The 57671-nt window shown below is 69.6% G+C and carries 48 protein-coding genes and 1 tRNA gene (2 of these 49 only partly in view); 29 read left to right on the forward strand and 20 right to left on the reverse strand.

Annotated features, from left to right (window positions below; all coding sequences use genetic code 11):
- Positions 1–2262, reverse strand: the 5' portion of a protein-coding gene (locus INT51_RS15905; RefSeq protein WP_193106318.1) for a DUF6049 family protein. 180 nt of this gene lie to the left of the window's left edge; only the first 2262 of its 2442 coding nucleotides appear in the window; the start codon lies at positions 2260–2262; its stop codon lies off the left edge, out of view.
- 222 nt (positions 2263–2484) lie between these two features.
- Between INT51_RS15905 and INT51_RS15910 the strand changes: the two genes are divergently transcribed.
- The 6 genes from INT51_RS15910 to INT51_RS15935 all read left to right on the forward strand — a co-directional run bounded on the left by INT51_RS15910 (position 2485) and on the right by INT51_RS15935 (position 11357).
- A complete protein-coding gene (locus INT51_RS15910) occupies positions 2485–3900 on the forward strand; it encodes a CCA tRNA nucleotidyltransferase (RefSeq protein WP_193106372.1) in 1416 nt (471 codons plus the stop codon).
- Positions 3901–4129: 229 nt separating this feature from the next.
- Positions 4130–6745, forward strand: coding sequence for a transglycosylase domain-containing protein (locus tag INT51_RS15915; RefSeq protein WP_193106319.1), 2616 nt, complete (start codon positions 4130–4132; stop codon positions 6743–6745).
- 449 nt (positions 6746–7194) lie between these two features.
- On the forward strand, positions 7195–8250 hold the full coding sequence (locus INT51_RS15920) for an iron-siderophore ABC transporter substrate-binding protein (protein WP_193106320.1): 1056 nt from the start codon (positions 7195–7197) through the stop codon (positions 8248–8250).
- Positions 8251–8434: 184 nt separating this feature from the next.
- Positions 8435–9394, forward strand: coding sequence for an iron ABC transporter permease (locus tag INT51_RS15925; protein WP_304502217.1), 960 nt, complete (start codon positions 8435–8437; stop codon positions 9392–9394).
- On the forward strand, positions 9391–10497 hold the full coding sequence (locus INT51_RS15930) for an iron chelate uptake ABC transporter family permease subunit (RefSeq protein WP_193106322.1): 1107 nt from the start codon (positions 9391–9393) through the stop codon (positions 10495–10497). The genes INT51_RS15925 and INT51_RS15930 overlap by 4 nt, the downstream gene beginning before the upstream one ends.
- Positions 10494–11357: an ABC transporter ATP-binding protein gene (locus INT51_RS15935; RefSeq protein ID WP_193106323.1), complete on the forward strand. Its 864-nt coding sequence runs from the start codon at positions 10494–10496 to the stop codon at positions 11355–11357. The genes INT51_RS15930 and INT51_RS15935 overlap by 4 nt, the downstream gene beginning before the upstream one ends.
- A gap of 365 nt (positions 11358–11722) precedes the next feature.
- Here the strand turns inward: INT51_RS15935 and INT51_RS15940 are convergent, their stop codons facing one another.
- Positions 11723–13720, reverse strand: coding sequence for a S9 family peptidase (locus INT51_RS15940; RefSeq protein ID WP_193106324.1), 1998 nt, complete (start codon positions 13718–13720; stop codon positions 11723–11725).
- A 245-nt stretch (positions 13721–13965) separates the two neighbouring features.
- Here INT51_RS15940 and rpsF point away from each other — a divergent pair, with 245 nt between their 5' ends.
- The 7 genes from rpsF to INT51_RS15975 all read left to right on the forward strand — a co-directional run bounded on the left by rpsF (position 13966) and on the right by INT51_RS15975 (position 17957).
- Positions 13966–14256 (forward strand): 30S ribosomal protein S6, encoded by a 291-nt coding sequence (rpsF, locus tag INT51_RS15945; protein ID WP_193106325.1) that lies wholly within the window; start codon positions 13966–13968, stop codon positions 14254–14256.
- Between the two features lie 56 nt (positions 14257–14312).
- Positions 14313–14879, forward strand: a complete 567-nt coding sequence (locus INT51_RS15950; RefSeq protein WP_193106326.1) for a single-stranded DNA-binding protein — start codon at positions 14313–14315, stop codon at positions 14877–14879.
- A 117-nt stretch (positions 14880–14996) separates the two neighbouring features.
- A complete protein-coding gene (gene rpsR / locus INT51_RS15955) occupies positions 14997–15233 on the forward strand; it encodes a 30S ribosomal protein S18 (RefSeq protein WP_193106327.1) in 237 nt (78 codons plus the stop codon).
- Between the two features lie 17 nt (positions 15234–15250).
- Positions 15251–15721 (forward strand): 50S ribosomal protein L9, encoded by a 471-nt coding sequence (rplI, locus tag INT51_RS15960; RefSeq protein WP_193106328.1) that lies wholly within the window; start codon positions 15251–15253, stop codon positions 15719–15721.
- A 248-nt stretch (positions 15722–15969) separates the two neighbouring features.
- Positions 15970–16254 (forward strand): hypothetical protein, encoded by a 285-nt coding sequence (locus INT51_RS15965; protein ID WP_193106329.1) that lies wholly within the window; start codon positions 15970–15972, stop codon positions 16252–16254.
- Positions 16255–16285: 31 nt separating this feature from the next.
- Positions 16286–17755: an amino acid permease gene (locus INT51_RS15970; RefSeq protein WP_304502218.1), complete on the forward strand. Its 1470-nt coding sequence runs from the start codon at positions 16286–16288 to the stop codon at positions 17753–17755.
- A gap of 118 nt (positions 17756–17873) precedes the next feature.
- A tRNA-Leu gene (locus INT51_RS15975) sits at positions 17874–17957 on the forward strand.
- Positions 17958–18069: 112 nt separating this feature from the next.
- Here the strand turns inward: INT51_RS15975 and INT51_RS15980 are convergent.
- Positions 18070–19806, reverse strand: coding sequence for a TIGR03767 family metallophosphoesterase (locus INT51_RS15980; RefSeq protein WP_193106330.1), 1737 nt, complete (start codon positions 19804–19806; stop codon positions 18070–18072).
- A 113-nt stretch (positions 19807–19919) separates the two neighbouring features.
- Here INT51_RS15980 and INT51_RS15985 point away from each other — a divergent pair, with 113 nt between their 5' ends.
- Entirely contained in the window at positions 19920–20744 is an 825-nt protein-coding gene (locus INT51_RS15985; RefSeq protein WP_193106331.1) for an alpha/beta fold hydrolase, read from the forward strand.
- Between the two features lie 33 nt (positions 20745–20777).
- On the opposite strand, the gene INT51_RS15990 is transcribed toward INT51_RS15985, so the two are convergent.
- A complete protein-coding gene (locus INT51_RS15990) occupies positions 20778–22154 on the reverse strand; it encodes an NAD-dependent succinate-semialdehyde dehydrogenase (RefSeq protein WP_193106332.1) in 1377 nt (458 codons plus the stop codon).
- Between the two features lie 189 nt (positions 22155–22343).
- Here INT51_RS15990 and INT51_RS15995 point away from each other — a divergent pair, with 189 nt between their 5' ends.
- The gene (locus INT51_RS15995; RefSeq protein ID WP_193106333.1) at positions 22344–25373 is read left to right on the forward strand and encodes a hypothetical protein; all 3030 of its coding nucleotides are present in this window, start codon (positions 22344–22346) and stop codon (positions 25371–25373) included.
- A 70-nt stretch (positions 25374–25443) separates the two neighbouring features.
- Here the strand turns inward: INT51_RS15995 and INT51_RS16000 are convergent, their stop codons facing one another.
- From INT51_RS16000 to INT51_RS16020, 5 genes are all read right to left on the reverse strand, one after another.
- On the reverse strand, positions 25444–25992 hold the full coding sequence (locus tag INT51_RS16000) for an NYN domain-containing protein (RefSeq protein ID WP_193106334.1): 549 nt from the start codon (positions 25990–25992) through the stop codon (positions 25444–25446).
- Positions 25993–26166: 174 nt separating this feature from the next.
- A complete protein-coding gene (gene fdhA / locus INT51_RS16005; RefSeq protein WP_193106335.1) occupies positions 26167–27393 on the reverse strand; it encodes a formaldehyde dehydrogenase, glutathione-independent in 1227 nt (408 codons plus the stop codon).
- A 246-nt stretch (positions 27394–27639) separates the two neighbouring features.
- Positions 27640–28701, reverse strand: coding sequence for a Gfo/Idh/MocA family protein (locus INT51_RS16010; RefSeq protein WP_193106336.1), 1062 nt, complete (start codon positions 28699–28701; stop codon positions 27640–27642).
- A gap of 66 nt (positions 28702–28767) precedes the next feature.
- The gene (locus tag INT51_RS16015) at positions 28768–29667 is read right to left on the reverse strand and encodes a sugar phosphate isomerase/epimerase (RefSeq protein WP_193106337.1); all 900 of its coding nucleotides are present in this window, start codon (positions 29665–29667) and stop codon (positions 28768–28770) included.
- Between the two features lie 79 nt (positions 29668–29746).
- Positions 29747–30940, reverse strand: coding sequence for an ROK family transcriptional regulator (locus INT51_RS16020; RefSeq protein WP_193106338.1), 1194 nt, complete (start codon positions 30938–30940; stop codon positions 29747–29749).
- Positions 30941–31147: 207 nt separating this feature from the next.
- On the opposite strand from INT51_RS16020, the gene INT51_RS16025 reads away from it, so the two are divergent.
- From INT51_RS16025 to INT51_RS16040, 4 genes are all read left to right on the forward strand, one after another.
- Positions 31148–32662 (forward strand): YdiU family protein, encoded by a 1515-nt coding sequence (locus tag INT51_RS16025; RefSeq protein WP_193106339.1) that lies wholly within the window; start codon positions 31148–31150, stop codon positions 32660–32662.
- 180 nt (positions 32663–32842) lie between these two features.
- Entirely contained in the window at positions 32843–34309 is a 1467-nt protein-coding gene (locus INT51_RS16030) for a mechanosensitive ion channel (protein ID WP_304502219.1), read from the forward strand.
- Between the two features lie 232 nt (positions 34310–34541).
- The gene (locus INT51_RS16035) at positions 34542–35096 is read left to right on the forward strand and encodes a type 1 glutamine amidotransferase domain-containing protein (RefSeq protein ID WP_193106340.1); all 555 of its coding nucleotides are present in this window, start codon (positions 34542–34544) and stop codon (positions 35094–35096) included.
- Positions 35097–35120: 24 nt separating this feature from the next.
- The gene (locus INT51_RS16040) at positions 35121–35510 is read left to right on the forward strand and encodes a hypothetical protein (protein ID WP_193106341.1); all 390 of its coding nucleotides are present in this window, start codon (positions 35121–35123) and stop codon (positions 35508–35510) included.
- Between the two features lie 82 nt (positions 35511–35592).
- Here INT51_RS16040 and INT51_RS16045 read toward each other — a convergent pair whose 3' ends face one another.
- Positions 35593–37299 carry a DUF4091 domain-containing protein gene (locus tag INT51_RS16045; RefSeq protein ID WP_193106342.1) on the reverse strand — a complete coding sequence of 569 codons (1707 nt, stop codon included), beginning with the start codon at positions 37297–37299 and terminating at the stop codon, positions 35593–35595.
- Between the two features lie 396 nt (positions 37300–37695).
- Between INT51_RS16045 and INT51_RS16050 the strand changes: the two genes are divergently transcribed.
- The 6 genes from INT51_RS16050 to ppsA all read left to right on the forward strand — a co-directional run bounded on the left by INT51_RS16050 (position 37696) and on the right by ppsA (position 45749).
- The gene (locus INT51_RS16050) at positions 37696–38382 is read left to right on the forward strand and encodes an alpha/beta hydrolase (protein ID WP_193106343.1); all 687 of its coding nucleotides are present in this window, start codon (positions 37696–37698) and stop codon (positions 38380–38382) included.
- Positions 38383–38708: 326 nt separating this feature from the next.
- On the forward strand, positions 38709–40214 hold the full coding sequence (locus tag INT51_RS16055) for a hemolysin family protein (RefSeq protein WP_226985793.1): 1506 nt from the start codon (positions 38709–38711) through the stop codon (positions 40212–40214).
- Complete coding sequence (locus INT51_RS16060) at positions 40211–41251, forward strand: hemolysin family protein (protein WP_193106344.1); 1041 nt, start codon at positions 40211–40213, stop codon at positions 41249–41251. The genes INT51_RS16055 and INT51_RS16060 overlap by 4 nt, the downstream gene beginning before the upstream one ends.
- A gap of 295 nt (positions 41252–41546) precedes the next feature.
- Entirely contained in the window at positions 41547–42281 is a 735-nt protein-coding gene (locus INT51_RS16065) for a class I SAM-dependent methyltransferase (RefSeq protein ID WP_193106345.1), read from the forward strand.
- A 174-nt stretch (positions 42282–42455) separates the two neighbouring features.
- Positions 42456–43331 (forward strand): pyruvate, water dikinase regulatory protein, encoded by an 876-nt coding sequence (locus INT51_RS16070; protein WP_304502220.1) that lies wholly within the window; start codon positions 42456–42458, stop codon positions 43329–43331.
- A 27-nt stretch (positions 43332–43358) separates the two neighbouring features.
- Positions 43359–45749 (forward strand): phosphoenolpyruvate synthase, encoded by a 2391-nt coding sequence (ppsA, locus tag INT51_RS16075; RefSeq protein WP_193106346.1) that lies wholly within the window; start codon positions 43359–43361, stop codon positions 45747–45749.
- A gap of 60 nt (positions 45750–45809) precedes the next feature.
- On the opposite strand, the gene INT51_RS16080 is transcribed toward ppsA, so the two are convergent.
- From INT51_RS16080 to INT51_RS16095, 4 genes are all read right to left on the reverse strand, one after another.
- A complete protein-coding gene (locus tag INT51_RS16080) occupies positions 45810–46268 on the reverse strand; it encodes a hypothetical protein (RefSeq protein ID WP_193106347.1) in 459 nt (152 codons plus the stop codon).
- Between the two features lie 43 nt (positions 46269–46311).
- Complete coding sequence (locus INT51_RS16085; RefSeq protein WP_193106348.1) at positions 46312–47910, reverse strand: LarC family nickel insertion protein; 1599 nt, start codon at positions 47908–47910, stop codon at positions 46312–46314.
- 120 nt (positions 47911–48030) lie between these two features.
- Positions 48031–49371 carry a carboxylesterase family protein gene (locus tag INT51_RS16090; RefSeq protein WP_193106349.1) on the reverse strand — a complete coding sequence of 447 codons (1341 nt, stop codon included), beginning with the start codon at positions 49369–49371 and terminating at the stop codon, positions 48031–48033.
- Between the two features lie 97 nt (positions 49372–49468).
- Positions 49469–49969: a GNAT family N-acetyltransferase gene (locus INT51_RS16095; protein WP_193106350.1), complete on the reverse strand. Its 501-nt coding sequence runs from the start codon at positions 49967–49969 to the stop codon at positions 49469–49471.
- Positions 49970–50171: 202 nt separating this feature from the next.
- Between INT51_RS16095 and INT51_RS16100 the strand changes: the two genes are divergently transcribed.
- Positions 50172–50741 carry a hypothetical protein gene (locus tag INT51_RS16100; protein WP_226985794.1) on the forward strand — a complete coding sequence of 190 codons (570 nt, stop codon included), beginning with the start codon at positions 50172–50174 and terminating at the stop codon, positions 50739–50741.
- 53 nt (positions 50742–50794) lie between these two features.
- Here the strand turns inward: INT51_RS16100 and INT51_RS16105 are convergent, their stop codons facing one another.
- The 3 genes from INT51_RS16105 to INT51_RS16115 form a co-directional block, all read right to left on the reverse strand.
- On the reverse strand, positions 50795–51178 hold the full coding sequence (locus tag INT51_RS16105) for a TraR/DksA C4-type zinc finger protein (protein ID WP_193106352.1): 384 nt from the start codon (positions 51176–51178) through the stop codon (positions 50795–50797).
- Positions 51175–52170, reverse strand: a complete 996-nt coding sequence (locus tag INT51_RS16110) for a YhcG family protein (protein WP_193106353.1) — start codon at positions 52168–52170, stop codon at positions 51175–51177. Before INT51_RS16110 ends, INT51_RS16105 begins: the two co-directional genes overlap by 4 nt.
- Before the next feature lie 102 nt (positions 52171–52272).
- Positions 52273–53043: a phosphotransferase gene (locus INT51_RS16115; protein WP_193106354.1), complete on the reverse strand. Its 771-nt coding sequence runs from the start codon at positions 53041–53043 to the stop codon at positions 52273–52275.
- A gap of 125 nt (positions 53044–53168) precedes the next feature.
- On the opposite strand from INT51_RS16115, the gene INT51_RS22745 reads away from it, so the two are divergent.
- Positions 53169–53876 carry a DUF402 domain-containing protein gene (locus tag INT51_RS22745; protein ID WP_193106355.1) on the forward strand — a complete coding sequence of 236 codons (708 nt, stop codon included), beginning with the start codon at positions 53169–53171 and terminating at the stop codon, positions 53874–53876.
- A gap of 8 nt (positions 53877–53884) precedes the next feature.
- On the opposite strand, the gene INT51_RS16125 is transcribed toward INT51_RS22745, so the two are convergent.
- The 3 genes from INT51_RS16125 to INT51_RS16135 all read right to left on the reverse strand — a co-directional run bounded on the left by INT51_RS16125 (position 53885) and on the right by INT51_RS16135 (position 56743).
- Positions 53885–54883: an HD domain-containing protein gene (locus INT51_RS16125; protein WP_193106356.1), complete on the reverse strand. Its 999-nt coding sequence runs from the start codon at positions 54881–54883 to the stop codon at positions 53885–53887.
- 95 nt (positions 54884–54978) lie between these two features.
- On the reverse strand, positions 54979–55443 hold the full coding sequence (locus tag INT51_RS16130; RefSeq protein WP_193106357.1) for a hypothetical protein: 465 nt from the start codon (positions 55441–55443) through the stop codon (positions 54979–54981).
- 136 nt (positions 55444–55579) lie between these two features.
- Positions 55580–56743 carry an SGNH/GDSL hydrolase family protein gene (locus INT51_RS16135; RefSeq protein ID WP_193106358.1) on the reverse strand — a complete coding sequence of 388 codons (1164 nt, stop codon included), beginning with the start codon at positions 56741–56743 and terminating at the stop codon, positions 55580–55582.
- Between the two features lie 75 nt (positions 56744–56818).
- Here INT51_RS16135 and INT51_RS16140 point away from each other — a divergent pair, with 75 nt between their 5' ends.
- Both INT51_RS16140 and INT51_RS16145 read left to right on the forward strand, forming a co-directional pair.
- Positions 56819–57400, forward strand: a complete 582-nt coding sequence (locus tag INT51_RS16140) for a TetR/AcrR family transcriptional regulator (protein ID WP_193106359.1) — start codon at positions 56819–56821, stop codon at positions 57398–57400.
- Positions 57401–57469: 69 nt separating this feature from the next.
- Positions 57470–57671 carry the beginning of an NADPH-dependent F420 reductase gene (locus INT51_RS16145; protein WP_226985817.1) on the forward strand. The gene runs 488 nt beyond the window's last position, so only the first 202 of its 690 coding nucleotides appear in the window; the start codon lies at positions 57470–57472; its stop codon lies off the right edge, out of view.

Raw genomic sequence — 57671 nt, forward strand, 5'->3', positions numbered from 1 at the left:
CAGCTCCACCGGGTCCTCGGGGCCGTGCACGGCAGGTGCTCGGGTCGCCGCACCGGTTCGTCGGGCGCGGGCCACCCCCACCACCACCAGCACGCCCATGGCGATCACCACGAGCAGCGTGGTCCAGTTCTCCCAGGCCGGGTTCACGGTCAGCGGCACGTCGACCGGTTCCGTGAGCGGGCGGCCGTCCTGCGTGGTGAGCACCGTGGTCAGGGTGACGGTGCCATTGGCGATCGCCTCGACCGGGACGGTGACATCGACCTGGCCCTGGGCGGGGACCTCCACGGCCTTCGTCTCGCCGACCCGCACCAGGGGACGGTCCGAGGAGACGTGCGTGTGCACGGTGATCGGGGTGTCCAGGCCGTTGGTGACGGTGATCGGCACGCCCACGGAATCGGAGATCAGGTTGTAGCCCGAGGCCGGGACCACCTCGATCCGTCCCTTCAGCTCCTGCGTGTGCGCCGCCGCGTCCCGGGCACGGGAGGCCGGCACGTCGGGGTGACCGCGCCAGCGCACCGAGGTGGCGGCCAGCACCTCGAGTCGCGGCGCGTCCAGCAAGGAATCGTCCTCCATCACCGAGGCGAGGGTGTCCATCTGGTCCCAGGTGTCCCCGAGCCCGGCGAGCACATCGGGCTTCAGCAGCTGAGGATCCGCGGATTCGTCCAGGTGCTCCCAGCGGCCCTTCTCCCCGGGGGCCGAGGGCTGCACCTCCGCGTCCCCGATCCCTCCCAGGGCGTACAGCTCGTCGCCGTCGTTCTGGGCATCCGTGGTCCAGGTGCGCTCGGCGGCGGCATCCAGCAGCGCGCTGGTACGCCCCGAACGGATCCAGGGTGCCTCCGCGAGCGCGTCGAGGGTGGCTCCGGCGGCGCCGGGGTCGAGCTCGGCGTCCGGATCCGGGGAGATGAGGAGATGGCGCGGGGCGGTCGCGTACTCCGAGGCGATCGTCGCGGTCTCGGCGAGGAGACGCTGCCGGGTCTGCTCCGTGTCGGAATCCGCGGTGAGCAGGGAGAACTCGTCGGAGAGCACCGGATCCGGGGCAAGCAGCGGAAGCTCGGAGCCGGAGCCGTCCGCGGACTCGTAGACGCTCACGGAGCTCGGAGTCACGCTCGCTGCCAGATCCGGGCGCAGAGAGGCGGACGGCACGATCGCGGCGGTGGCCTCGGCATCGACCAGGCCCTGCAGGGTGTCGGCGTCGGCCGTGGGGCCCTGGACCCGCATCGCCGAGGCGAGCGGCGCGATCCCCGTCTCGTCCCAGGTCGTCTGCGCCCGCTGGCCGGCGGCGCTCAGCATCTCGGAGGAGTCGCTGTCCTGGAGGCTGACCAGATCCGCCTGTGCGTAGGGCATGGCGAGCACGGTGCGGTCCCCGACGCCCTCGACGAGCGCGGTCGCGATCTCGGCGGACGGCACCGAGGGCTGGTACTCGCGCGGCGGCTGCACCGTCGGTTCGGCCTCGTCCTCCGGATCGGGGGTCTCGGGGTCCTCCGTCTGGACGGGCAGCAGCGGCGGATCCACCAGGGCCGGGTCCAGCCACCAGTCCACATCGTCGCGCAGGGCGAGCTGGCGCAGCGAGGCGAGCCGGCCGGACTCGACGGACTGGCGGTGGGCGTCGGGATCGGTGACCGGTGCGGAGGCGTCCTGGGCGGCGACCGGCAGCAGCACGGACTGGGTGATCGTGTCGTCGGCGCCTTCCGGCCGCCACACGACGAAGGAGCGGATCGCGGAGAGCGGATCCTCGTCGGAGACGACGGTCAGCGAAAGGCGGCGGGTCCCCCAGTAATAGGGCTCGGTGGAGTAGTCGAGTTCTTCGGTCGTGGCCTCGACCGTGAGAGTCGTGGACTCCCCGGGATCGAGCTGCGAGGACTCCGTCGAGGTGGCCAGGGCGGCACCGGAGGTGTCCGGGGTGGAATCCGCCTGCCAGTCGGCCAGCACCGCACGATCCGTGACCCGGGAGGTGCGGGTGCGCAGCTCCAGGGAGACGGCGGGCACGGGCTGGGAGGAGGTGTTCGTCACCTCGACCTGGGCCTCGACCGTGCCGTCAGGGTCCAGGGAGGTGGGGGTGAGGGAGACGAGATCCATGCTCACCGGCGTGTCCGCCGCGGGCTGGGGCGGGGCCGCCGGAGCTGCGGACACGGCCTCGCCACCAGCGGCGCGGGCGGCAGGGAGCAGAGTCGCCGGGCCGCCCACCAGCACCGATGAGGCCATGAGCAGTGCCGTCAGCAGTGCCGCGAGCACCGGGCGCACGGGCAGTGGGGACGACGGCATGGTGACACTGTAAGCGGCCGCTACCGTAGAGGGGTTGCGGGCGCACGAGACCCTTACATCGCGTCCAGAGAGATCGCGTATATCGCGTCGTGACCACGCCGCCCCGCCCTCCGATCCACGACAGGACCTTTCGTGACCGACACCGCCGGCACCACCGACTCCGCCGACGAGACCGCAGCGACCGCTGCGCGTCTCGACATCGCTCGCACCCGGGCCGCGTCCATGTTCCAGTCGCTTCCCGAGGAGATCCACGATCTGGGCCGTCGCTTCGCGGCCGCAGGCTTCGACCTCGCCCTGGTGGGCGGTCCCGTGCGCGATGCGGTGCTGGGTCGTTCGAGCGCCGACCTCGACTTCACGACCTCCGCCCGCCCCGACGACACCGAGGCGATCCTGCGCGAGTGGACGCACGACGGCGCCATCTGGGACATGGGACGTGAGTTCGGAACCCTGGGCGGCATCCGCGACGGCGTGAAGGTCGAGATCACCACCTATCGCACCGAGTCCTACGACCCTGCCAGCCGCAAGCCCCAGGTCGCCTTCGGAGACACCCTGGCCGGGGACCTCTCCCGCCGAGACTTCACCGTCAACGCGATGGCGGTGCGGATCCCCTCCCTCGAGCTGGTCGACCCCTTCAACGGGCTCGCGGACCTCTCCCGGACGATCCTGCGCACTCCCGTCGGCCCCGAGCAGTCCTTCACCGACGACCCGCTGCGCATGATGCGCGCGGTCCGCTTCGTCTCCCAGCTCGGCTTCCGCCTCGAGGACTCCACGGCCGACGCGATCGAAGCGTTCGCCGAGCGCATCACGATCGTCTCCGCCGAGCGGGTGCGGGAGGAGCTCGTCAAGCTGATGCTCGGCGCAGATCCCCGCGGCGGGCTCGAGCTCATGGTCGAACTGGGGCTGGCCGCGCACGTTCTGCCGGAGCTGCCCGCGATGAGCCTGGAGATCGACGAGCACCACCATCACAAGGACGTCTACCAGCACTCCCTCACCGTGCTGGACCAGGCGATCGATCTGGAGAGCGCCCCCGGCTCGGGCGGGCCCTGCGAGGCTCCCGACCTGGTGCTGCGGCTGTCTGCGCTGTTCCATGACATCGGCAAGCCCGCCACCCGCCGCTATGAGGAGGGCGGGGTGGTCACGTTCCGCTTCCACGAGACCGTGGGCGCGAAGATGACCTCGAAGCGGATGAAGGCGCTGACCTTCGACAAGGACACCACCAAGAAGGTGGCGCGCCTGGTCGAAATGCACCTGCGCTTCCACGGATACGCCGACGCCCCGTGGACCGACTCGGCCGTGCGGCGGTACGTCGCCGACGCCGGGGACCTCCTGCAGCATCTGCACCGGCTCACCCGCGCCGACGTCACCACTCGCAATCGTCGCAAGGCGCGCCACCTGGCCCGCGCCTACGACGAGCTCGAGGCGAGGATCGACCATCTCGCGGAGCAGGAGGAGATCGGGCGGATCCGTCCCGACCTCGATGGGAACCAGATCATGGAGATCCTCCAGGTCGCGCCGGGCCGGGAGGTCGGCGATGCGTACAAGCACCTGCTCGAACTGCGTATGGAGCACGGTCCCCTCGGCGAGGAGCGCGCCACCGCGGAGCTGCGGTCATGGTGGGAAGCCCGCAGCCAGGGCTGATCTCCGCTGTGGGCATGTCGCGCGGGCGGACGACGCCGGGTGAAGGTCGTGTGTCCGTCTGCGTGGCCGACCCTGTGGTCCGTGTGAGCGGCGCCGCACGAGACGTGCACACCCTGTGTGCTTCACCGCCGGGCCGTTCCGTCGAGCAGGAGGGCATGTACATACTGGGAAGTCGTGCGCCCTCAGCATGTGCGCACCCGTTCGTCCCCTCGAAGGACCAGGAGCAGTCATGAGCGATTCTCGACGCTCGTCCCGCGGCTCGTCAGACCGATCGAACCGATCGAAGAAGCCGACGAGCGGTGGCGCACGCCGTGCCGCAGGAGTGCGCCGTGCGCCCTCCGGCAAGCCCGCGGGCGCGCCCCCGGAGCCCAAGGGCACCAGCCGCACCGGCCGCACTGCCGGGTCGAGCGCGAGCGGCGGCGCCGCCACCGCGTCCTCCGCAGGGAAGAGCTCTGCTCCCAGGAAGCCCCCGGCGAAGTCGCCCTCCGCGAAGACCTCCGCGTCGAGGACCTCTGCCACGGGACCTGCCGCGGGCGGAACTGCCGCAGGCGGGGCGAAATCGTCCGGCCGCGCCTCCGTCAACGCACGCCATGCCCGCTCTGGTGCCCACGGCGCCGCCTCGACGACCGCGGCCGCCGGGGCGAAGCGCGCCCAGGGCGGCACGGGCAGCAGGAGGAAGGCGGCTGCGACCAACTTCCTGAACTACCCGCGCGCCGGCAGGAAGAACCCCTGGCGCTGGGTTCCCTCGCTGCGCATGATCGTCGGAGCGATGGCGCTGATGGTGCTCGCAGGCCTCGGCTTCGCGGTCTGGCTGTACAACGACACCAACGTGCCCGAGCCCTCCGACTTCGCTCTGGCCCAGACCAGCCGCGTCTATTTCGCGGACGGCGAGACCGAGATGGGGACGTTCAGCGAGATCAACCGCACCGAGCTCGAAGCCGACGAGATCCCGCAGAACGTCAAGGACGCGGTGGTCGCGAGCGAGGACGACACCTTCTACGAGAACCGCGGCGTCTCGCCGCGCGGCATCGTCCGTGCCCTGGTCAACAACCTCTCCGGCGGCGCCCGCCAGGGAGGTTCCACGATCACCATGCAGTACGTGGAGCGCTACTACACGGGCAGCGAGACCTCCTACGTGGGCAAGGCCAAGGAAGCGATCATGGCGCTGAAGATCGACCAGGAGCTCAGCAAGGACGAGATCCTGTCGCGCTACCTCAACACCATCTACTTCGGCCGCGGCGCCTACGGCGTGCAGGAGGCCTCGCAGGCCTACTTCGGCAAGGACGCCGCGGACATGACCGAGGCGGAGGCGGCGCTGCTGGTCGCGGTGATTCCCGGACCCTCCTCCTACGACCCTGCCGCGAACCAGGAGAAGTCCGTCGAGCTGTGGGATCGCGTGATCTCGCGTCAGGTCAACGTCGGGGAGATGTCCCCGGAGGACGCCGAGGCGCTCGAGTTCCCCGAGACCGTCGAGCCCAAGAGCGAGAACAGCCTGGGCGGGACCAACGGGTACCTCCTGGACCAGGTCCGCAACGAGCTGGTCGAGGAAGGGTTCACCGAGGACGAGATCAACACGGGCGGTTACACGATCGTCTCGACGATCGATCCGGGGATCCAGAACAACACTGTGGAGGCGGTCAAGAACCTCCCCGAGGACCGCCCCGCGCAGAACCGCGTCGGCACCGTGACGATCGACCCCTCCACCGGGGCGATCCGCGGCATGTACGGCGGTGAGGATTTCGTGACCCAGTCGCGCAACGACGCCACCCAGTCGCGGATGCAGGCCGGCTCGATCTTCAAGACCTTCACCCTGATCGCGGCGCTCGAGGACGGCTATCCCCTGGACTCCCGCTGGGACGGCAACTCCCCGAAGAACTTCCCCGGCTGGGAGGTCAACAACTTCGGCGACACCGACTACGGGCGGGTGACCCTGGAGAAGGCGACCGCCAACTCGATCAACACGGCGTACGCAGAGGCGAACATCGAGGTGGGTCCGGAGCGCACGAGGGACACCGCCGTATCACTCGGCCTTCCGGACAAGACCCCGGGGCTGTCGGCCGATGCGTCCAACGTGCTCGGATCGGCGTCCCCGACGGTCACCGAGATGGGCGAGGTCTATGCGACGATCGCCGCCGGCGGCGTGCACCGCGACTCCTACATCGTGAAGTCGGTGACTCGTCCCGACGGGTCCACCCGCCACGAGCACGAGGCCGAGGAGAATCAGGTCCTCGACGAGGATGTCGCGATCAACGCGACGGTGGCGCTGCAGGGCCCGCCGACGACGGGCTCCGCGCGCGATCTGCAGAACGTCATGAACGGCCGGGAGGTCGCCGGCAAGACGGGCACCTCCGAGAAGTTCCGCTCGGCCTGGTTCGTGGGCTTCACCCCGCAGCTGGTGACGGCGGTGGGGATGTTCCAGCCCTCCGAGGACGGCACCACCGAGGAGCAGCTGACCCCCTTCGGCGGCGAGCAGAACATCACCGGCGGCACGTTCCCGACCGCCGTCTGGGGCGACATCATGTCGCCCTCCCTGGAGGGGCAGGAGATGCTGCGGTTCTCCGAGGAGGTCGAGCTGGACAACGAGACCCGGGAGCGCAGCACTCCGGATCCGCAGCCCACGCAGGCGCCGCAGCCCACCCGAGAGCCCGACGAGGAGCCGTCGGAGGAGCCGAGCGACGAGCCGTCGGAGGAGCCCAGCGACGAGCCGTCCGAGGAGCCCAGCGACGAGCCGTCGGAGGAGACCGACGAGGAGCCGGAGGAGGAGCCCAGCGACGAGCCCAGCGATGAACCCTCGCCCGAGGACGCCGAGGAAGAGGAGCCCGCCCCGAGCGACGGCGGCCAGTAGCCGGGACAGCGCCCCCGGCGACCGGAGGGAGCGCGCCGTGGCTTCCACGAAGAAGACCACCATCCCGGCCCCGGTCGCCCGCCCCCACGGCGAGGTTCGGCAGCCCCAACGCCCTCACCGCGGCCTCGACCTGCGTCTTCAGCAGTAGGCAGGCGGCCAGGCCCGCGGTCGGGAGCGCCTGCGGCACCTGGACGTGCCGCTGTTGGACCAGGTCGCGTCGCAGCACCAGCACCAGCACCAGCACCAGCCCCCGGCCCGTGCGCAGCGCTCGTGCCCGGATCGTGCGGTTGCCGGGAAGGACACGGGCGCGGGCCCTCGACGGACGATGTCGCGAGGATCACGGGCTTGTGTGCCCCGACACCTGTCGCCGCGAATTACGTAAGGTTACCCTTGCCTAAGTCGTATCGGATGTCCCAGTTGTCCGCACCTCGCCGTCCCCCAGGAGTGCCATGAGTCCCGCCGCCCCTCGTCTCACCCGTCGTTCCTGGCTCGCCGGAGCGCTCGTGGCCCCCGTCGTGGCTCTCGCCGCGTGCAGCACGGAGGAGGAGCGTTCCGCCTCGGGCGGCTCCGACGCCGGAGGATCCGGAGAATTCGCGCCCGTGAGCCTCGAGCACGCGCTCGGCACCGCCGAGATCCCCGAGAAGCCGCAGCGCATCGTGACCCTCGGACAGGGATCCGCGGAGACAGCCATCGCGCTGGGCATCGTCCCCGTCGGCATCGAGGAGTACGCATGGGGCGCCGATCCGGAGACCGGCTACCTGCCGTGGATCCACGACGCCGTCACCGGGACCGGCGGTGATCTGCCCGAGCAGTTCACCGGGGGCACCGAGCTCGACGTCGAGGCGATCCTGGCACTGGAGCCCGACGTGATCCTCGCCCCCTGGTCCGGACTCACCCAGGAGCAGTTCGACATCCTCACCGACATCGCCCCCACCGTGGCGTACGCCGAGCAGCCCTGGGTCATCACCTGGGAGGAGCAGATCACCACGATCGGCGCGGCCCTCGGGGAGGACACGGCCGCCGCCGGACTGATCGACGAGATTCACGCGACCTTCGAGGAGTCGGCGCAGTCCGGATACAGCGATTACACCTTCTCCTTCATCTACAACTCCGGGCCGGGCACCCTCGGGGTCTTCTACCAGGACGAGCAGCGGGTGGCGATGGTCCGCGCGCTCGGTCTCACCGTCGATCCGGTCAACCAGGAGCTCGGCGAATGGGACGTGCCCGGCACCGACTCCGCGATGATCGGCCTGGAGAACGCGGACAAGCTCGCTGATTCCGACCTGATCTTCACGTTCTACTCCGACGAGGCGAACCGCGCGGAGACCGAGGACCAGGACCTCTACGCCTCGATCCCGGCAGTCGCCCACGGCGCGATCGTGGCACCGACCGACCAGGCCTTCGTCACCGGTTCCTCGATCATCAATCCGCTGACCGTCCCGTGGGCGCTGGAGCGGTACATCCCGCTGATCGATGAGGCCATTGCGAAGGTCCCCGCGGCCTGAGGTGAACACGGCGCCCACCGCACGTGCCGACCCGACCGACGAGCTGCCGGCCGGGCCGTCGGCCGTGTCTCGCGATGTGCCGGGGACCGGTGCTGCGGCTGCGACCGCGAAGTCCTCCGGACCTCGGTGTCCGGCGGAGGGTCGTTCGGCCGACAGGCGCCGCCTCCCGCCGTGGCTCGCACTCGTGCTGGTCACGGCCGTACTCGCCCTCGCCTGCCTCGCGAGCCTCTTCCTGGGGCCGCGCGAGACCGACCTCGCGGCAGTGTGGGAGGTGCTGCGCGGAGGCGGCCAGGAGCACCTGCGCCAGGTGGTCGCGGCCCGCGAGCCCCGCACCGTGCTGGGCGCGGCGGTGGGCGCGGCGCTGGCTGCGTCCGGGCTGATCATCCAGGGCGTGACCCGCAACCCGCTCGGCGAACCCGGACTGCTCGGGGTGACATCCGGGGCCTCCGCCGCCGTGGTCACCGCCACCGCCTTCCTCGGCTTCTTCGGGGGTGCCGCGACGGTATGGATCGCGCTGCCCGGCGCCCTGCTCGCCGTCGTGGTCGTCTACCTGCTGGGACGCCCCGCCGGCAGCCACTCCGTGGTGCCGCTGATCCTGTCCGGCGCGGTGATCTCCGCGGTGCTCTACGCCTACATCCAGGCCATGATCCTCACGCGTCCCGACGTCTTCGACTCCTACCGGCATTGGGTGGTGGGTTCCTTGGCGGGCGCCTCCTACAGCACGCTGAGCGCCGTGGCCCCGGCGCTGGTGATCGGGCTGGTGCTCGCGATCCTGGTCGCGCCGGGCCTGAACACGCTGGCCCTCGGCGACGACGTCGCCACCGCGCTCGGGGCCCCGGTGAGTCTGCTGCGAGCCACTGCGATCCTGGCCGCGACCCTCCTCGCGGCCGCTGCCACCGCCGCCGTCGGCCCGATCGCCTTCGTCGGCCTCGCCGTCCCGCACCTGGTGCGGGCTGTGGTGGGCAGCGATCACCGCTGGCAGCTGCCGATCGCGCTGCTGCTCGGGGCCGCCCTGCTGCTGGGCGCCGACGTGCTGGCCCGCGTGGTCGCCCGCCCGCAGGAGCTGATGGTCGGAGTGATCACCGCCTTCCTCGGGGCCCCGTTCCTGCTGTGGGCCGTGCGCCAGGGAAAGGTGACCTCGTGAGGGCCAACGCAGCTCCGCCCCCGGCCGTGCGCCCCGGGGCAGTGACCTCCCAGGGCCTCGCCCCACCGTCCGCGACCTCGCAGTCCCCGACCCTCCGGTCCCGGCCGACGCTCTCTGCGAGGTCCCGATTCCTGACCCTTGCCACCCTGCTGACCACGGCGGTCCTCGCCGGTGCGCTGGCGACCCTGGCCTGGGGAGACCTCGGTGTGAGCGTCACGGACCTGGTCGCCGCCGCCCAGGGCGAGGCCGGCACCAAGGTCATGTTCGTGCTCGAGCGTCTCCGCGGGCCCCGCCTGCTGGTCGGCATCGGCGCAGGAGCGGCGTTCGGACTGGCCGGGGCCCTGTTCCAGACCGTCACCCGCAACCCGCTGGGCAGTCCCGACGTGATCGGTCTCGGCGCCGGCGCGGGAGCCGGGGTGGCCCTGGCGACTCTGCTCGCCCCGGGACTCATCCCCGCCCCGGTCGGCGCGGTGCTCGGCGCCGCCGTCGCGATCGGCCTCGTGCACGTCTCGACCGGTCTGGGCTTCGCCTCACCCGCTCGCGTGATCATCACCGGCATCGGGGTCTCCGCCATGGCCCTGGCCCTGACCCAGTACGTGGTGGCGGTGGCCGTGCGCGACGCCTCCAGTCAGCTCGCCGGGTACCTCGTGGGCACCCTGAACTCCCGCAGCCTCGAGCAGGGCGCGCTGATCGGCATCGCCCTGCTGGTGCTGATTCCTGCGGTCGCGGCCCTCTCCCACGACCTGCGGATGATGGACCTCGGTGACCAGCTCGCCGACGCACTCGGCAGCAGTGCGATCCGTACCCGCACCTGGGCGATCCTGCTGTCCGCCCTGCTGGCGGCAGCAGGCGTCGCCGTCGCGGGCCCGATCGCCTTCGTAGCCCTCGCCGCCCCGCACATCGCGCGGCGGATGATCAGGATCCCAGGCCCCCACCTCGCACTGTCGGCCCTGGTGGGCGCGCTGATCATGGTGCTCGCCGACTTCACCGTCCAGCACGTGGGCCCGTTCGAGGACCTCCCCGTCGGCGTCATCACCGCCGGCGTGGGCGGCCTCTATCTGGGCTACCTGCTCCTGAGCGAATGGAAGAGGTCCGACGCATGAGCACACGATCCCTCGGCTCCGTCGACACCGCACGCGCTCTCGACACCGGGCCCCCGTCGGGTCCGGACCCGGAAGCCGGAGCCTCCTCCCTGCGCTTGGCGGGGGCGACCGTCGCCTACGGCGACAAGGTCGTCCTGGAGGAGCTCGATGTCGCGGTGCCGCAGGGAGTCTTCACCGCGGTGATCGGCCCCAACGGCTGCGGCAAGTCCACGATGCTGAGGACCCTCGCCCGCACGCTGCGACCGCGCGCCGGCACGGCCCTGCTCGACGGCAGGCCGCTCGGGCGCTGGCGATCGAAAGCGATCGCCCGACGCCTCGCTCTGCTGCCTCAGGATCCCGTGGTCCCGGAGGGCATCACCGTGGGGGCGCTGGTGGCCCGAGGCCGCCACCCGTATCACTCCCCGCTGCGGCAATGGCTGCCCGGGGACCAGGCTGCGGTCGCGCAGGCGATGGTCGCCACCGGCGTCGAGCAGCTCGCGGAGGATCCGGTCAGCGGGCTCTCCGGGGGGCAGCGCCAGCGGGTGTGGATCGCGATGATCCTGGCTCAGGACACCGAGTACGTCCTGCTCGACGAGCCGACCTCGTTCCTCGACGTCTCCCATCAGATCGAGGTGCTGCACCTGTGCCAGGACATGCGCGACCAGGGCCGTACCGTCCTGACGGTGCTCCACGACCTGAACCATGCCGCCCGGTACGCGGAGCATCTGATGGTGATGGACGAGGGACGGATCGTCGCTGCCGGAGATCCTGTCGAGGTACTGACCGAGCAGCTCGTCGCGGAGGTGTTCGGCCTTCCCGCCGAGATCGCCGCGGACCCGCAGAGCGGCACACCGATGGTCGTGCCCTTGCGTCGCGACTGACGCTCAGCCGGTGGTGATGTCCCGGTCGCCGCTCAGGCAGCGCCATCTCCGGAGCGCTTCGCCAGACCTCCCACCGATGTCAGGTCCTCCATCCTGACATGGGTGTGAGGTGCGAGTGCGGCGGTGAGCGGCCCAGCCCGTCACCCGTCGTCGACTCGTTGTCCCTGGAGGCGACATGCGATCATCGAGCATGGCCACGCGATGCGAACAGTGCGGGAACAGGATCCGAGGAAGGATCTACACCTCGGTGACCGGCAGGTACCTGTGCAGCCGGTGCGGAGCCCGCCTGCAGGGACGCACCGCGGGAGTGGTCGCGGGGGGCGGCGCCGCCGGCGGACGCAGCACCGGCGGCTGGTACGCCCGGGTCAGGAAGGCGATGGGTCGCTCGTCGAAGGGCTGAACACCCTGCGCCACCAGTCCAGGACCGCCTCGAAGCGTTCCACCCGGTGGCGGGGCTGCCCCGTGCGGGTGAGCTCGTGGTGCTCACCCGGGACGATCAGCATCTCGGCCGGGACGCCCTGGCGCACGAGCGCCGAGTAGTACCGCGTGCCCTGCTCGAGAGGGCAGCGCAGATCGTTCTCGGCATGGATCACGAAGGTCGGCGTGCGCACGCCGGCGATCGCTGCGAAGGCGCTCTGGCGGGCGATGTCCTCCGGGTCCGTCCCGATGTACTCGTCGCCGAAGTAGCTGCCGATGTCGCTGGTGCCCTGGAAGCTCATCGGGTCCAGGAATCCCCGCTCCACGATCGCCCCGCGGAAGCGGTGATCGTGCGCGATCGTCCACGCGGTGAGGTAGCCGCCGTAAGAGCCGCCCATGATGCCCAGGCGCTCCGGATCGAGGCGCTCGTCGGCCGCCAGGGCGCCCTCGAGCAGATCGATCACGTCCTCGAAATCCACCGTGCCGAACGCCCCGCGCAGCGCTCGAGCGTGGTCGCGGCCATAGCCTGCCGAGCCGCGCGGATTGCCGTAGACGACCGCATAGCCCTCGGCCACGAGCGTCTGCACCTCGTCGAACACGCTCACGCCGTACGCCGCGTGCGGGCCGCCGTGGATCATCAGGATCGTCGGGAACGGACCGGTCCCGTACGGGACCGCCGTCCAGCCATGGACCGGGTACCCGCTGCGGCCGGTGATCTCCAGCTCCCGGGGCCGTACGAGGCCGAGGGCGCGCAGGTCAGCGGCCGTGTCCACGAGTGTGCGCGACGGGCCGTCGTCGGCGGCCAGGATCAGGGCTCCTGCGGTGTCCGGGCGTGCGACGGCGGCGAGCACCGTGTCACCGGCGGCGGCGTACCCCTGCACCTCGATCTCTCCGTCCAGCACCGGACGCACCTCACCGTCCCGCGTGATGCGCAGCAGGTGGACGCGGCCGCGGCGGGGCGATCCCAGCAGCACGTCCTGCCCGATCGGCACGAGCCGGCCGCCGAGCTCGAGCGCCTCGGGATCGATGACGCGACGGGGGCCGTCCGCCTCCAGCAGCCACAGCGCGAGGTCCGGGGCGACGGAGTCCCGCCCGTTCCCGGGGCGGGAGGCGAGGAGTGCTGTGGTGCCGTCGCCGAGCAGAGCCATGTCGCCGATCCGGAACCCGTCCTCCCGTTCCAGCAGCACCGTCTCCTTGCCGCCGTCCAGCGGCAGGGAGATGAGTTCCGTGCGCAGGTCACGGAGTGATTCCTCGTACGCTTCTCGCACGGTGAGGATCGCGGAGCCATCCGCCGAGAAGACGATCGTGCTGTGCTCGGCGGGGGTGTCGGTGAGCTGACGGGCCTGGTGCGGCACGGCGGGGGTGGCTGTGAGCGCGGTGCTCGGGTGCGGGGCCAGCGGGTAGGCGGGCTCGGCGTCCACGGGCGCGGACCCCACGAGGAACACCTGGGTGGGGCGATCGGTCGAGAAGCCGACGCCGTCGGCGTGCCAGCGCAGCCCGGTGATGCGGCGCGGGGCCTCCGCAGCGGCGTCGAGACCAGCGACGCTGCCATAGCGGCCGGGCTCCGCGACCCGGGCGATGAATGCCAGGTGGGAGCCGTCCGGGGACCAGGCGACCTCGCCGACGCCGAGCAGCTGATCGGTGAGCTGGAGCGGCTCCCCGCCGCGGGCGTCGAGCAGGTGCAGCTGGGGCCGATCCCGGGCGTCGGGCCGCAGGAAGGCGATCGTGGTGCCATCGGGCGAGAGCTGCGGGGAGGTGTCCGCGATGCCCCGGGTCAGGCGCCGAGGGGGTGCCGCGCCGTCCGTGAGATCGATCCTCCAGAGCTGCCCGACGGCGCGGTTCGCGCGCACATCGGGCCGGGAGGAGGAGTACACCGCGAAGGAGCCGTCGGGGGCGAGTGACGGGCGGGAGAGCGAGGTCAGGAGCTCGATGTCGAGGGGCTGCACGCTGTCGAAGCTACCAGCGCGAATACCTGCCGGACCGGGGAACTCGGAACCTGCCGATCGCGACCGGAGAGCTCCGGGTTGTGATGCCGCGCGCACGTCGGCACCCACTCTGGCCCTCACCCTGGACGACAGGTAGTCTTGGCCGGTCCGTGACGTGCATCGCCGATGCCCGGAGCGGGCGGCATGAACCCTCCTGCCACGGAGAGACCGTGGCCGTAGAGACCACAGGAGGTGGGTACCAGAACATGCGTAAGTACGAAATGGTCGTCATCCTCGACCCGTCCGTCGACGAACGGACCATCACCACAACTTTCGAGAAGCTCGTCCAGGTCATCCCGACCGAGGGCGGCACCATCGACAACGTCGACGTCTGGGGCAAGCGCAAGTTCGCCTTCGAGATCGACAAGAAGTCCGAGGGCATCTACATCGTCCTGAACTTCACCGCGAAGTCGTCGACCTCGCAGGAGCTGGATCGCCAGCTCGGGCTCAACGAGTCCGTCATGCGCACCAAGGTCATGCGTCTCGACGCTGCGTGACCTGCGCTCACTGACCCCCGCACCACACCTACCGATCCCGGAGCAGAGGAGCACCCATGGCGAATGACACCGTCATCACGGTGAACGGCAACCTCACCGCTGATCCCGAGCTGCGTTTCACGCAGTCCGGCATCGCGGTCGCGTCGTTCACCATCGCGTCCACCCCCCGCACCTTCGACCGTCAGGCGAATGAGTGGAAGGACGGCGAGGCTCTGTTCCTGCGCTGCTCCATCTGGCGCGACGCCGCGGAGAACGTGGCCGAGTCGCTCGAGAAGGGCTCCCGCGTGCTTGCGCAGGGACGTCTCAAGCAGCGCTCCTTCACCGACCGTGAGGGCAACAACCGTACGAGCATCGAGCTGGACGTCGACGAGATCGGCCCCTCCCTCCGCTACGCCACCGCGAAGGCCACCAAGGTCCAGCGCGGCGGCGGCGGTGGTGGCGGCCGTGGCGGCCAGGGCGGTTTCGGCGGTGGTGCCCCGCAGGGCGGTGGCCAGGGCGGCTTCGGTGGTGGTGCACCTCAGGGCGGTCAGGGCGGTTACAACAACGCGCCGCAGGGCGCCCCCGCTGCCGACCCCTGGGCCGGCGGCGGGAACCAGGGCGGGTACGACGACCCTCCCTTCTGATCGTGAGGGCGGGCGCCGCACCGCTGTGAGGCCGTCCGCACCGATCACCGCATTTCCCTGAATTCATTCCATCCCGGGTGCATGCCCGGGCTCCCCTCAGAAAGAAGGAGCACCACGATGGCCAAGCCTCCACTTCGTCCCCCGAAGAAGAAGCAGAACCCGCTGAAGGCCGCGGGAGTCGAGACCGTCGACTACAAGGACGCCGCGCTGCTGCGCAAGTTCGTCTCCGACCGCGGAAAGATCCGTGCGCGTCGGGTCACCGGCGTCACCGTCCAGGAACAGCGCAAGATCGCGAAGGCCGTGAAGAACGCCCGCGAGATCGCCCTCCTGCCGTACTCGACTTCCGGTCGCTGAGCGAGGAAGGGAAGCATATGACCAGCAAACTCATCCTCACCAACGAGGTCTCGGGCCTCGGCGCAGCCGGTGACGTCATCGACGTCAGGGACGGCTACGCTCGCAACTTCCTCCTGCCCCGTGGTCTCGCGACCCCGTGGACCAAGGGTGGTCAGCGTCAGCTCGACCAGATCCGCGCTGCCCGTGGCAAGCGTGCCATCGCCAGCATCGAGGAGGCCCAGTCCCTCAAGGCGACCCTCGAGTCCAAGCCCGTCGTCATCGCGGAGCGCGCCGGCGAGAACGGCCGTCTCTTCGGTGCCGTGGCCTCCAAGGAGATCGCCGCCGGTGTCAAGGCGACCTTCGACAAGGACATCGACCGTCGCACCGTCGAGTTCCCGGCCCCGATCCGTGGGCTCGGCGAGCACAGGGCGACCGCACGTCTGCACGAGGACATCTTCGCGAACCTCGTCGTGCAGGTCGTCGCCGCCAAGGGCGCCGTCAAGGCCTGATCGACGTACTGCGAGGTACGAGCGGTAGGAGATCAGGCAGTTCAATTGGGCCTGATCGACGTGCTGCGAGGTACGAGCGGTAGGAGATCAGGCAGTTCAGTTGGGCCTGATCGACGCGCTCCCGCGTAGGGAGTACGAGCGGTAGGAGATCAGGCAGTTCGATGAGGCCTGATCGCCCGATCCGCCCGAAGCCCCCGCACCGACCTGTCGGTGCGGGGGCTTCGTCGTGCGTGGGATATCGTCGGGGAATGTTCGGACGTGCAGCTCAGCAGCGCAAGCAGATCGAGCTCCTCGAGGCGCGCGTGCGCCGGTTGGACGGTCTCGTGGACCGGCTCGCGGCGCGTGGAGGCGTGGATGAAGAGGAGCTCCTCGAACTGCGAGGGCAGGCCGGCTCAGACATCCCCGAGCCCTGCCGGTCCCTCGTCGCCGAGGGCAGGTACATCGAGGCGATCAAGGTGTACCGCGAGTTCACCGGCGCTGGCCTGAAGGAGGCGAAGGACGCGATCGACCGGTTCCGGGATCGCGGAATCTGACGCATCGCGATCGCCGGGCTACCCTCGTGCGGTGACCACTCGATCCCCAGAACCCGAAACCGTCCCGAGCGCCGACGGCCAGCACGTCGGCCCCGGGCACGGCTCCGACGGCCATCTCGCCCGGTCCCTCGGCCACGGTCAGATGGCCATGATCGCCATGGGCTCCGCGCTCGGCACCGGGCTGTTCCTCGGCTCCGGAGAAGCGATCGGCATTGCCGGCCCCGCTGTGATCATCTCCTTCGCGATCGGCTCCCTGCTCGCCGCGAGCGTCGCCCTGGCGATGGGTGAGATGGCCTCGCGTCATCCCGTGCGCGGCGGCTTCGGCACCCTTGCGGCGCGCTACCTGTCCCCGTTCTGGGGCTACCTCTCGCGCTGGCTGTACTGGATCGTCACGGTCTGCGTGACGGGCGCCGAGCTGGTGGCCTGTGCCGCCTACCTCGCCTACTGGGTCCCGGCGATCCCGATCTGGGCCGGCATCCTCCTGTTCGCCGCGGTGATCATCGCGATCAACATGGCCAGTGTGGGCTCCTTCGGCACCATCGAGTTCTTCCTGTCCTCGATCAAGGTGATCGCGGTCGTGGTGTTCATCCTGGTCGGTGCGGTGCTGGTGTTCTTCGGCATGCCCGGGCAGCCCGCCGCCGGGTTCGTCGAGCTCACGGCCGACGGTGGCTTCGCCCCGATGGGCTGGACGTCCGTGTGGGTCGCGCTGTCGGTGGTCATGTTCTCCTTCGGCGGCATCGAGCTGCTCTCCATCACGGCGGCGGAGGCCAAGGATCCGGCGCGATCGATCCGCACCGCGGCCCGCACCACCGTGGTGCGCCTGGCGTTCTTCTACGTGCTCTGCATCGGCATCGTGGTGTGCCTGGTCCCGTGGCAGCAGGCCACCGGCACTGGTGAGGACGTCGCGACCTCCCCCTTCGTCATGGTCTTCGACCGCATCGGGATCCCCGGCGCCGCGCACATCACCAACCTGCTGGTGCTGATCGCCGCGCTGTCGGCGGCCAATGCGAACCTCTACGCGGGCAGCCGCATGCTGCACTCCCTGGCCTCGGACGGCCTCGCCCCGCGCATCGCCGCGTTCACCACCGCGCGCAAGGTGCCCATCGTCGGCATCGCCTGCAGCTCCTTGGGCATCCTGGGGGCCGGAGTCCTCGCCTTCAGCGGGGTGGGCGGGGTGTTCGGCTACATGATGAGCCTGGTCGTGTTCGCCGTGATCATGGTGTGGGCGCTCATCTTGATCACCTACATCCGCTTCCGACGGGCCGGGATCGCAGGCGCCAGCTTCCGGATGCCCGGCGGGATCATCACCGCGGGCGCCGGGCTGGTCGGCCTGTTCGCGGTGTTCGCCACCGTGGCCGTACGGCCCAGCATGCAGGTCGCGGCGATGGTCGGAATTCCCGCGGTGCTGATCGCGATCGCGATGTACGTCGCGGTGGCGCGGCGCCGGGTCGATCTCGCCGACATCGAGGACGCCTTCCAGGAGGCCGACAGCATGCGTTGATCCGCCCCGGACGTGGCGTTCGTTACTGTGTCGGGAAGTGGTTTTGGCTGGGGGTTCTGCGGGGGTAACCTAAGGGAACCTTCGGCCTCGGCGCTTCGTGACCCGGTGCCGGAGATATGCGCGAGTGGCGGAATTGGTAGACGCGCACGGTTCAGGTCCGTGTGCTCGAAAGGGCGTGGGGGTTCAAGTCCCCCCTCGCGCACCGCAGAAGATCCCCTGTGACCAGCAGAAATGTTGGCACAGGGGATTTTTCGTCTCCGGCCGGAGGCGAATGCCTCCGCGCGCACAACTGCGCATGGGAGATGCACGAGGGATCAGGCTCCGGGCGCGGTGAGCAGAAGCTCGACGTTGCGGTCCTTGTCCTGGCCCTCCTGCGTGGGATCGGCGTGGATGTCGTTGAAGGACAGCTCCCGGTACAGGCTCGCCAGGGAGCTTCCCTGATATGGGGCCTTCGCCTCGATCAGTGTGCTGAGCAGGGAGATCGTGCCGTCGTGGTTGTCGACCACCTCGAGCACCCGCGCCTGCTGCGGGAAGTCCACGTGCGAGGCGGTGTTGATCGTCCAGTAGCGACGCTCCGGGATCCGGTGCTGGTGCACCTCGACCTGGTTCGTATGGGTGTGGCCGTTGACCCAGGCCAGCACGTTCGGGAAGCGACCCAACAGGTTCGCGACATCCCAGCCGGCATGGCGCAGCTCCCCGTTGCCCGGTTCGAGGAGCAGATTGTTCATGGTCTCCGGGGTGTGGTGACTGAAGATGATGAAGTAGGTGTCTTCGACCAGCGACGTCTGCAGCCGGCCCAGCCCGTCGTAGCGGCGGCTCGAACCCTTCTCGAGCTGGTGCTCCAGCCACCGGTACTGGGCATGGCCCAGGGAACCTTCGGTGAATCCGGCGCGGTTGGTGGAGTCCAGGGCCACCCCCACCACGCCCGGAGCGATCTCGAACGTGTAGTAGCCCGTGCCCTTGTCGACGTTGTCCTCGGTAAAGCCGTGCCCGGCAGACCCCGCCCGGGGGGTCTGCGCGAGGTGGGCCCGGATGTAGTCCTCGCCAGTGAACGGGGCGCGGAGCTCGTCCGCGGTGACCTGGTAGTCCTGGGTGGGGGCCAGGGCTGCCGTGATCTCGGGCCGCGAGGCGCTCTGGCTCATCGTGGAGCTCGCGGCTGTACTCACCTGGCTCTCCAGCTGGCGATTCGCGCTGGGATCGGCGAACCCCGTGAACTTCCATGTGCCGGTGTACATGTCCCGCAGGACCTGCCAGTCCGAGGGCAAGGTCCCGGAGATCGAATCGTCGTGATTGCCGAACACGCTGTACCAGCGGTACTCCAGTCCCGGGCTGTGGTGGGTGGCCATCGCTCGGTCCAGCAGGTCCGGCAGCCGGGGGAAGCCGGCGTCCGTGTACCGGTCCTGGATCTCGCCGTCGGGGTGCCAGTAGTGGGTGGAACCGCCGGTCTGCACTCCTTCCCAGAGGTTCGGGGCCCCGGTGTTCGCGGTGATGTCCCCACCGTTCATGACGGCCAGGAACCAGTCCAGCTCGACGTGCTCGTGGTTGTCGGTGTTGTCCCCGGTGGTGACCACGCAGTCCAGCTCGCGCCCGGTGTGCGGCCCGTTCTTCAGCTCATTGACCCTCTCCACCAGGGAGGCCGCGCCCTGCGTGGTCAGCGACTCCTGCGGGCGGAAGGCGGAGCCGGTGATGTCGTGCAGGAACTCGAAGCGCATGGGCGACTGGGCGTCGAGCACGTGGAGGTCGGTGAACTGGACGAACGAGGCCAGCGCTTCGCGGGTGTCGGCGCGGGAGGCTTTCGGCGCCGTGTCGAGGGCATCCTCGCGGACCTGAAAGGCATACCCGGGCCCGGCGACGAGCCGGCGGTAGGAGCCCTCCTCGCCGGTTTCGGGAACAGCGACCTCGGCCAGCGTGGTGCCGGTCGGGTCCATCCCGGCGTCCTCGGCGAACGCCCGCTGAGCAGGGGCGGCGGCAAGGGTGGTCCCCGCGAGGGTCGCGGCGGACCCTGCCAGGAGGGAACGACGGGTCAGAGGGTGCTGGTGCTCACGGGACATGGTGCGCAGTCCAGCACCACGCGGTGTCGTGAATATGACGGACAGTTGAGCACGACGTGACCTCGCACCGCCGCCTGGTCGATGAGGTGCGCCCCACGAGGCATCATGGCCTCATGAGCAACGACGCCCACTCCACGGATTTCACCCTCGTCGGCCACGCCGGCGCCCTCGTCGGCCGCGCCTGGACCGACGCAGACCCGCACTGGGTCGCGGTGCTCGCCCACGGGTACGGCGAGCACGTCGGCCGGTACGATTGGGTCGCCTCCAGGCTGAACGACGCCGGCGCCGCGGTCTACGCCGCTGATCATCTCGGCCACGGCCGCAGCGATGGGCAGAGGGTGCTGATCAGCGACTTCGAGCCGGTGGTGGAGGATCTCGATCTCGTGGTCCAGCACGCCGGCGGCCGGCATCCTGGCCTGCCGATCGTGCTGGTCGGCCACTCCATGGGCGGGATGATCGCCGCGCGCTACACGCAGCTCCACGCCGATCGGCTGGTTGCGACAGTGCTGTCCGGGCCGGTGCTCGGCTCGTGGATCACGGTGGACACTCTGCTCGCGCTCGAGGAGATCCCGTCCACCCCGATCGACCCCGAGACCCTCTCACGCGATGCGGCCGTGGGCGCCGCCTATGCGGCGGACGAGCTGGTGTGGCACGGGGACTTCGCGCGCCCCACCCTCGAGGGGATCCAGGAGGAGCTGCGGACGATCAGCGCGCACGGCAGCATCGGCGACCATCCGCTGCTGTACCTCCACGGCGAGGACGATCGACTCGTCCCGCTGCCGGCGAGCTGGGAGGGGCTGCGGATCCTCCAGGGCAGCGCGACCTCCACGAAAACCTATCCCGGCGCGCGGCACGAGATCTTCCAGGAGACCAATCGCGGCGACGTGCTCGACGACGTGATCGCCTTCGTGGAGGGCGTGCTCGGCGCCCGGAGCTGACAGTGCGGAGCCGCTGGCCGTGGTGCTCGGCTCTCAGGCCGCCGAGGTGCGGCGCAGCCGCACATTGACGAACTCGCCCATTCCCCAGCGACCGAGCTCGCGGCCGAAGCCCGAACGCTTCACGCCGCCGAAGGGAAGACCGGGAAGCGTCGTCCCATGCTCGTTGACGTAGGCCATCCCGACGTCCAGGCGATCGGCGACCTCCTGGGCGCGCCCGAGATCCGTGCCCCAGACCGAGCCGCTCAGTCCGAAGTCGACGTCGTTGGCGAGCTCGACGGCCTGATCGACCGAGTCGACGCCGTAGATCACCGCGACCGGACCGAAGATCTCCTCGGCGTAGGCGTCCATGTCCGGGGTGACCCCGGTCAGCACGGCGGGCTGCAGGAAGGCCCCGTCGCGCTCGAGCGCCTCACCGCCGACATGCAGGGTCGCGCCCTGCTCGACGGCGCGCGCCACCTGCTCGGCGACTCCGTCGCGGGCGCCGATCGAGGACAGCGGCCCCACAGTGACGCTCTCGTCGAGCGGGTCACCGACGGTCGCGCCCTCGAAGACCTCGACGACGGCCGCGACGAACTCGTCCAGCCGGGCGTTCGGCACGATCATGCGCTTGGGGGAGTTGCAGGCCTGGCCCGCATTGGAGAGCCTGGCGGTGGCGACGGTCCGGGCGACCTGCTCGAGGTCGGCGTCCTCGAGCACGATCAGCGGATCGGAGCCACCGAGCTCCAGCACCGACTTCTTCAGGTGCTTGCCGGCGTTCTCGGCGACGGCGGCGCCGGCCCTCTCACTGCCGGTGAGCGAGACCCCGCGCACCCTCGGATCGGCGATCATCTCGGCGATCTGGTCGTGGGAGGCGAAGACATTGAGGTAGGCGTCCGCCGGAACGCCGGCTTCGTGGAGGATCTCGGCCATGACGCCGGCGGAGGCGGCGCAGATCTCCGCGTGCTTCAGGATGATCGTGTTGCCCGCCATCAGATTGGGGGCGACGAAGCGTGCGACCTGGTAGTACGGGTAGTTCCAGGGCATCACCCCGACCAGCGGGCCGATCGGTGCGGTCTGCACGAGTGATTCCTCGGCTCCCTGGGGGTCCAGCTGCTCGTCCTGCAGCAGTTCCGGGCCGTGCGTGGCGTACCAGCGATAGATCGAGCCGGCCAGCTCGGCCTCCCCGATCGCCTGCTTCAGGGGTTTGCCCATCTCGGTGGCGATCAGCCGTCCCAGCTCGTCGGCGCGAGCGTCATAGGCGTCGGCCACCTGCATCAGGATCGTTGCGCGGTCGTCGACGGACGTGGCGCGCCACTCCGGGAAGGCGGCATGGGTCCGGTCGAGCACGTCCTTCACGCCCGCGTCGTCCAACGTGGTGAATTCCTTGTCGGTTCGTCCCGTGGTCGGGTTGGTCGTGGTGTATCCAGCCATCTCCCCACCATCCCGCCGACGCCCGGACCTGTAAAGGTGAAACGAACGATCGGTCGCTCCGGCGGAGTGCGGGCGACGAGCCGGTGCGAGATCCGGGCCACCGTGCTCAGATGAACTCGAGCGGCTCGAAGTCGTCGATGGGGTCGCTCCTCGGGCTGAGGGCGCCGACCGAGAGCCGAGACGCCGAGCGTGGCCGTCTACGCTAAGGCCATGGATACAGGGGCTCGAATCGTTCCGTCGCCGACGCAGTCGGGGGCATCGACGCGGGCTGCCTTCGAGTACCAGGACAAGTGCGTCGCGCTCACGATCCTCGATCGACTCCTTAGCGACTCCGTGCAGTCCGTGCTCATCGAATACGCGACGGATCTAGTGGTGATTCCTGGTAACGGGTCCCCGGAGATCGTGTCGATCAAGAACCGGAGCGCCCATCACAGCGCCTCGACCGGATGGACTCCGTCGGCGCTGAAGAAGGACGCTGTACTCCTGGAGCTCTACCGGTACTGGTGTGCCTGTGACCGGGCTGTGACGGCGACCGTGTTCTCTCCTGCTGGGTTGCAAGGGGATGCGAACGCTCTGCGCCGCCACCATCACGACCCGCAGAGCCGCCACGCCGTGGAGGAGATGCTCATCGATCACGGAGTCCCGCGTGACGACGTCGTGGAGTTCGCGCGGGCCCTGACATGGCCAGAGGAATCACTTCCGGCTGCTGCGCATATCGACGACGTGATCATGATGCGCCTTGTAGCCCTTCTTGAGCGTCATGGGAGATCACAGGAGTCCTCGAAAGCCGCCTTCTCCCTCTTGTGCGAGACCATCGCGCGAAAAAGCACGGAGCCGCCGAATCCGCAGCGGCACCATGCAACGGTGGCGGCGCGGATCCGTGATGCTCCGCGAGACCTGCGTGGACGCCGAGAGGTCGCTTCTACCGATGCCCTGTCGCTGATCCTCGGTGCCGCGGACTCTGTACCGGCACTCGGTCGGAGCCGCCTTCCATCACCAGATCCTGACCACGTAGCACGACCTGCGCGGAACGCCGAGATCGCCGCCGCGTTGGCGCCCGGCTCCGACGGCTTGCGTCGCGTCGTCGTGGTGGCCGGCCCGACAGGCTCCGGGAAGTCCGTGCTCGTGGTGGAGCACGCCCGAAGCGTGCCCGAGGGGACTGACGTGTTCCTCCTAGACGGGACCAGCAGAGCCGCGCTGAATCAGTCGTTGCGCAATGATCTGCCCGGGATCAAACTTCATGAGCTCGCACTACAGCCTCACGCGATGGTGATCATCGACGGAGTCACGGATCCAGCGGAGATCGAGGACCTTCTGCCGCGTCGTAGCCACGCGGCGTTCCTGGTGACCAGCACGCGGAGCGACTTCGACACGCGCGTGAGGCAGGTGAAGGTGCAGGGATTCACGCGTGAGGAGTCCATCTCCTATCTGCGTGGGATCTGGTCGGGCCTGGGGGAGCAGGATGCCTGGCAGCTGGCGGAGGAGCTGGAGGATAGTCCGCTGGGTCTTACGCAGGCCGCCTCGACTGCGCAGTCGATGGGCCTCTCGCCTCCGGCGTACCTTGAGCAGCATCGCGCGGCACCCCATCGCTTCCTCTCCCTCGGCCGGGTGCGCGATCATCCTGTGTCCTTGTGCGCGGCGATCGCACTCGCAAGGGAACAGCTCGCCGTGGAACACCCGGATGCCGCCGCGCTCCTGGACGTGCTCGGGGTGGTAGGTCCCACTGCAGTGAGTGCCCAGTGGCTGCGTCTTCCGACTCTCATCTTCTTGCCCGGTGAGATCACTTTCGATCCGGTCAGCGTGGAGGCTCATCCACGTGCCGAGGAGATATCCGAGATGCTGCGGGACGACCCGCGACGCCTGACAGCCCTTTACGAGCTGAGCAGGCGGCATCTCATCAGCGCGGTCGACGGCTCGTACAGGATCCACGCCGCGGTCGCTGATGTCGCCGTCGGGGAGATCGATCATCTCCGACCGCTGTTCGAGGTCGGCTTCGGATTCCTGGCTGAACACCTCACCCCACTACCCGAACAGGAACGGGTGCCCGTTCCCATGGAGATGAGCACTCCGATCGCCTTGAGGCTGATCACACTTGCTTCTCACCACGGCATCATGGGCCCTGGCCTGCTTGCTGCCGCGCTCACCTTCGGGGAATGGATCTCGTTGATCGATGCCGAACGGGGAGTGGAGATCACAGGCATCGGCCGGGAGTGGATCCGGCGACTTACAGATGCGGAACAGATCGACCCACACTCGCTCCTCCTGGCTGAGAAGAGGTACGCAGTCGCGATCGCGCAGTCCGGTCGGCAGAAGGACGCGTTCGCTCTCCTGGACGGGATGTTGCACAGTGTCGCGGAGCGGCCTCGCGATGAGGACCTCGGCGTCAAGCGTCTCCTGGTCGATGCATCCACGCGGTTCGTGGAGATTGCCATGGATCTCGGAGTGGAGGAGCTCAGGAGGAGCATCCGCGTTGTGGAAGCGCTGAATCGTGCGTGGGGCGGTGATGAGCAGTTGCAACTCACCCTCGACATTGCCGAACTCACGCGTGCTTACAAGACCGGTGACCTCGAGGCGATGCTCGACCTCTTGGAACCGACGATGCAGAGCGCACACCGGCTTGGCAGGGAAGAGCACCGTATCGCGGTTTTCGGCGTCCACCTCGCCCGCTTCGTGCCGCACGTTGACCCGATCTACTGGGGGACCGAGCTCGCCAGGCAGGCGCAAACGATCCAGGAAGAGCAGCCGTACGCGGCGCACGCGCTTATGTTGGACGCGGCGGAATCCCTGCTCAACGGCGAGGACATCGAGGCCGCCGCGGATCTCCTCCATGACGCTGAAGTGCTCATCGGGAAGCTGGTCGTCCCTCCCCACCTGCTTGGCAAGCGCCTTGGGATTCGCGGACGCCTGGGCTTCGTCCGTGTGTCACGAAACTCCGCGGTGCGGTGCGACGAGCTGATTGCTGTTCGCGATGACCTGCATCGAGCACTGGAGGCGCTGGCAGACAATGGTGACGCGTTGAGCCCGCACCTCGCTTCAATACTCGTGCATCTGGCACAGATCGAGATGATGCGCGGGCAACTCGACAACGCGGTCCATCACGCGGAACATGCACTGGAAGTCGATCTGCAGCGGTTCCATCCAGATCATCCTGAAGTCCGATGGGACGAGGATCTTCTTAACGAGCTACTTCGTCTGAAAGCACACCAGTCTGGCCCGTGAGCCCCAGGGTGCGAATCAACGAGAATTCTCGCGACGTCGTGCTCCAGGTGCCTGCGGGCCGACGCCGTGCTCAGATGAACTCGAGCGGATCGAAATCGTCGATGTCGATGATCCGCACACGCGGCAGGCGACTGGTGAAGGCTGCGACGTCGTACTCGAGATCGTGGAACTCGATCCCCGGGATCTCCTGCAGATCCGTGGCCATGAACTCGCGGAAGCCGATGAGGGCCGTGCGGCGTTCCGGGGTCGCGGCCAGGTCCGTCATCTGCGGCGCGAAGTCGCGGTCGTGGCTGACCAGCATCACGTCTGCCGCGCGGGACTGCAGCGCCTCGGCGGTGCGCTGGATGGCGATGTCGACGACCTTGCCCTCGCCGCGCAGCGGGACGGCCTTGTACCCGAGCGCGATCAGCGCCTGCACGAACCCCGAGGGGAGGCTGTCCCCGACGGCCAGGAAGAACAGACCCTTGACGGGCTGGTCCCACGTGACCTCGGCGTGGTGGAGCAGCTTGTTCCACCGGGGGCGCTCCTCAGGCTGAGGGCGCCGACCGAGAACCGAGATGCCGAGCGTGGCGTCGATGTTCTCGCCGTCCACCAGGAGGTACGTGGTGCGTTCTGTCATGGCTCGACCTTACGCGCTCGCGTGCCGCGCCACGCGCACCGCGGGTGCGCGGGCAGGCATCATCGACCATCACCGGCCCGGGAGAGCGGCCCCGAGCCCCTCGAGCCACGCCTCGTGTCGCGGACCGGCGACCGCGGGGCAGGGCCTGCAGAGGCCCTGCCCCGGACAGGACTCTCAGATCGCCTCGACCTTCCCGGTCACCCCGTGCGGGTCGATGACGTACTTCTTCGCGATGCCGGCGTCGAACTGGGCGTACCCCTTCGGGGCGTCGTCCAGGGAGATCGCCGTCGCATGGACGGCCTCGGCGATATGGACCTTGTCGTGCAGGATCGCCTCCATGAGTTGGCGGTGGTAGCTCATCACGGGGCACTGGCCGGTGGTGAAGGACAGCGCCTTCGCCCAGCCCAGGCCGAGGCGCAGGGAGAGCGAACCCTTCTGGGCCGCCTCGTCGACGCCGCCCGGGTCGCCGGTCACGTACAGGCCGGGAATGCCGAGGGCGCCACCGGCCCGAGTCACGTCCATCAGGGTGTTCAGCACGGTCGCGGGGGCCTCCTGCGCATCCTTGCCATGGCCGCGTGCTTCGAAGCCGACGGCATCGACTCCGGCGTCGACCTCCTCGCGCCCGAGGATGCGGGCGATCCCTTCGCGCGGGTCCTCCTGGGAGACGTCGATGGTCTCGCATCCGAATGCCGCGGCGTTGGCGAGTCGCTCGGCGTTCATATCGGCCACGATCACGACCGCGGCACCCAGGAGCTGGGCGCCGACGGCTGCGGCGGTGCCGACGGGACCGGCACCGGCGATGTACACCGAGGAGCCCGGCCCCACCCCCGCCGTGACGGCGCCGTGGAATCCGGTGGGGAAGATGTCCGAGAGCATGGTCAGGTCGAGGATCTTCTCCATCGCCTGGTCCTTGTCGGGGAACCGCAGCAGGTTCCAGTCCGCGTAGGGGACCAGCACGTACTCGGACTGGCCGCCGACCCAGCCGCCCATGTCGACGTACCCGTAGGCGCTGCCGGGGCGGTCGGGATTCACGTTCAAGCAGATCTCGGTGCGGCGCGTCTTGCACATGACGCAGCGGCCGCAGGAGATGTTGAAGGGCACCGAGACGAGGTCGCCCTTCTTGATGAACTCGACGCCGGGCCCGGTCTCGATGACCTCGCCGGTGATCTCGTGCCCGAGGACCAGGCCCTCGGGAGCAGTGGTGCGTCCGCGCACCATGTGCTGGTCGGAACCGCAGATGTTCGTGGTGACCACCTTGAGGATCGCTGCATGCGGGAGCTTCCGGCCGACGTTGTCCGGGTTCACCCCCGGCCCGTCCTGCAGCTCGTAGGTGGGGTAGTCGATGTCGATGACGCTGACTTTCCCGGTTCCCTGGTACGCGATGGCGCGGTTGGTCGACATGGGGAGGCCTCCTTGCCTCTTCAAGCGGCGTTCCCCGGGTCAGCTGGCCCGGGCGCGATCCGCCGAACCCCCAGCCTTCGTGACGTACGTCACGAAGTCAACCGCTGCTGCGACCGCGGCGACTTCGGCGCGGGAAGGCATCGCCCCCACGCCGTGCATGTCCGAGACGGCCCCCGCCGCTTCGCTTGCTGACCAGGCATGCAGCCAGGGCGCCCGCGGTACCCCGCGGGCGCCCTGCGCGATCGCTCAGACCAGCGAGATCTCCCGGCCGGTCTCTGCGGATTCATAGATCGCCTCGAGGATCCGCACGATCTCCACGCCGTGCCATGCCGGGGCGATGGTCTCGGCCCGGCCCAGCCCGGAATCCACGAAGTTCTGGATCTCGTTGGCGAAGCCGACGCCGAACTCGAAGGAGCGCGACGCGATCTGCGGCTCGATGTTCACCACCGAATCGTGCATCTCGGTGGCGATGTGCAGAGCCGGCTCGAGCTCCGCGCCGCCCTTGTCCCCGTAGACCGAGACGTCGATGGAGTCCTGCGTGGCGTGCAGGGAGTAGGAGCAGTCCAGCAGCAGCGACGCACCGTTCTCGAAACGGATCACCGCATTGGCCATGTCCTCGACACTGTTCTTGTCCGGGTCGTAGTCGGCGACCTGGTAGCGGGGCATCGTCGTGATGTTGGCGCGGTTGCCGAGCCGGTCGTAGGTGTTGCCGCTGACGGAGACCACCTTGGGGCTGCCCATGAGGTACCAGCACAGGTCCAGGACGTGGATGCCGATGTCCAGCAGCGGGCCGCCCCCGGCGATCTCCTTGTCCGCGAACCAGCCGCCGGGGTTGCCCATCCGGCGGATGCAGCTGGCCTTGGCGTAGTAGATCTCGCCCAGTTCATCGGCGTCGATGAAGGACTTCAGCACCTGGCAGTTGGGGGAGTGGCGACGCACGAACCCGACCTGCACCACCCGGTCGCTCTTCTCGACGGCCTTCTGGATCTCGAGCGCCTCCTCGAGCGTGCGCGCGATGGGCTTCTCCACCAGCACATGCTTTCCGGCCTCGATCGCGGCGATCGCCCAGTTGGCGTGGGAGTTGTTCCAGGTGCAGATGCTCACGGCGTCGACCTCGTCGTCCGCGAGCAGCTCGTGAGGGTCGGCATAGGCGCGCCGTGCGCCGTACTGATCGGCCACGGACTGCGCGCGCTCGAGGTTCATGTCGGCGACGGCGATCAGCTCGACGTCGGCATTCTCGGAGTACGCGGTGAGGTGGGACTGGGCGATGCTGCCGGCGCCGATGACGCCTACGCGGAACTTCGTCATGAGGGAGGTCTTCCTTCTGGCCACGAGGCCGATGGGGATTCTGGTGGATCGGGCAGAACTGCGAGGTCAGGCGTTCTCGAGCAGGCGCTTGGCGTTAGCGAGGCCGCGTTCGCAGCCCAGCAGGCAGTCCTCCCAGCCCTCGAACTCGATGGAGGCGTAGCCGGTGTAGCCGGAAGCCTTGATGGCACGGGCCACGGCCGGCAGGTCGATGTCGCCGTTGCCGACGACCGCGCCGCGCAGGTGCTTGCCGCCGCGGCTGCGGAACCAGCCCTCGCCCGGCGCGGCGTCGGCCGGACGGATGTAGAAGTCCTTGAAGTGGACGACCATCGCGTACGGCAGGTTCTGGGCGACGGAGACCTCCGGCGCCTCGTCCACGCACACGAAGTTGCCGATATCCAGCGTGGTGCGGAAGTTCGGCTCGTCGACGCCGTGGATGACCCGCCGTACACGGTCCGCGGCCTGCACGAAGAAGCCGTGGTTCTCGAGGCTCGTGGTGATGCCCTTGGTCGCGGCGTACTGCGCGATCTCCTTGCTGGCGGCGACGATCGAGGGCAGGGCCTGCTCGAACAACGGGGTGTCGTCCCCCTCGAGGCCGGAGTGGGCGACGACATCGTGGCGGATCTGATCGATGCCCAGGGACTCGGCCAGGTCCACGTAGGCCTTGACGCGGCTGACCTGCGCGGCGAGCTCCTCGGCGTCATCGGTGAAGAAATTCGCGCCGATCGCGAGCGTGGACAGCGGCACCCCGGCCTTCTCCGACGCGGCGCGGATCTCCTCGATGTAGGCCGGATCGGAGTTGATGTTCGGGATCGCGCTGTCGGCGTCGTCCCCGAGGGAGGCGAGTTCGAGGTGCTCGCCCTCGCTCGCAGCGACCCATTCGATCACCTCGGGCAGGGTCATCTCTGCGGTGGAGAGCTTGGAGTGGAAGCTGTAGGAGCTGAAACCGAGGGTGATGCCTGTCGTCATGAGTTCGTCCTTCGAGGGGTCGGGATCGGCAGTGAGTACTGGGGCCGGGTGCGGTGCGTCGGTGGTCGATGCGGTGGTCTCAACGGGAGGCGGCGGCGGATTCCGTCAGATCAGGGGGGTCGGCGTGGGTGAGGAAGGTGGGCCAGGGGGCCGGGACGTCGGGAACTCCGGTGATCGGGCTCGAGCCATGCTCGAACGCGCTGCCCAGCGCGCCGACGAGGGACCCGTCGGTGGTCAGGCGTGCGGCGACCAGCGGGGGTCGTTCGGGGGTCATGAGCAGTCGATGGAGGTTGCGACGCAGCGGGCCGAGCAGGGTCTCGCCCTCCCGGGACAGGCCGCCGCCGACCACCACCAGCTCCGGGTCGATCGTCAGCAGCACGGTCGCCAGGCGCGGCGCGATCTCGGCGCAGAATCCGTCGACCTCGGCCTGCGCGGCGGGATCCCCCGCGGCGCAGCGCTGCAGCAGCGGCTTCGCCTGGTCGCCGCTGGACCAGCTCAGACGCCCGCGCTGCGAGGTGCTGGTCCAGCGCATGCCGCGCTGGCTGCCCAGCTCGCCGGCGAGATGGTGGCTGCCCTGCAGGATCTGGCCGCCCACGATCAGAGCCACCGAGATGCGGTGACCGATCTGCACATAGACGATCGAGTCGGCGGGCGGTCCGAGGTGTCGTTCCGCGAGCGCGGCGAGCTTGATGTCGTTCTCGACTACCACCGCGGCATCCAGCCGCTGCTCGAGCTCCGCGGTGAGGTCGAGGCCGACGAGGTCCGCCAGGGCGAGGCTCTGGGTGATGCGCCCGTCGGCACCGAGGATGCCCGGAACGGCGACGCCGACGGCATGCGGGGCGTGCCCTGTCGCTCGCACCGCCTGAGCGATCGCCGCCAGGTGGTCGCCACCGGAGACGGGAGCGGTGGTGCGGGCCAGGACAGCGCCGAGTGGATCAGTGACGATGCAGGTCACGGAGCGTTCACCGAGGTCGAGCGCCGCAACGGTCGCAGCCGACAGGTCGAGGACGAAGCGGCGTGCGGGGCGTCCGGGCTGACCGGATCGGTCGGTGCCCGATGACGCCCGGAGGATCGATCCTGACTCGGTGAGGTCCTGCAGGACGGCGTCGACCGTGGGCCGGGACAGGTTTGTGCGGGCGGCGATCTCGGCGACGGTGAGGGGGGTGGCCGCTTCACGGAGCGCGAGCACGCAGTCCCGCGCGTTGCCCTGGCGCACCGCAGATCCCTGGCCGGTCGATGGCGGGCGTGCGGGCGATGCGGCATGCTCAGCCATGCTCATCGAGATCCCTCGCCCTCGTGGTGCCTGCCGTCACGATGTCCTGCCGTCGCACTGTGTCGCAGCCCGATGTTTTGCAACCCGGTTGCGCAATGGTGGGTCCAGTCTTCGCCCCGACCCCTGGCAGTGTCAAGAGCGGGCTCGTCGCCTCGGGCAGTAGCGTGGCGGCTCGGGCAGTAGCGTGGCGGGAAGGAGGCGATATCCATGGACGATCCGGTGCTGCATCAGAGCTACGCCGCTGCGGCGGCGGACCTGTCCGTGCCGTGGCAGGCCGAGACGCCGCCCGACCCGGCGCTGGCCTGGCTCAACGAGGACCTCGCGCGCGAGCTCGGGTACGACCCCGCGTGGTTGCGGGAGCCCGCCGGCATCGCGCTGCTGACCGGGCAGGTCGACGCGGACGGGCATCCCGTGCCCGCCGGTGGCGCCGCTCCCGAGCGTCCCTTCACCACGGCTCAGGTCTACGCGGGCCACCAGTTCGGCTCCCCGAACCCGCAGCTCGGCGACGGCCGCGCGGTCCTGCTCGGCGATCTCCTCGACACCACCGGGAGGCGACGTGACCTGCACCTGAAAGGAGCGGGAGCGACCCCGTTCGCCCGCGCCGGGGACGGCAGGGCGCCGCTCGGGCCGATGCTGCGCGAAGCGGTCGTCGGCGAATCCCTCCACGCGCTCGGCGTGCCCACCACACGGGCGCTCGCCGTGCTCACCACCGGCGAACAGATCGCCCCGCGCCAGGGCGTGACCCCGGAGCCGGGCGCGATCCTGGTGCGCGTGGCCGCGAGCCACCTGCGCGTGGGCACGGTCGAGTACGCCGCCTGGCACCTGGACCTCGACGCCCGCCGCGCGCTCGTCCAGTACGCGGCAGCACGCCATCTCCCCGAGGGTGTGGAGACGAAGAGCACGGCCCTTGACCTGCTGGAGCACGTCACCCGGGCCCAGGCCGAACTGCTCGCCCAGTGGATGCTCCTCGGCTTCGTCCACGGCGTCATGAACACCGACAACATGACGCTCTCCGGCGAGGGGATCGACTACGGTCCCTGCGCCTTCCTCGATGAGCACCGCTCCGGCGCCGTGTTCAGCTCGATCGACCGCGGGGGCCGTTACGCCTACGCCGCCCAGCCCGGCATCGCCCTGTGGAACCTCTCCCGCTTCGCCGAGACCCTGATCCAGCTGATCGACGAGGAGGACCCGAACGCCGCGGTCGAGCAGGCCACCGCCGTGCTGGAGGACTTCGAGCCGCACTACCTGGACGCCTACGGCCGCAGACTGGCCGCGAAGCTCGGCATCCCGGCCCACGGGGAGGGCGCTGACGCAGAGCACCTCGCCGCGATCCGCGCCTCGGGCGCGGAGCTGTTCGCCCTGCTCGAGGAGCAGCACGTCGACCACACCGGTTTCTTCCGAGCGCTGACCGATGCTGATCCCGCCGCCCTCTTCGCCGATCCCGCGCCGTTCACGAGCTGGTACGAAGGGGTGCTCGCCCTGCGCGGCTCCGGAGCCTCGGCGGAGGCGGCTCTCGCGGGGATGGATCGTGCGAACCCGGTGTACATCCCCCGCAACGTGCACCTCGAGGCCGCGCTGCGCGCCGCCCATCTGGGGGACCTCGCCCCGGCGTACGCCCTGCTGGACGCCGTTCGTCGGCCTTGTGAGCGCCGGGCCGAGCTCGCCCATCTCGAAGGACCCGGCGACGGCGGCGAGCACTTCATGACCTTCTGCGGGACCTGACACCCGGGCGTTCCCAAATCGGAATGACTCGGACATCGAGCTCCTGGCGCGACTGCTCGTTCGAGCTCCCGACCAGCACGTCTGGACGTGACGTACGTCATGCGACATGCTCGCTGTGAAGGAACCGTGAAGGTTCCTTGGCCGATTACCGACCGTGCACCTCAGGCACCGACGTGATCGGTGGCCATCCCGTACCTCGACTTCCCGGAGGATCCCGTGGACTCCCTATCGAACTTCGACTGGGCGGGGCTGGGACTGAAAGTCCTCGCCGCCGTCGTCATCCTCATCGTCACCGCGATTCTGGCCATGCTGATCAAGAAGGGCGTGGCCGGCCTGACGCAGAAGGTTCCCGCACTGCGTCGTCCCGGCGTGGACGGTGCCGCACTCGGCAACTCGCTGGGCACCATCGCCTCGATGGTCGTGTGGCTGCTGGGTCTGATCATCATCCTGGGGATCTTCGAGCTCTCCCAGGTGCTCTCGCCCGTCGTCGGGATGCTCGAGCAGGGGCTCGGCTTCATCCCCAACATCATCGGCGCCGTGTTCGTGTTCATCATCGGCCTGACGATCGCGAAGATCGTGAAGGCGCTGATCGTGACCGCGCTGAACGCCGTCGACTTCGGGAAGCTGCTGGGCACCGCCCAGTCCGGTTTCGAGAAGGCCACCGGGGGCGTCACCTCCGCGGGTCGTCCCGCCGCTGCCCAGGGTGCTCATCAGGGTGCTCAGGCGCCCGCCGGCCAGCAGGGCCAGCAGCAGGCTGCGGGCCAGGGTCAGCCGGGCCAGCAGAACAAGCAGGGCTCGAAGCTTCCCGACATCCTGGGCTCCGTCGTGTTCGCCCTGATCATGATCGTCGTGTCGATCGCGGCGCTGCAGATCCTGGGTATCGCCTCGATCTCCGAGCCTGCTTCCGCGATGCTCACCGGGGTGTTCACCGCGATCCCGAACATCATCGCCGCCGTGGTGCTGGTGGGTATCGGCGTGCTCATCGCGCGCTTCGTCTCCGGCCTGTTCCGCCCGATCCTCGAGGGGTCCGCCGTCGACACCTGGCTGACCAAGCAGGACATCCTCCCGCAGGGCGCTTCCGCGACCCCGACGGTGCTGCGCATCGTCGAGATCGCCGTGGTGCTGTTCTTCGCCGTGATGGGCGCCCAGGCGCTGGGCTTCCCGCAGATCACCGCGATCCTCACCGAGATCCTCGAGCTCGGTGGCAACGTCCTGTTCGGCGGTGCGATCATCGCCGCCGGCTTCTTCATCGCGACGATCGTCGGCAAGGTGCTTCGCGGCACCCCCGGCACCATCGTGAAGTGGGCGGTCATCATCCTGTTCACCGCCATGGGTCTGCAGTCCATGGGCGTGGCAGACTCGATCATCGAAATGGCGTTCGGCGCCCTGGTGATCGGTGCCGCCGCCGCGGCGATGCTGGCCTTCGGACTCGGCGGGCGCGACGCCGCCGCCCGTCAGCTCGCCAAATTCGAGAAGGCGCAGGCCTCGAAGCCTGCTCCGGCGACCGCTCCGGCTGCCTCCGGCCCCGCTGCCTCGGGCCCGGGCACATCCGGTCCTGCCGCGTCGGGCCCGGGTGCGTCCGGACCTGCGGGCTCGGGACCGGCTCCGTCCTCCGGCCCCGCGGTGCCCCCGCGCCCGGAGGTCTGATCCCCCGGGCCGGGACACCGGCCCACCCGTGATGCACGCCGAGGCCGCCATGGAGCTCCATGGCGGCCTCGCTGCGCGTGGGCGAGGGCATCGTCGAAATCCAGGTCGGTTCGCCACCGATCGGTCGGGAGCAGAAGCGGCCGCGGTGCTACGGTCGGATCACAGGTGAGACGGAGGCCCATGGCGCCGCACGCCGAGGCCGCCGTCGCCCTCCCGACGGAAGGAGAAGTTCATGAACAGCAATCTCGACGGCCGCAAGGTTCTCCTGCTGACCAGCAACTTCGGCACGGAGACCGACGAGATCCAGCGTCCCATCGCTGACCTGCGCGAGGCAGGCGCGAGCGTCACCGTGGCCGCCACGGAGGCAGGCTCCGTCCAGACGCTCGTGCTCGACCACGACCCCGGTCCAGAGGTCCCCGTCGACACCACCTATGACAGCGTGCAGGCGAGCGACTTCGACGCCGTGGTGCTGCCCGGCGGCACCTTGAACGCCGACGCCCTGCGCACCGACGAGACCGTGCGTGCCCTCGTGCGCGGCTTCGTCGAGGCGGGCAAGCCCGTCGCCGCGATCTGCCACGCTCCCTGGATCCTGATCGAGGCGGGATTGGTCGAAGGCCGGAGCCTCACCTCGGTGCCCACCATTCGCACCGACGTGGTCAATGCCGGCGGCACCTGGACCGATCAGGAGGTCGTCCAGGACGACTCCACGGGGTTCCGTCTGATCACGTCCCGCAACCCCGGCGATCTCGACGCCTTCAACGGCGCGATCATCGACGCCCTGAGCTGACCCGCCACTCCCAGGAGGACTGTCATGACCGACCCCCTCGACCCCGAGACCGCCGCGTGGGACCAGGCCGCCGGCCAGGCGCCCGCCGCTGACCAGGACCTCGACCAGCTCTCCGAGACCAGCCAGGACGAGTACGCGCGGCCGGCCGACGACGAGCCCGGCGAGGTGAGCATCGACGACGCGCTGGAGGTTGACCGGGTCGCCGCCGAGGGTGCGGACTCCCGCAACGCCGATGGCTACGGCTTCGACGAGGACCGCGAGCGCGGAGGCGACGACTCCGTGGCCGCCGAGCAGGGCAACCGCGACGAAGACCGCATGGAGGTCGATGTGGACGACGAGCAGCTCGACCAGATCGCCGGCGCCGACGGGGACTCCGCCGGCACCGAGCGGGACCTCACCGACCCGGGGGCCTGAGCGACCTCAGCGCCCTGGGCGGGGTCACGCCCGGTGGCAGGGTGCCCCGGACCCAGTCGTCGACGGGTCCGGGGGCGTGCGCTCAGCTCGCGAGCAGAGCTGCGAGGATCTTCTCGTCGGCCTCCTGCCGAGAGCGCAGGTGCGCACTCACGTCGTACGAGAACGAGGAGTAGGTCAGCGTGCCTCCCTCGTCGATCAGCGCCTTCGCACTGGGTCGATCGGTGAGTTCCGCCAACCAGGACAGAGCCCGGTGGTCCGCCATGGCCTGCGCGAACACCCGGTGCCTGATCGACAGCCAGGGCGTGCCGTCGGGACCGGGGTACACGGCGAAGGCGTCCCCGCCGAAGAAGGGCCCGCCCGCACAGGTGTCCTGGAACGGGTCGATCGGCTCCAGGGAGAACTGCGACCACCAGAAGTTGTAGCCCCAGTGCAGGAAGCCGGGGGCGTCGAAGGCGAACAGCTGCCGTCCCAGCACCCGGTTGCGCACCGAGGGCTGGGCGATGTAGCGATTGGCGACATCCCGATTCTGGGAGACGCAGTAGTACACCCACGGGGTGCGCCCGGCCTCGAGGAAGGGTCCGACGTGGTCCGTGGCCACGATCGGCGTGTCCACCACGCCCTGCTCGGCGAAGGCGAAGGAACTCAGCGCATCGACCACCTGGGCGCCCTCGAGGAGGTCCGCCACCTGGGCCTTGGCGGCCTTGTACTCCTCGAGATGATCTGCGTGGGGCTCGTCGGAGATGTGCCACAGCACCTGACCGTCCCACCAGGTCTCGAGATGGGCCCGCAGCGCCGGGATCAGTGCCGAGAGCAGCCGGCGGTAGGCGGGGGAGGTCGCCGGGACGTGCCACCCGAAGCGGTCCTCGAGCCCTTCGATGGTCTCCACCTGGATCGCGGGGGTGAAGCGGGCGCCCCACTGGGTGAACAGGTGTGCGATCTCCAGGGAGCGGATTCCCAGATCGCGGCAGATCTCGAGCCAGCGATTAAGCCGATGGAAGTCGAAGCTGTACTCCCCGTCGAGGTCGCGGATCCCCACCAGTTGCACGACGGGGCGCGTTTGACCCTCGGCGGTGTCCAGGGGCGGCGTCCACGTCGGCGTGAGCACCGAGTTCACGTCCATCTCTCGCGCCGAGGCGAGGAAGGCCTCGATCAGTTCCCAGTGCCGCTCGGAGAACACGGCGACGTCGTAGTAGGTCGAGAGGCTGTCGGCGTGGAACCAGTGGGTGTTGACGAGGTCCAGTTCAGGCAGGCGGTGCGGGTGGATTCGCAGCAGCGCGCTGTGCTCGGCGAGGACGTGCTCGCCGTCGGCGCTGGTCAGCGAGATGGTCAGAGTGTGCTCGCCGGCGTCCGCTTCGTCGACGGGGACCACGTCGATCCACAGGGACTCCCAGATCCCGGCGCTGAGCTGCACCGTGGGGCCGATGATCGGCTCGAGCAGATCGGGGTACTCGCCGGGTTCGGTCGCCAGGTAGTGCTCGTCGGGATCCTCGGGGGCGGGGGAGGAGACCGGCACCCGTCGCACCGCGTGGACCCTGGCCCGCTCGGCCAGGTCTCCGCCGAGCTGCACCCGCACCACGGCGGTGGCATCCTCGAGATCGCGCGGTGCATGGGCGGAGCGGTCCGGGGAGGCGGTGTCCGGGGCGTCGCCCTTGATCAGGAGCAGGGCGACCTGCATGGACAGCACCTCGCCCAGGAATCCGGAGGCGTGCGCGCCTCCGATGAGCTCGGCAGGGCGCGGGGGCGAGTCCCCGAGCACCTTCTCGAGGGAATCGATCAGGACTGACTGCACGGGAGCTCTCCTCGTGGGGACGACGTCGATGTCTGTAGCCGGGGCCAGTGTCCATCCTGGCACGCACGGGGAGCAGCGTCACGGGTGGTTGCTCGGAGCCTGCCGATCGGCCGTGCGAATAATTCGTTGCGGCCGTCGCAGGCCGGTCGTACGGTGGTCGGACACAGGAAGGAGGTGATCCGACGAATGATTTCGTATCGGACAAGTGAGGTGGCTCGCCGCTGAGGCGACCATCGACCTGACCCGCCCCCGGGCGGTCCACCAGATCGACGGACCTGCAGCGAATTCCACCGAGCTGCCGGGACCCGCAGGTGGTCGGACATCGTCCATCCGACCAGCGCAGATGCGCAGCCTGCGGGTCCTTTCCTGCCCGGGCGCAGCTACTACGCTCGGGGCATGACGAATGCACCCCAGTACGCACCGGTCGAGCTGATCTCCCCGAGCATCGACGACGACGCCGTGGTGCGGGCGGACCCGCCTGGCTCCACGCCGGGGGGAAGGCCCGTGGTGATCCTGCTGCACGGCCTGGGCAGCCACGAAGAGGACCTCACCGGGCTGGTCCCGTTCCTGCCGGCCCACTTCACCTACGCCTCCCTGCGCGGCATCTACCGCTACGTGCAGGGGTACGCCTGGTTCGAGATGCCGGTGAATCCGGAGAACCCCGAGGCGCTGCAGTCCTCGGCCGCCGCCGTGGAGACCTGGATCGCGGACCAGGTCGCCCAGGGGGTCCGCGTGGTCGGCGCCATCGGCTTCTCCCAGGGCGGCGCCCTCGCGCTGCAGCTGCTGCGCCGCGACCCGCACGCCCTGGAGTGGATCGTGCAGCTTTCCGGATTCCCGTTCCCGGCGCCGATGCCGGGCGATGCGGCACTGGCGGAGGTCTCGCCTCCCGCACTGTGGGGGCACGGCGGCATCGACCCGCACTTCGGCCCCGAACGGGAGGACGCAGTGCGTGCGTTCATGCGTGAGCACACGCGGATGGAGGAGGAGCGCAGGCCGCATCTCGGGCACGCTGTGGACGAGGTCGAGCTGCGAGCGATCGCCGCGTTCCTGCAGCGCAGGGCAGAGGACGCACCGAAGCACTGATCCGAGGGCGACAGCTCGTCGGGAGGGTTCGGGCAGGGGGCGGGGTGCGTCCATGCCGCGGGCTTCCGTCTCGACCGGGTGCGACGCTGAGTTGGCTGCGCGGCGGGGAGGGGCACGCCGGGCGGGCGGATGAGTGCGTCCGACCTCGCATCCACAACCCCTCCCACACCCAGGGATCGGGTTGTAGCATTCGTTCATTCCCCTCCGAGAGCCGGAGCGGAGTACAAGGAGCACCAGGAGACCATGAGCGCCGCCAGCGACGCCCCGAGTGACAGTCCCAGGCCTTCGGGCCTGACACGACATTCATTCCACAGGGGGATTCGTCCATGGACCTGATAGGTCCCCTCATATCCCTCGGCGTCGGGCTCCTGCTCGTCGCCGCATGCGGCGGTTTCGTCGCCGCAGAGTTCTCTCTCATCACCGCTAACCGCAACGACGTCGAAGCCGCCGTCGACGCAGGTGACAAGCGTGCCGGCGGCGTGCTGGAGGGCATGAAGACCCTCTCCACGCAACTCTCCGGCGCACAGCTGGGCATCACCGTCACCAACCTCGGCATCGGTTTCCTCGCGGAACCCGCGATCGCCGCGCTGCTCGGCCCACCGCTGGTGGACGCCGGGCTCGGTCCGGTCGGCGCCCGCTCGGTCTCCGTCGCCACCGCCCTGGTGCTCGCCACCGGGATGACCATGATCTTCGGTGAACTCGTCCCCAAGAACATGGCGATCGCCCAGCCACTTCGCACGGCGAAGCTGGTCGTCGGCTTCCAGCGGATCTTCACGAAGATCTTCGGGCTGCCGATCCGCCTGTTCAACGGCAACGCCAACGCCGTGGTGCGCGCCCTGGGCTTCGAGCCGCAGGAGGAGCTGAGCTCCGCCCGCAGCGCCGAAGAGCTCTCCGCGCTGGTCAAGCGCTCGGCCGACGAAGGCGCCTTGGCGGAGGAGACTGCCTCGCTGGTTCAGCGCACCCTGGCCTTCGGTGACCGTCGTGCCCACGATGCGATGGTTCCGCGTGGACGCATGGACTCCCTGGACGTGGACGGGACCGTCGAGGATCTGCTGGAGCTGGCCCGCACCACCGGCCACTCCCGGTTCCCGGTCCTGACCGACGAGAACGAGGTCGCCGGGGTCGCGCACATCCGGCACGGTCTGGCGATCCCCTTCGACGAACGCCCCTCCACCCGGGTCGACGCCGTGATGGGCAGTGCCACCTTCGTCCCGGACACGGTTCCGCTGGACGATCTCATGGACACCCTGCGGGGCGGCGGCCTGCAGATGGCTGTCGTGGTCGACGAGTTCGGCGACCACGCCGGCCTGATCACGCTCGAGGATCTGGTCGAGGAGATCGTCGGCGAGGTCCGCGACGAGCACGACGAGGAGATGGACGACACCCCGGAACCCGACGGCTCCTGGGACCTCGACGCCCGGATGCGGCCCGACGAGGCCACCGAGCGCCTCGGCGTCACCGTCCCCGAGCACGAGGACTACGACACCCTCGCCGGCCTGGTCACCCTCGAGCTGGGACGACTGGCGGAGGTCGGCGACGAGATCGTCGTGGATACCGATCCCGTCCCAGGAGAGGAACCCGCCCGGCTGCGCATCGAGGTGACCGAGGTCGACGGCATGCGCATCGAGACGGTCCATGTGAAGGTCGAGCCCGTCCCCGTCGAGGACGAGGACGAGGACAAGCCCTCCCGCCGCGAGCGGGAGAAGGCGGAGAAGGCAGAGCGCCGCGAGCAGTCGGAGCGCCGCGAGAGCGAACGCTCCGAGCGCCGTGAGCTCGAGAAGGCCGGTCGCCGCTCGGTTCCCGAGCGCGACGAGAGCGAGGTGGGTCGATGAGCGCCGGACTCGGTCTCTCCCTGACCCTTCTCCTGCTGCTGTTGAATGCCTTCTTCGTGGGTGCGGAGTTCGCCCTGATCTCCGCCCGACGCGCCGTGATCGAGCCCAAGGCCCTGGACGGCAACTGGGCCGCGCGAATCACGATCTCCGCGATGGAGCAGGTCTCCTTGATGATGGCGGGCGCGCAGATGGGCATCACCGTGTGTTCGCTGGCGCTCGGTGCGATCAGCGAACCGGTCATCGCCCACCTGCTCGAGGTGCCGTTCGAGGTGACGGGAGTGCCGGACGCGCTGGTGCACCCGATCTCCTTCGCGATCGCCCTGGGCCTGGTCACCTACCTCCACGTCGTGTTCGGTGAGATGGTGCCCAAGAACATCGCGCTCGCCGGCCCGGAGCGGATGGCACTGATCCTGGCTCCCCCGCTGGTGGGCATCGTGACAGTGCTGCGCCCCGTGCTGTGGCTGCTCAACGGCATCGGCAACCTGGTTCTGCGTGCCCTCGGCGTCACCCCGAAGAATGAGGTCACCAGTATCTTCACTCGCAACGAGGTGGCGGCGATGGTGAGCGAGTCCCGCGAGGGCGGGCTGCTCGAGGACAACGACGAGGCGCTCCTGCTGGGTGCGCTCCGCTTCGAGGCCCGCAGCGTGGCGAACCTGGTGATTCCGCTGGAGAGCATCTCCAGCCTGCCCGAGGGCGTCACCGCCGCGGAGGCCGAGGTCGCCGCGGTCGAGGGCTTCTCCCGGTTCCCGGTGCAGGCTGCCGACGGACGCCTGACCGGCTACGTCCACATCAAGGACCTGCTGGACTCCGTGCAGGAGTACCGCGACAAACCGATCCCGGCCGAGCGCATTCGCTCGCTCCCGCAGATCGGCGCGGAGGAGTCGCTGCGCCAGGCGCTCACCTCGATGCAGGATTCCGGGGCGCACCTCGGGGCCGCGACCGATGCGGACGGCTCGGTCATCGGGATCGTCACCCTGGAGGACATGCTCGAGGAACTCGTGGGCCAGATCCGCGACGACTCCCGCATAGCCGCCTGAGCCACGGCCACGGCTACGGCTACGGCCACAGCCACGGCCACAGCCACGGCGACGGCCACGGCCGCAGCCACAGGACCTGGCCCGGTTCCGCAGCTCTGCCCACCGACATCGCGGGCGTAGCCGATCGCATCCCCGTCGCATCACGAGTTGATCGACGAAATCTTCCTCTTCGGGGAAGTTTTCGTCGATCAACCGTGTCTGGCTCGGGGGCCTGGGACGACTGTGTCTGGCTCGGGTGGGCAGGCGGGCGCCTGGGGTCGCCGTGTCCGGGACGTGCGTGGTGGACGATGGGGAGATGAGCATTCCTCTCGGCGGCGCGCAGCCGCATCAGCCCTCGCGCCCAAGCTCCCCTGTCGGACCTTCTGTCGACACCGCTGTCGGCCCCTCCGTCGGCTCCGCCGGCGAGACGCCCGGCAACCCGCCTGCCGGCCCGCAGGAGAACCTCTGGACCGCGGCGGTCCGTCGGAACCCCGATCACGCCCGCGGGTACGCCGAGCGCTGGCGGCGGATCGAGGCGTCCGGCAAGGACATCTATGGCGAGGCGCGCCTGATCGACGCGATGGCACCGCGCGGCGCTCGGATCCTCGATGCCGGCTGCGGCACCGGGCGCCTGGGCGGGTACCTCGCTCGCGCCGGCCACCAGGTGGTCGGGGTCGACCTGGACCCGGACCTGATCGCTGTGGCCCGGGAGGACCATCCCGACGCGAGCTGGGAGGTCGGTGATCTCGCCGAGCTGGACGTCCGCGACCCGGACGGGCAGCGCCTGCAGGTCGACCTCGCTCTCAGCGCCGGCAACGTGCTCACCTTCCTCGCCGGGCACGAGCGTCGACCGGCCCTGAGTCACCTGGCCGAGCATCTCGCTCCTGCGGGGCGCCTGGTGGTCGGCTTCGGGCTCGACCGCGGCTACGAGCTCAGCGACTTCGAGGCCGACGCCGCCGCCGGCGGTCTGCGCCTCGTGCAGCGCTTCTCCAGCTGGGACCTGCACCCCGCCGCTGACGACTTCCTGGTGGGGGTCCTCACTCGCGCCTGAGCACCGCCGGGCAGGAACCTCGGTGTACCGCCGGACACGAGACGGCGACACGACATCGGTGAGACAGCGATCACGCGACATCTCCGACTCCCGATGGCGCTGCCGCGTTAGGTTGGCTCGGAGCACGACGTCGTGCCCCCGGCGCGCGCGTCGGGCCCAGAGGAAGGGCGCCCCGTGAGTTCATCGCTTCCGATCCCGCCACCCCTGCCCTCCGCACCCGAGGGCACGGCCACCGCGGTCCCGGTCTTCTTCATCTCCGACTCCACCGGCATCAGCGCCGAGACTATGGGCAATGCCCTCCTCATCCAGTTCCCCTCGGTGCCCTTCGAGCGCACACTGATCCCCTTCGTGCGCAGCGTCGAGGAGGCACGGGGGGTGCGCGCCCGCCTGGACGCCGCGATGGCCGGGCCCACCGCCCCGATCGTGTTCCTCACCGTGGTCGACGAGGCGGTGCGCGAGGAGCTGCTGGCCACCCGCGCTCCCGTCGTCGACTTCGTCAGCGGCCACCTCGGCCAGCTCGAGGCCCAGCTCGGCGTCAGCGGGGACCACGCGCCGGCCCGGCTGCACGGCGTGGGGGACTCCCACCGCTACAACCGGCGCATGCAGGCCGTGGAGTTCGCCATCGAGCACGACGACGGCCAGTCGGTGCGAGCCCTGGAGAAGGCCGACGTGGTGCTGATCGCTCCCTCCCGCTGCGGCAAGACCCCCACCAGCATGTATCTCGCGCTGATGCACGGCGTCTTCGTGGCGAACTATCCACTGGTGGACGAGGACCTCGAGGGCGAGGTGCTGCCGGCCTCGATCGCAGGAATGGCCGAGCGCTGCTTCGGCCTGCTCATCTCCCCGCAACGGCTCTCCTCGGTGCGGGGGGAGCGCATGCCGCAGTCCCGCTACGCCTCCCTCGAACAGACCCGTTGGGAGCTGTCCCGGGCGCGCCGGGTCTACGACGTGCACGGGATCCCCTTCGTCGACTCCTCGAGCAGGTCCGTCGAGGAGATGTCCACCCTGATCCTCCAATCGCTCGAACGCCGTGGGGCACAGTCCCGCTGAGCATCACCACCCCGAAGGAGCGCAGCAATGACGCAGAGCATCCGTTGGTTCTCCGAGCTCGGCATGGCCGATCTCGAACAGGTCGGAGGCAAGAATTCCTCCCTCGGTGAGATGGTCTCGAATCTGACGCGCCTGGGCGTGCAGGTCCCGGACGGGTTCGCGACCACCGCCGATGCGTATCGCGAGTTCCTCGGCGCGACCGGGCTCGCCGAGCGCATCGACGCGCAGCTGCAGGAGCTCGACACGGAGGACACCAGAGCACTCGCCGAGGCGGGGCGCGAGATCCGGGAGATGGTGATCGCCCAGCCGTTCCCCGAGCACCTCGAGGCCGATATCCGAGCCGCCTACGAGCAGCTCGCCGCAGGCAGCGGCGCGGAGGCGTCTTTCGCGGTGCGCTCCTCGGCCACTGCGGAGGACCTGCCCGACGCGTCCTTCGCCGGCCAGCAGGAGACCTTCTTGAACGTGCGGGGCATCGACGCGGTGCTCATCGCGATCCGCGAGGTGTTCGCCTCGCTCTACAACGATCGGGCGATCGCCTATCGCGTCCACCACTCCTTCGCCCACGCCGACGTGGCCCTGAGCGCGGGGGTGCAGAAGATGGTCCGCTCCGACCTCGGCGCCAGCGGAGTGCTGTTCACCGTCGACACCGAATCCGGCTTCGACCAGGCAGTCTTCATCACCTCCGCCTACGGGCTCGGCGAGGGCGTGGTGCAGGGTGCGGTCAACCCCGACGAGTTCTACGTGTACAAGCCGGGTCTGCGCGAGGGCCGCCCCGCGATCCTCAAGCGCGCCGTGGGCGAGAAGGCCACCAAGATGGTCTACACCGACGACGAGACCGTCGGCCGCACCACCGAGTTCATCGAGGTCGACCCCGCCGAGCGGGCACGACTGTCACTGACCGACGAGCAGGTCACCGAGCTTGCCCGCCAGGCCCTCCTGATCGAGGAGCACTACGGGCGCCCGATGGACGTCGAATGGGGTCTCGACGGGGTCGACGGGGGCCTGTACATCCTCCAGGCCCGCCCTGAGACGGTGCAGTCCCGCGTGGGCAGCAGCGTCGAGAAGTACCAGCTGACCTCCCGGGGCACCGTCCGTGTGGAGGGTCGCGCGATCGGTGCGAAGATCGGCGCCGGCCCCGTGCGGGTGATGGACTCGATCGACCGGATGCACGACTTCGCCACCGGCGAGGTCCTCGTCGCGGACATGACCGACCCCGACTGGGAACCGATCATGAAGCGTGCGAGTGCGATCGTGACCGACCGCGGGGGCCGCACCTGCCACGCCGCGATCATCGCCCGCGAGCTGGGAATCCCGGCCGTGGTCGGCACCGGCTCCGCGACCCGCGATCTGGCCGACGGGGACGAGGTCACCGTCTCCGCCGCCGAGGGGGACACCGGATTCGTCTACGAGGGCGCACTGGACTTCACGGTGGCGACCTCGCAGGTCGACTCGATGCCGCCGCTGTCCACGAAGATCATGATGAATGTGGGCACCCCGACGCAGGCCTTCGCCTTCTCCCGGCTGCCGAACGCCGGCGTGGGGCTGGCGCGCCTGGAATTCATCATCAACCGCCAGATCGGGATCCATCCGCGCGCTCTGCTCGAGGTGGACCGCCTGGATGCGGACGAGCCCGAGGTCGCCGCGCAGGTCAGGGCCCAGGTCGCCGCGTACCCCTCGCCGCGGGAGTACTTCGTCCAGCGGGTCGCCGAAGGCGTCGCGACGATCGCCGCAGCCTTCGCGCCGGAACCGGTGATCGTGCGGATGAGCGACTTCAAGTCCAACGAGTACGCGAACCTGCTGGGCGGCACGCTGTTCGAACCGCACGAGGAGAACCCGATGATCGGGTACCGCGGCGCGTCGAGGTACCTCTCAGCGGACTTCGCGGACTGCTTCGCCCTGGAATGCGAAGCGCTGCGCTACGTGCGCGAGGACATGGGGCTGACCAACGTGAAGCTCATGATCCCTTTCGTGCGCACCCCTGCTGAGGGCAAGGGCGTCATCGACCTGCTCGCCTCCCACGGACTCGAACGCGGAGTGAACGGCCTGGAGGTGATCATGATGTGCGAGATCCCCTCGAACGCCGCGATCCCCGAGCAGTTCCTGGAGCACTTCGACGGGTTCTCGATCGGCTCGAACGACATGACTCAGCTGACGCTCGGCCTGGATCGCGACTCCGGCCTGGTGGCAGAGGCGTTCGACGAACGCGACCCGGCCGTCACGTTCATGCTGGCCCGGGCCATCGAGGCCTGCCGCGCGGCTGGGAAGTACGTGGGAATCTGCGGGCAGGGACCCTCCGACCACCCCGATTTCGCGCAATGGCTCATGGATCAGGGCATCTCCTCGATCTCCCTGAATCCGGACACGGTCGTGGACACCTGGCTGCGGCTCGCCGGGCGCGGCGGGGGCGAGGTGGGCTGACCCGAACCGATGCGGCGGTGCCTGTGCCCGGTCTTCGTCGGTTGCTGTTCTTGCGTGAGGTCAGCCGTCGATGCGGCCGCCGCCGGTCTGCTGGTCGGTCTCCCGCAGCGCGGCGGCCTGCGCGGCCTCCCCGAGCTCCTCCTCGCGCAGCCGCAGCAGCTCACCGGTGCGGGTGCCTGGGCCACCGTGGCTCTCGGATCCGGGCACGCTGGTCACGGTGGTCAGCAGGAACACGGAATCGTCGAGCGCTTCGACCGCGTGCCGGTGATGGGTCAGTGCCTCGACGAAGCCGGTCTCGATGGTGACGGGCTCTTCGCCGGTGATCTTCACGCGGCCGCGGATCACCTGGATCGAGGCGGCCGGTGGCGAATTGTGCTCGGCCAGGCGTTCGCCCCTCGTCAGGGCGATGACCGTCTGGCGCAGGGGGCCGTCGTTGATGAGGATCTCGGCGTGGCGACCGTTCTCGGCCTTGCGGGCCTCGTCGATGGCCTTGGTGGTGGCGTCGGACAGGGCAGGCATGGAAACCTCCAGGTGAGTGTTGGTGGTCCCTGCCCAGTATCCGTCAGGAATCCGGATCCGTCAGGCCGCTTGCCGATTCCCTGGCCAGGTCGAGCATGGCGCGCTCGCTGATGCCGAGCACGCGGGCCGCCGCCGCGACGTCCCGGAACTCCGGTTCGCGACGCACCACGGCACCGTCGGTGTCGCGGGCGATCTTCACCGAGATCGCCTGCCCGCGCACCTCGGTCCGGGTGAACTCGCGGGTGCGGATGAGGCGCTCGACGCGATGCCTCCGCACGCCCAGGGTGCCGGTGCGGTCCATCAGCATCGCGGCCGCGTCCTGCACATTCCCCTCCCTGACCAGGGCATGGATCGTGACGGCCGGTCGTCCGCGCTTCATGATGATCGGGGTCAGCCAGGCGTCCAGAGCGCCCTGCTCGAGCAGTTCGTCGATCACGCCGGGCCACAGCCGCGGGTCGAGATCGTCGACGTTCGCCTCCAGCTGCACGGCCGACGTCGGGGTGTCATGGGCGTCGACCCTGCCGGTGGCCTGCGCGGTCGGGAGTTCGGAGGCGGCAACTGCGGAGGCCCCATCAGGCATCGCGCCGACGGAGCCGTCGGCGTCGCCCAGGCCCGAGAGCGCCTGCCCGTCGTGATCTGCACCGGTCGAGTCGGTGTGCAGCGGCCGGCCCACGAGTACCCGCACCACGTTCGGGCGGCCGGGGGTGTCCTTGGTGCCGGCGCCGACGCCGACGGCTTCGGTGAGCAGCATCGGCTGCGGGCCCGAGGTGGTGGCCAGGCCCCGCATCAGGGCGACGCCGGTGGGGGTGGCGAGCTCCCCGATGCCGGGCGCGACGCCCGCGGGCACCCGGCGGCCTCCGTGCTCGTGGGGGCCGCCGGCGACATGCTCCGGGACGGCGGACGGGACAGCGACGTCGGAGTCGGGGACCGGTATGGAGGTGGAGTGGTCCGGGGTATGCGAGTGGCCCTCGGCGTGCGCAGGAGCGGACGAGTGGCCGTGATCGAGCGAGTCCTGCTCGCCATGCCCGTGCGCCTGCTGATGACCGCGGGGCGGAAGCAGCTCGCCCGCGACCGTCGGCCATCCCATCGCGAGACGCACCACGGCGGGGACCGGCACGGGGATGTCGCCGTGGGCTGCGCGGATGCGCCCACTGCCCACGGCGATCACGCTTCCCGCGCCCTCGGTGATGCCGAGCTGGCGCCAGGCCTCGCAGGCGCCGATCACGTCGGCCAGGGAGTCCAGCGCGCCCACCTCGTGGAAGTGGACCTCGTCGGCCGGGACCCCGTGGGTCGCGCCCTCGGCGTCGGCGAGGTGCCCGAACACCGTCAGCGCCAGGTCGATCGTGCGCTCAGGCACCGCGGCGTTCCCGCGGGAACGCTCGAGCATCGCGCGGATCGACGCCCAGGTGCGATGCGGGGGATCCGTGACCAGCACGTCGACATCGATCTTGAGGGAGCGCTGCCCGGCGCGATCCACCGCGCTGCGCACGAAGCGCACGGAGCCCGGGACCAGGGCATCGAGCACCTGCTGCACCGCGTCGAGGTCGGCGCCGGCGTCGACCAGGGCGCCCAGCAGCATGTCACCGGCGATCCCGGCACTCGCGTCGAGGTAGGCCAGGCGGGGGGACGGGTTCGGCTCCATGGCCACAATCGTAGGCGGGCGGCGTCAGGTGCAGCGGCGTCGGGCGGCCGGTCTCCCCGTATGGCGGGCGATCTCGATCCAGCGACCGCGCATGACCGCTGACCCCTCGGAATGGGCCGGCTACAGTCGGCGTCGGCCGATCGCGCGGTGTCGCAGGACGCCCGGGACGCTGCCGGAGGTCGGCAGGGGCACGCCCCGCGCGAAGTCCGCCCAGAGGGCGCGGGTGCGTCGCGCCGCGGCGTGGAGCGTGGCCCAGTCGGCGCCGGCAACCAGTGCGGCGCGCTGCCATGTCTCCTTCTCGCCGAAGAGGAGCGGCAGGTCGATCGTATGGGCGGAGCCGAAGGGGTTCCCGGGCGCGGCCCAGGAGATCACGTAGCTGTCGGCGCGGCCCGCGGCCCGGGCGTGGCGTCGGGCGAAGCGCCGGTTGCTGCGACCGTAGACGGCAGCGGTGAGCGTCGAGACCAGGAGGCGACGAAGGAGGGGTCCGAGGACGGGCAGGCCGGTCAGACGTGCCAGCGCGGGCTGTCGGGGGATGAAGAGTCGCGCCTCCTCGGACGTGTGCCCGATCAGGATGTCGATCTCGGGCGCCACCCGGGACCAGGTCCCCTCGATCGCGGACTCCGGCGGCAGCGGGGCATGCCCGTACTGCGTCCCGAACGGCATCCCGGCCTTGAGCCCGGAGCTTCTCGCGAGAGCCTGGATGGCGGGCTCGCGCGCGACGACCTCGTCGGCGGAGAGGTCCCCGGAGAGGCCGGCCGCCGCCGAGGCCATCGTGGCGTTCATCCGAGCGCGGCCCCGGGAGAGGCCCAGAGGCGCGCTCTGGATGATCGCCCGGCGGAAGAGCGTCGACGCGTCGGCGGTGGCCATGAGGTGCGCCACCGCATCACCGCCGGCCGACTGTCCGAAGGCTGTGACCTCACGAGGGTCCCCGCCGAAGGCTGCGATGTTGCGCTGGACCCAGCGGAGGGCCTCGATCTGATCGAGCAGACCGAGATTGGCCGGCCGGCCGGTCGTGCCGCCGAGGTAGCCGAACAGGCCGAGTCGGTAGGTCACGGTGACGACGATGACGCGCTGCTCGGCGACGAGGGCGGCGGGATCCATGATCGGCAGGTCACCGGCGCCCGAGACATAGGAGCCGCCGTGGATCCAGACCATGACCGGCAGTGACTCCTCAGGCAGGAGGTCCCCGGGAATCGTGATCGACAGGTGCTGGCAGTTCTCGTCGAACGACAGCTCCGAGGCGCTTCCGCCGAGCACGTCGTCCAGGAACGGGACCGGCCCCTGCGGGCAGGCCGGCGCCCACGAGGTGGCGGCGAACTGCGCCGTCCAGGGCGCAGCGGGCCGGGGTGGGGCGAAGCGTTCCGCGGTGGCATAAGGGATCCCGGTTGCCCGGATCACCCCGGCATCGACCCAGCCGCGCACGGGGCCGCAGGGCGGGGAGAAGAGGGTGCCCGGGCTCATCAGAACCATTGTCCTCCCGTTCACCGGCGGCCACGGCGCTCGCCGAGGTCCCACGCCGGGACGGAGATGTTGACAATCGCAGCGAGGAGTCCGCGAGTCAGAGGACGCAGCGCATCTCCGCGTTGGGGACCACGACTCCGCGCACGGTGTTGTCCGGCCGTTCGGCAGTGATCGTGAAGCCGAGGCGCTCGAAGGCGGGTTGGGCGCTCCTGCTGGCGAGGGTGCGCAGCTCGGGGATGCCACGGGCACGAGCTTCACCCTTGATCGAGGTCAGCAGAGCCCGGGCGACGCCGCGGCCGCCGGCGCGAGGGTCGACGAACAGCATGTCGACGAGGCCGTCCGGCAGCAGGTCCGCGAAGCCCACGACGGTGTCGTCGACCTCGGCGACGAGGGTGAACGCTCGTCGCCGTCGGCTGTCCCAATCGCTCATGTCGGCGGGGCGGGGGCCGATGCCGGCCCATGCGTCCACCTGGCCGGGGGTGTAGACCTGGGAGGCGGTCTGACGGATCGCGGCCTGAAAGATCTCGAAGGTCTTGTCCTGGTCGTCAGGACTCCTGTAGCCCCGGATGTCGGGGTGCAGTCGGGCTGTCGTCACCACCGCTTCACCCTATCCCTGCCGATCTCGAGGGATGACGGAGCGGTCCGCCAGTGACAGACTCGTGCCCGTGACGCCGTTACAGCGGGATGCCGAGCTGCAGAGAATGGATCAGAGCGGGTGGACGCAGATCCCCGCACTGGCGTCCCACGTGCCTGATCCGGGGGAGCTTCTGCGTCGCCAGGGAGCGGCTTGGTGGACTGCCGTGAGCGACCTCGCGGAGGCCCTGACCACGTGGATCTCGGGGCAGAGGTTCGGCGACGTGGCGGAGGTGGGTGTGCTCTATGTGCCACCGCTGGGGGGCCTGGACACGAGGCGCCCGCTGGATGCGTCGATCCGCTCCCTGCAGCATCCGTCGCTCGGGGACGACTTCGCGGATGACCGCCTGGGTGAAGGGAAGGACCTCGTGGGCTCCGCCGCCGACGGAAGGTTCTTCGTCGCGGTCGTGGGGATCCACGGGATCTCCGCCGGCAGCTATGACGACATCGTCTCCGCGCCCGCTCAGGACTTCACCGTCGCAGGTCAGGACGTCCGGGACGCTATGACCAGGCAGCTCTGGGGGGCCCGGGTGCTGCAGGCGGGCACCCGGTTCCGTCCCGACGGAGACGACAACCCGACGTGGACCTTCACCCTGCTCCCGGGCGAGGAACTGTGCGACGGCGCCGCGGAATCCGGGACCATCCTGAAGTCGAAGGTGCGCTTCCGCCTCGGCAAGCCGAACCGGGGGATCTCGTCGGCCCGGGTGGCGCCGGCGCTCACGCTCCCCTTGCCGTGAGTGGCAGCGGTGGCGGGTGTGCGCATCACCGGATCGCACCAGGACGACGATCGTCATCGTGCGAGCGCCGTCCCGTCCGCGCAGGCGACGCAGGTGCGCGCCGTCGGTCGGGCGAGGAGTCGCGCGCGGGGTATCGGCTCACCGCAGCTCTCACAGCGGCCGTAGATGCCGCTGGCGATCCGTTCCTCCGCGCTGTGCACCTCCGCCAGGTGGCGGCGGGCGGAGTCCTGGAGGGCGCTGGTCCGTGAGCGGTCGACGGCGGTGGTCGAGCCTTCGGGGTCGTGCTCGTCGTCGGTGGAGCTCAGCTGCATCCCCGCGACGATGGACTCGTAGTCCCTGTCCAGAGCGGAGATCCGCTCGTTCGTGCGTACGGCGTCCGCCGCGAGGGAGGCGCGGAGTTCGGGGAGGTCGCCGGTGGGGAGCTCTGGAGCAGTCATGGTCGTTCCGAGGAGTCGAGTTCTGAGCGGAACGCTGATACCAGGGTCTTCTCGTCGGGCAGCGCTTCCTGCGTGTCGATCGAGAGTTCGTATCGGCTGACGGCGACCGGCTGACCGGTGCCGGCCAGTGCGTAGCGGACGACCGTGTCGTTCTTGTCGGAGACGAGCAGGATCCCGACCGTCGGCAGATGCTTCTTCGCATCCCGCAACTGACCATCGACCAGAGCCACGTAGAACCCGAGCTGACCGGTATGGCGCGGGTCGAAGGACTCCGTCTTCAGCTCGATCACCACATAGCGCAACTGCTCGACGTGGAAGAACAGCAGATCGACATAGAAGTCGTCGCCGCCGACGTCGAAGTGCACCTGTCGGCCGACGAAGGCGAACCCCGGGCCGAGCTCCCGCTCGGTGGTGCCGCTGTCGAGGGCGAGGAACTCCAGGGTGTAGGGGTCCTTCGTGAGCTGCTGGGCGAGCTCGGAGTCCCTGCCGTCGAGCGCGGCGGGAAGATTCGACGGTGCTGCAGTCTCGCGTTCGTGCAGGCGAGTCGTGATCTGGTGGGCGAGCACGGACCGTGTCCAGCCGTGCTGGGTGTCCTTGGCGGCGTACCAGTCGCGCAGTTCAGGGTCATCGAGCTTGCTCAGGAGTTCGATGACGTGGCCCCATGGCAATAGTGCAACGCTGCGTTGCACAATCTCGTCCTCCGACGTCCAGGCCCCGGCGAACGAGCGCATGTAGAGAAGGTTCCTTCGCGAGAAGCCCTTCATCGTCGGGAACTCGGCGCGCAGGTCAGCAGCCAGTCGCTCCAGCACCTTCGACCCCCAGGCCTGTTGCGCCTGTCGGTTCAGAATCGCTGGGCCGATGCGCCGGTACAACTTCAGCAGTTCGGTGTTCGCGGCACGCTGAGCCTGGAAGCGAGCGTCGTGGACATGCTGCTTCAGCTCGTTCAGCGTCGAGGCGTAGTCATCGGGGTCATCGGGCACCAGCGCGGTCATGGTCGGGACCGTATCGGAGGGGTCTGACACCCGAGAGCCGATGCTCTCGTTCGCACGGATGACATCTCTGTTCAGGACACCGACGACAGACTGCCTGTGAGCTCACACCACGACGTAGTAGTCCCGGTACCACCGGACCTCGTCGGGATCCCCGTCGAACCCGTAGGCCTCGAGGAACGCCGGGACCTGGTCCGCCATACCGTTGAACTCGAGCGACCAGCGATGGCAGCCCAGGTCGGCGGCGCGCGCGGCAACACCGACCTTGCCCAGATCGGTGAACCCGGCGAGGCCGAGGTCGTCATCCAGCAGGATGTTCGGGGCACAGATGTCGCCGTGCGCGACCACCAGGTCCACTTCCGGTGGGGCGCCGGGGAGCATTGCTGCAGCCTCGTCGGACCCACGGCCGATCGCCCGGCGGGTCTCGATGTCCCAGGACCACGGGCAGGTGCCGGGATCCAGCGCATCGTGGAAGCTGCGCACGGCACGGCCGAGTGCCACGGCGAGCAGCCGGGGATCCCGATGCCCGGTGAACTCGCTGGCCGGCCGGCCAGGCAGGGCGTCGCTCAACATCCAGCTGACCTGCACGTCGTAGCCGGCATCGATCACGTGGGGGACGGGGAGGGCGTTCCCGATCCACCGGACGCGCTCGGCCTCCCGCACCGGGTGATGACTGGTCGGAAGCGACATCGGGGCGATCTTCAGATATCGAGTGGAGCCATCGCTGGAATGCGTGAGGAACGTTTCTCCCCCGAGCGGGTTCGTCCAGACCAGGTCGACGGCAGCCGGGCGGACGAGGCCGCGCGCGGTGTTCGACGCGGTACGGCGGCCCGAGCCGACGCCAGGTCGTGCGGTGCCTGTATCGCGGTCGGTCATCGAGTCCTCGCCTCTGCGTCGGGTGTCGTGGCCGAGTGTGCCCCGGACCGGACGGAACGGCGAGCCAATACTCTGCGGCCGATACCGCCCTGCGCCCGCTGCGGAGTCGTCGATAGGGTCCGGGCGTGACCTTCTCCGCGCACGTTCCCGTTGATGCACCGCACCCGCCCGTCCCTCCGTTCGCACCCGGTACGCCCATTGCGCTCCGCAGCATCAGGAACCGCCCCGCCGACCCTCCGGCCCCCAGCTTCGCCGTCGCCGGGACCGTCGTCGCAGACACCGAGGACTTCTCGGTGGTCGCCACGCGCGTGGGGTCAGGGCTGGCGCGGCGTGCCGGCCGTGCGGAAGGCCCCCGCGACCGATTGGTCGCGCCGCTGGATTGGGACGGAACCCACGAGATGACCGTGTGGCACGGTGCCACCGTGATCCGGGTCCATCCGCGCGGCGAGAACTGGTCGATCTGGCGCTGGCATGACGGCCAGACCTGGATCGGTGACTGGTACGGGAACCTCGAATGCCCCTGGCAGCGGTCCTCGATCGGGTTCGACACCCAGGACTGGGTGCTCGACGTCGTCGGCGCCGGCATGCCTGGCACGGACTCCTGGTACGTCGAGTTCAAGGACGATGACGAACTCGACCATCTCGTGCAGATCGGAGCGACGACCCCCGGCGAGGCCGAGCGCATTCGGGAGCAGGGGCGGCACCTGCACGCGGCGTTCTCGGCCGCGCGCTGGCCCTTCGACGCCGAGTGGGAGCAGTGGCTGCCCTCGGAGAACGAGGGTCCGACGTCGCTGCCCGAGGTTTGGCGCGATCTCGAGAGCCGCTGTCGCTGACCGCTATGTCACCGTCGGCGCAGCAGGAAGATCAGGGGAAGCTCGCCGTGGAGACGAGCGGCGTCCGGGCTGTCCAGGAGCTCGCCGTCGACCGTCGGCAGATCCAGGTAACTGCGCGTGATGCGGTGCTCGACCGGGGCGTCGCCCGGATCCTCGGCGTCCGCAGGATCCTGCTCGGCGAGCAGCTGCCAGCTGAGGGGGTGGGCGCGGAACGCCTCGGCCTCCTCGGCCGTCGAGGGGGCCGCTCGCAGCGCGCCCAGCAGCTCGTCATCGGTCATCACCGCGAGCTCGTCCACGGTCAGTGCGGGATGGTTCCCCGACAGCGCCGTGGTGACGAGGTGGCGCAGAACGGCCACGGGGGTGACGTTCGCGGGGGAGCGCTGCGCACGGGCCTCGCTCACCGCGAGCCGCACCAGCTCGAGGCCGGTCCGCTCATCGGTGTCCACCGTGCCGCCGACCAGGCGCAGCCGCTCCAGCAGCGTCGAGGGCAGGTATCGGGTGCGCCCGTGCGCCTGGCCGCTGCGCAGGAACGAGTCGAGATGATCCAGCTTCAACCCGCCGGGGCGACTGTTCAGCGGTGACGCGGTGGCGCCGTCGTCCACGGCGATGACCTCTTCCGCGTCCATGCCGTAGTGCGCCAGCAGGGTCGACATCGACCGGATGCGGGCGTGCCCGAGGTCGTGATGGTCCAGGCCGTCGATGCCCTCCAGGGTGTGGCTGAAGGGCAGGTGCCCCACGTCGTGGAGCAGTGCGGTAGCCCGAGCGAGGGCATCGTGCGGGGCGAAGTGGACGACGAGCGCGAGAACCCCGAGGGAGTGCTCCAGGCGCGAGTAGGTCTGCGTCGTGGTCAGGGCGGCAGCCCCGGCGTGTGCGATGAAGCCGAGGCGGCGCACCGGCCAGGAGTCCAGGAGCGCCTGCTCGAGCGGGCTCAGCTCGACCTCGACCCTCCACAGCGGGTCCCGCCAGATCCCGCCGATCCCGAGCGTGTCCGCTGCGTCCGATCCCATGGCACCTCCTGTGGAGCTCCCTTACGGTAGCGCGAGGCGGAGCATCCGGCGGGGACGGTGGCCGATCTGGTCCGCACCGCACACGATGCGAAGGGTCAGTACTCGTCGCCGCCGCCGGTGAAGGCGACCACTTCGCCACCCAGTTCGTCCTTGACGGAGTTCAACCATTCTTTGACCTCGGGCTCCTGCTCGTCCACCAGGACGACCCACTTGCCGGATTGGAGCGCATAGCCCTCGGTGTCGTCGACCTCGGTGAGAGTGGAGAGGAATTCGTCCCCTTTCACGTCGTGCGGGATGACCGCTGACACGGAGATGCTGTCGTCATCCCCCACCATGCATTCCCCCTCGACGACGTCGAAGGCCGGGAACCCGTTTGCCAGCTCGCCCTCCAAGAAGGACTGGAAAGCGTCGGAGTCCACGGCCTCGCAGTGGAAATCGGCCCGCAGCTCCTCGTAGAGCTCGCGGGAGTCCTCGTAGGAGCCCCCGCCGCATCCGGCGAGCAGCGCGCTGGATCCCGCCACGATCACGGCGCCCCTGATCCGCTTCCCCATCGTCCCCATGACTATCCCCTGTTCTGCGTCCGTGTGCCCTCTTGTCGCGAGACGGTTCGCCTCGCCAGCGAGGGTAACCGAATGTTCAGAATCTCGGTGGCCGGACTCCGGGCGCCGGCTGCGGGTTCAGCACCACGGCCCGGGTTCAGGGGCGTGGAGCGTGGCGGCTCTGCTCCCCGGCACCGAGCACCTTCTGCGCGAACCGCGACCCGATGATCCGGTGCGTCGCGGTATCCGGGTGCAGTGCGTCGGGCAGGGGATGCTCGGCGCCGTCCGCCTCGTCGTAGAGCTCCCGGCCGTCGAGGTAGTGGAGGTTCTGATCGTCAGGCCGGGCGGCCGCGACCTCCTCGAGCGCCTCGCGGATCACCGTGAGCGTGAGCCGTCCCAGGGCCGTGTCGCCCTCGGCGCCCGACGCAGCGAATCGCACCTGGGGGGTGCCGATCGAGTCAGGATCGATGAGGCCGGGCCCGGGGGTGTGTTCGTGGATGCCGCAGTGGATCGGCGAGACCAGGTGGATCGGGGTGGTGGAGTGCCCTTCGCGGATCGTGTCGAGGAAGCCGTGCACGGCGGGGACGAAGGAGCGCAGACGCATGGCGTCGAGGTTCACGACGTTGATCCCGAGTTTGAGGCTGATGACATCGGCCGGGGCATCGCGAATCGTGCGTGCCACGAACGGGTCCACCATCGCACTGCCGCCCAGGCCCAGATTGCGCAGCTGGACCCCGCTGGCGTGGGCGGCGACGGCGGGCCAGATCTGGGTGGGCGAGGCCGCATTGGAGCCGTGACTGATGGAGCTGCCGTAGTGGACCCACCGCGGCCGAGCGCCCGGATCGATCGGGGCGACCGGAGCGTCGGATCGCAGTTCGACCAGCTCGACCGCCTCGTTGTGAGGGAGCCAGAACTCGACCTGCTTGGGCCCCGGCGGCAGGTCGGTCAGCGCGGTCCGGTGCGAAGGGCCCGAGAGCAGGGCGGATTCGCCGGTCTGCAGGTCGACCTCGAGTGCGTCTCCGCCGGTCAGAGGATCGCTGAGCAGTAGAACGTCGTCGACCAGCACGTCCACTCGGCCGCGGGGGCGGTCCGCCCCGCGGTACGTGACCCGGGTCGGATGCAGTTCGAGCTCGAGGTGCCCGGCGCTCGTCAGGACCGCGACGCGGGCGCCGGACGGCTGCTGCTCCATGGCCAACAGCTGCGGATCAGGGAACTGGGTACGGGCCCACAGGGGCAGGCGGTGGGTGCGAAGGCCGCGCGGTGTCGGCTCCAGTTCCGCGAGGCCGCGCACCAGTTCGAGGGAGAGGGGAGTCGAGAGCATGCGCGTAACCTACACCCTGTAGGTAACTGGAGGTAGGCTGTAGTATCGGTGTGGTTCACCACGAGAGGAGACGCTGTGGCACGAGCAGGAGTCACCAGGGCCCGCGTCGAGGAATCCGCCGTCGAGCTGGCCGACGCGGACGGCTTGGACGCGGTGACGATCTCCGCGCTCGCCCGACGCCTCGGCGTGCAGCCGGCGAGCATGTACGCGCACGTCGCCGGGGTGGCCGCACTGCGCGAGCTTCTGCACCGTCGCGCCCTGGCCGAGCTTGCGCACCTGGTCGAGAACGGGATCGCCGGTCGCGCCGGCACCGACGCCCTGGTCGAGTTCGCCGGGGCTCATCGCCTCATGGCCGAGAGCCACCCCGGTCTCTGGGAGGTCCTGCAGAAGCCGGCCGAGCCCGAGGTCACGGCCTCTCCTGAAGCCGCCCGCGTCGCAGATCTCCAGCTCGCGGTCCTGCGCGGTTACGGGCTGACAGGCGCCGACGCGGTCCATGCGACCCGCTTCGTCGGAGCAACGCTCAATGGCTTCGTGACCCTGGAGCGCTCCGGTGCCTTCGCTCACCGTGACGTCGACGTCGAGACCTCGTGGGCGCTCGCACTCGATGCCCTGGACCGGTCGCTGCGTCAGTGGCCGGGAGGGGCGAGCTCTGCCTGATCGCGTCATTGCCGCCCCAGGTTCTCCGTCGACACCGGTTCAGCCTCTCGACCTGGTCCTGCTTGTCATCTGCCGCCATACGGGAAGCACGACAGGGCAGGCGGCGTTGAGCCGAGCATGACAACACTGGGAATCATCGGAGCAGGACACATCGGCAGCCAGGTCGCACGGGCTGCCCTGAGTGCGGGCTATGGCGTGGTGATCGCGAATTCGCGGGGCCCGGAGACGCTCACGGGCCTCATCGCCGAGCTCGGCCCGACGGCACGCGCCG

It is taken from the genome of Brachybacterium sp. FME24 (assembly GCF_014897705.1).
GTDB lineage: Bacteria > Actinomycetota > Actinomycetes > Actinomycetales > Dermabacteraceae > Brachybacterium.

Coding starts and splice junctions, on each gene's coding strand:
- INT51_RS16025 (WP_193106339.1), top strand. CDS start 31,148: ATGGACGATCCGGTGCTGCATCAGAGCTACGCCGCTGCGGCGGCGGAC.
- INT51_RS15985 (WP_193106331.1), top strand. CDS start 19,920: ATGAGCAACGACGCCCACTCCACGGATTTCACCCTCGTCGGCCACGCC.
- INT51_RS16085 (WP_193106348.1), bottom strand. CDS start 47,910: ATGGAGCCGAACCCGTCCCCCCGCCTGGCCTACCTCGACGCGAGTGCC.
- INT51_RS16105 (WP_193106352.1), bottom strand. CDS start 51,178: ATGACTGCTCCAGAGCTCCCCACCGGCGACCTCCCCGAACTCCGCGCC.
- INT51_RS16040 (WP_193106341.1), top strand. CDS start 35,121: ATGACCGACCCCCTCGACCCCGAGACCGCCGCGTGGGACCAGGCCGCC.
- INT51_RS15990 (WP_193106332.1), bottom strand. CDS start 22,154: ATGGCTGGATACACCACGACCAACCCGACCACGGGACGAACCGACAAG.
- INT51_RS15965 (WP_193106329.1), top strand. CDS start 15,970: ATGTTCGGACGTGCAGCTCAGCAGCGCAAGCAGATCGAGCTCCTCGAG.
- INT51_RS16110 (WP_193106353.1), bottom strand. CDS start 52,170: ATGACCGCGCTGGTGCCCGATGACCCCGATGACTACGCCTCGACGCTG.
- INT51_RS16020 (WP_193106338.1), bottom strand. CDS start 30,940: ATGGCTGAGCATGCCGCATCGCCCGCACGCCCGCCATCGACCGGCCAG.
- INT51_RS15980 (WP_193106330.1), bottom strand. CDS start 19,806: ATGTCCCGTGAGCACCAGCACCCTCTGACCCGTCGTTCCCTCCTGGCA.
- INT51_RS16060 (WP_193106344.1), top strand. CDS start 40,211: ATGAGCGCCGGACTCGGTCTCTCCCTGACCCTTCTCCTGCTGCTGTTG.
- INT51_RS16080 (WP_193106347.1), bottom strand. CDS start 46,268: ATGCCTGCCCTGTCCGACGCCACCACCAAGGCCATCGACGAGGCCCGC.
- INT51_RS15915 (WP_193106319.1), top strand. CDS start 4,130: ATGAGCGATTCTCGACGCTCGTCCCGCGGCTCGTCAGACCGATCGAAC.
- INT51_RS15910 (WP_193106372.1), top strand. CDS start 2,485: ATGTTCCAGTCGCTTCCCGAGGAGATCCACGATCTGGGCCGTCGCTTC.
- INT51_RS15950 (WP_193106326.1), top strand. CDS start 14,313: ATGGCGAATGACACCGTCATCACGGTGAACGGCAACCTCACCGCTGAT.
- INT51_RS16115 (WP_193106354.1), bottom strand. CDS start 53,043: ATGACCGACCGCGATACAGGCACCGCACGACCTGGCGTCGGCTCGGGC.
- INT51_RS16000 (WP_193106334.1), bottom strand. CDS start 25,992: ATGACAGAACGCACCACGTACCTCCTGGTGGACGGCGAGAACATCGAC.
- rpsF (WP_193106325.1), top strand. CDS start 13,966: ATGCGTAAGTACGAAATGGTCGTCATCCTCGACCCGTCCGTCGACGAA.
- rplI (WP_193106328.1), top strand. CDS start 15,251: ATGACCAGCAAACTCATCCTCACCAACGAGGTCTCGGGCCTCGGCGCA.
- INT51_RS15935 (WP_193106323.1), top strand. CDS start 10,494: ATGAGCACACGATCCCTCGGCTCCGTCGACACCGCACGCGCTCTCGAC.
- fdhA (WP_193106335.1), bottom strand. CDS start 27,393: ATGTCGACCAACCGCGCCATCGCGTACCAGGGAACCGGGAAAGTCAGC.
- INT51_RS16055 (WP_226985793.1), top strand. CDS start 38,709: ATGGACCTGATAGGTCCCCTCATATCCCTCGGCGTCGGGCTCCTGCTC.
- INT51_RS16090 (WP_193106349.1), bottom strand. CDS start 49,371: ATGAGCCCGGGCACCCTCTTCTCCCCGCCCTGCGGCCCCGTGCGCGGC.
- ppsA (WP_193106346.1), top strand. CDS start 43,359: ATGACGCAGAGCATCCGTTGGTTCTCCGAGCTCGGCATGGCCGATCTC.
- INT51_RS16130 (WP_193106357.1), bottom strand. CDS start 55,443: ATGGGGACGATGGGGAAGCGGATCAGGGGCGCCGTGATCGTGGCGGGA.
- INT51_RS16015 (WP_193106337.1), bottom strand. CDS start 29,667: ATGACGACAGGCATCACCCTCGGTTTCAGCTCCTACAGCTTCCACTCC.
- INT51_RS15920 (WP_193106320.1), top strand. CDS start 7,195: ATGAGTCCCGCCGCCCCTCGTCTCACCCGTCGTTCCTGGCTCGCCGGA.
- INT51_RS16065 (WP_193106345.1), top strand. CDS start 41,547: ATGAGCATTCCTCTCGGCGGCGCGCAGCCGCATCAGCCCTCGCGCCCA.
- INT51_RS16050 (WP_193106343.1), top strand. CDS start 37,696: ATGACGAATGCACCCCAGTACGCACCGGTCGAGCTGATCTCCCCGAGC.
- INT51_RS16010 (WP_193106336.1), bottom strand. CDS start 28,701: ATGACGAAGTTCCGCGTAGGCGTCATCGGCGCCGGCAGCATCGCCCAG.
- rpsR (WP_193106327.1), top strand. CDS start 14,997: ATGGCCAAGCCTCCACTTCGTCCCCCGAAGAAGAAGCAGAACCCGCTG.
- INT51_RS16125 (WP_193106356.1), bottom strand. CDS start 54,883: ATGGGATCGGACGCAGCGGACACGCTCGGGATCGGCGGGATCTGGCGG.
- INT51_RS16135 (WP_193106358.1), bottom strand. CDS start 56,743: ATGCTCTCGACTCCCCTCTCCCTCGAACTGGTGCGCGGCCTCGCGGAA.
- INT51_RS16035 (WP_193106340.1), top strand. CDS start 34,542: ATGAACAGCAATCTCGACGGCCGCAAGGTTCTCCTGCTGACCAGCAAC.